Source organism: Paenibacillus sp. NPDC057934 (assembly GCF_042887565.1).
Taxonomy (GTDB): Bacteria; Bacillota; Bacilli; order Paenibacillales; family Paenibacillaceae; genus Paenibacillus_AQ.
In genome coordinates, this window is the sequence record NZ_JBHVPB010000004.1 from 173,015 (window position 1) to 223,201 (window position 50,187).

The window sequence follows — 50,187 nt, forward strand, 5'->3', positions numbered from 1 at the left end:
TTGTAATTGACTTCAAGGTCCAGTCCGGCATTAGACGCTTTCTTCAAAACGTCGGTTTGCTGGCTGTTTACAGCAGCTTCGGTGGCTGTGGAGGCTAGTGAGGAGATACCTTGCTTCGCTGCATATTTGCCGACGGCTGCCGGCTGTCCGCTCAGTTGGACGATGACGCGTATGTCATCTGTGGATTTTGTATTGATCTGAGGCGAGATGAATGTTTTCTGAGAATTCTGAACCAATGTCAGTGCGCTTTGGCCAATTTTAGGCTGCACTGCTGCTGCGGAAACTCCTCCGGGAACCGTACTGATCGTTACTCCCGCGGCAAGTGCCAGCAGTGATAGTTTACGAGATAATTTGCCCCAATCCAAAAAAATCCCCTCCATCATATGATTTTTTCAAAATAAACTTTTTCCGGCTTCTCGGCGAAATCGCGGTAGAACTCTCCTTTCCTATGAATTCAAAAATTAATTCCACCTAAGCTAGTAGGAAAAAATGTTAAGAAGATTTTACCACTGGTAAAATGTAAAATCTATATGAAAATAAAAATATTTTAGTAGATTTTCAACCCTTATATTGGAATATTAAGATTATGATGGGCGTAAACCATCTAAAAAGGCTCTATTAAAGGGGTTTTTGTTAACAAATGGTGTCATATTAATACAAACTATTTTAATAGGGAATAAGGTTCACATCTCCGACAAACGACCTAATTTTTAGTAAAAAATAAACTTTTAAAATACATCATAAGACATAAATTTAGCTAGCAGGGAACACAATTGTTACAAACTGTAAGGTGAAAATAGGGACGATTCCGTAGGATATAAAGCGGCGATAATATGGATGACGTTAAGAGCGACGGAAGACGTTAATGACAGAGGAACGGACAGCAACCATGGTTCGCGAACCTATTGCTATAAGAATTGGAAAAGCCCCTGAATCCCTATGAAAAGGGATTCAGAGGCTTTTTTAGAAGATGCAATGCGAGGTAGGTGTTACTTGGAAAGGAGATTAAACAGTACCTGTGCTACTTCTGCTCTAGTAGATGCGCTGGCAGGGTTAAGCTTGCCATTGTTTCCTGCAATGACTCCAGAGGTTGTAAGAGCCTGCAGGGCTTCTTTGGCATAGTCTGCGATTTGGCCAGCGTCGCTGTAGGTGGACAGAGCAGGGCCGTTCTTAGCAGCTGGGAGCTCTCCCAAGACATCCAGAGAACGGTACAGTAGCGTGAATAGCTCCTGGCGTGTGATTTTACTGTCAGGCTTGAATTGGTTCTCGCCTACACCGGTGGTGATACCTAGGCGCTTGGCAGCGGCCAGATAGCCGGTGTAATACGTGTTTCCGGCGTCGGTGAAGTTATCGGCCACATTCTCGTCGGCATCAATGCCATAGGCTTTCAGCAGCAAAACAGTGAACTGTCCGCGGGTAACCGAGGCGTTCGGGCTGTAGTGGCTGTCGTCTGTTCCGGACGTGATGCTCCGGGCAGCCAGGAAGCTAACGGCATCGTTGTACCATGAAGTTGCTGCGACATCGGCGAAGTCGACTTTGTTATAAGCGACGATGTATTGGGAGAAGTGGGTAGTGACAAAATCCACCGTTCCCGCAGCGTATTTACCGCGTACATTGTCGAGACTTCCTGATTCATTAATATGGTAGATGATGATAGAATTCGGCTCTTCGCCAGCTTGCAGTTTGTAAGGAACGCTGATCTGTGCTTTACCTCCGCCGAAGCTAGAAACAGTAAGGTCTCCTGCTTTGACAGTCAGATCGTAGACAGGTCTATCACCAAGGACCTCTTTACCTTCGTCGGTGAGTGAAACCTTGGCGATCCGAATATGGATATCGCCCTCATCTTTAGCTCCGCTAATATTAGCGATTGCTTTGGCATCCAAGGTGATCGTTCCCACGTTGGCATAGTTGATTTTAACCTGAGCTTTTGTGCCAGAAGCGACTGCATTGAATGCGCTTCTTGGAATGGTGAGCTCAGCGGTTTGAGTTTTAGCAGTAGTCTCAACATTGATTTCTAGCAGTGCTGATTTTCCTTCGGCTTCTGCTTTTTTAGCGCTCTCTACAAGCTCCGTTACGGCAGCTGCTGTGATGGAAGCTGTGGTAACCCCTGTAGATTCATCGGTAGTAGCAACCGCTGTTTTAGAAGCGATGATTGTATTTCCTTGAGCGCTAGTAACTGGTGCCGCACTGGCAGTAGGCGCCGGGCTGCTAACTGGAGTCGGTGCAGGGGAGCTATTGCCAGTTGATGGACCGGTATCTCCGCCACCAGTAGGTGCTTTGTACTCCGGTACGACTACATCAGTTACAGAGCTTTCTTTGTAGCCTTCTTTGGCAGCATATCGCACGTTATAAGTACCAGGCACAAGTCCTGTGATTTCGACATCTGTGGCGTATACATAATTGGTAACGGTAGACAGTTTGTATTCCAGTGCTGGCGTTGTGCCGGTAATGCGTCCGTCATTATTGGCAGATGAAGTAGGAGCGATACCGGTGAGACCGGTTGGCGCAGCTTGCTCTGCGGTATAGGCTGGCACGATTACATCGGCTGCTCTACCCGCTTTGAAGCCTTCCTTAGCTGCGTATCTGACGTTATAAGTACCAGGTACAAGTCCTGTGATTTCGACATCTGTAGCATAGACATAATCGGTTACACTCGCCAGTTTGTATTCCAATGAAGGCTTAGTACCGGTGATACGTCCGTCATTATTGGCAGGTGAAGTAGGAGCAATACCTACCAGTCCGGTTGGTGCGGCCTGTTCGCCGTACGCTGGGACCTCAACGCGGGTTACAGGACTAGCGCTGTAGCCTTCCTTGGCGGCATAACGCACTTCGTAGAAGCCAGGCACGAGTCCTGTGATGGCTTCGCCAGTCACTGGAATGTAATCAACAGCAGCGGCTGGTTTGTATTCCAGGGCTGAATTGGTTCCCGTAATTTGCCCGTCATCGTTGGCAGGCGTTGTAGGAGCCACGCCGATCAGTCCGGTCGGTGCCGCTTGCTGGTGTGTAAAGACCGGAACAATAATTTCGATTGTTTGGCCTGGTTTATACGGGATTGCAGTTGCTCCTGCCGCAACAGTTGGGCCTTGATAACCCGCCTTGGCGGCATATCTTACCTGATAAGTGCCAGGTGCCAGCCCGGTAATGGCTTCGCCAGATACCGGTTTGTAGTCGGTCTCATCGGCGCGTTTGTACTCTAGCGATTTGTTCAGAACGCCTGTAATCTGTCCGTCGTTCGCAGTGGCCGAAGTTGGCGCTACCGCTGTCAGTTCAGTTGGAGTGGCTTCCAGTCTGGAGAAAAGCTTATCCAGCGCGTTTAGGTAGAAATTGTATCTTGCACCATCAGCGTAACCGTTGCTGACGTAGTCGGGTTGGATATTTGTCCAGGAGTACATCAATTCGATGTGTCCCAGAATAGGTGCTGGTTGCCCACTGTCATCCTTGTTGGTTTTGTTATAGGTGAAGAGATACGGAACTTGCAGACGATCTCCGAAAATTCGCGTATTATTTTGATCCAAATAACTAATTGTGGTAGGTTTTTCTGCTGTATTGTTTTGTGTCTTGATATTGGTCAAATATTCTTTTACGAGGTCCACATATAGCTTGGCATACAGATGGTCCGTGGTCCGAACCTGCAACTCATCGTTGGTGTGTGGGTTTCCATCTTTGGCGGAATTGCCGCTATTGTTGTTCGGCAGACCTACTGTCACACCGGAATCAAGCTTCGTATCCCACAGGTATATTTTATTGACGTTCTTCTTCTTGGCTTGCTCGTTAATGTATTTGATAACCGCCTGGGTGTTAGGGCACCAGGAACCCCCGAACAGGATGGCATAGTTGCCGTCACTGGACAAGATTTGTTTTAACTGATGATAAGTAACATGTTCATAGACGAGATCGCCGTCAGCCGAGGTGAAGATCGTTGGCTTGCCCGGGTTCTCCCCTTCATAGTTCTTGTTAAATGCAGCTTTGATATACTCCGATTCATTGATCGTGTCGTATTTCACGGCTTTGGAGAATACGGATCGAACCTCCGCCTTATAGGCATTGACCTTGGTTTGATCAATTGTTCCGTTCGTCAGGAATTGTGACCAAGATTTGCTGTCTTTAAGGTAAGAGACAATGGGAGCACTGTTGCCTTGGGCATCCTTGTTGTCCTTGTTGTAGACCAACAGGAACGGAGCTTCGATTTTGTTAGCCGAGACTGTGCTGCCATCTTTGGCTGTGTAGCTCACATTGTGTGCGGGATCGTTTTTGTCGTAAATATTCAGGTTCGTCAGGTACTTGTTAACCAGGTCTACGTATTTGTACGCGAACTTGTTATTGGTATCTGCGATTTGCAGTGTATCGCCATCCAACTTGGTATCAAAATTATAAATGGTAGAAATGCCGTAATCCTTGGCAACTTCATTGATAAAGCCGATATCCGCTTGTGTGTTCTCATCCCATGCACCGCCTACCAGAACGGCATACGTGCCTTGGCTCTCAAACAAGTGAACGATGTCCTCGTAAGTTGCTGTTTTATAGACGTGGTTCGGGTCGTTCAAATTCGGATACACCTTGCTGAAATAATCAAAAGTAGATAGAGGAGTAGCTGCAGAAACGTTTGTTTCAGCAGCCGCTGCCCGGCCTGCCTGAAGAGGCAGGACCAGCAGGGAGGCTGCAAGCAGCAGACTCACGATTTTTTTTGGTTTGAACTTGATACTCATTGATCTTGCACCTCGATTTCTGTCGTTTTCTGAAAATATAGTTGGCTGGGGCTTAGCTCAGCGGCGATGATGCATGAAATCAAGGGCATACTTCTTCGTCAGATGACGAAGCGGGTGCAGGTGCAGGTGCCGGATCAGATGCCGGTGCCGGAGCTTGCACACTCTCCGATGGGGCAGACGCGCTTGATTTGGAATGAACAGGTTCTGCGGCAGGTGCAGTGGTAGCCTTGGCCTTCACCACTTCGGTCGTTGAGAAGGTGATCTTCTTGGCTGGAGCAGCAGTAGGCTCCGGTGCAGCAGTGGCTTTAGCTTCGGCAGCTGGAGCTTGTGCTGGTGCTGCCGTCGGTTGGGCGGCTTTCACTGCTGGAGCAGTGGTAGATGCCGGTATGGTCTTGGAAACCACGGGAGCTGCTGCGGCTACCGGTGCAGGGGTTGCTTGCGGCTGTGCCAGTGCCGTTTGTGCCGCAGGTGCAGCAGTGGCTTGTGCCGGCGCAGCTACTTTGGCAGCGGCGGTGTTCACGGTTGTAGCTTCGGCAGCCGGTGCAGAAGCTGTCTTCACCTGTGCGGCTTCGGCTTGCGCAGGTGCTTCTGTTGCTTGCGGCTGCTGAGCAGTAGCCGCAGCGGCTTGGTCGGCAGGCGCGGCAGTGGCCTCAGCCTGCACGGCTTCTGCAGCTGGCACAGGAGTCGCTTCTGGTTGAACGGTCTTGGCTACAGTCTGCACAGCTGTCTGTGTCCCTGCAGTGGAGACGGTGTCAGTAGTAGTAGTAGTAGAGGCAGCGGTATTGTTCTGTGCCGGCGCAGCCTCCGTTGTTTTCTGATTGGCCGATACAGCGGCATAAGTCAAAGCGGAGAAAACTACAGCAGCAGTAACGATCGAAATAGTGAGCTTTTTCATAAGAGTAATCATCCTTTTCTTTGCGCCCTTGGCTAGGCAGACAAGAAGGCTTAACCTGTCGCCTTCGGGCTTATTTGTAGTGCATTTTGCGGATACAGCCTAGGCTTTACAACATGTCTTGCGTGGTACGTGGATATCTATCTCGACAAGCTTGGTTCCAGCGGAAACAACAAAAAGACCCAGACAGGTGGTACAAAAACATCACCCGCTGAATCTCTGGTTGTCCAGTAGACTCATTTCTCCGCTAGTTATGTATGCTCATGCTGGATTGCTCGGCTGAAGTTTCCATCCCTCCCTTTTGCGCCAATAAAAAAACCAGAGACTCAAGAGAACGCAAACCTAGCGCTCTAACTCGAATCTCTGGCTGTCCAGTTGATTCTATCCCTTTGGTGATCCAGCAAATGTTGCATGCATCGTGTGATGTTTTTAATATTATTCAATGTCTAAAGCAGTTGTCAATCCATATTTATTTTTCATACCGAAATTATCGGGATTGAATATAATTAACATATAATTACATTGACATTCATAGGTTTTGTATATACATTATTTATCATTATTCATATCAAATAAGTGGGGTATTGGGAGGGTTTTAGAAAGAATGAAGAATATAGACAATAATTTGCTCTCGGCGATTCAAACAAACTGGTACGGATTTGTAGTTTCCATCGTTGTCTTCGGAATTTTATTTCTGTTGGCACGCAAGCGTGTAGGGTTTGGTACCCGAGTTATTATCGGTTTGCTAATCGGACTTGTGGTCGGGATTGTTTTCCAAAAGTTGGAGTTTGAGACCAAGGCTATCAGCACCTTTGGCAGCATTTATGTTAGTTTGATCCGCATGCTCGTTATTCCCCTGGTATTCGTTCTTGTATTGAACAGCATCGCGTCTTTGACCAACCTGGAGTATTTGCGTAAGGTTGGTATCAAGACCTTTGCCTGGTTCCTGGGGACAACGGGAATTGCTTCTATTATAGGGCTTACGGTAGCCCTGCTCTTTAATCCTGGTCAAGGTATTCAACAGGAGGTGCCGGCAGACTTCACTGCCCGTGAGATTCCGACCTTCTCGCAGGTTATTCTCGACCTCGTACCTTCTAACCCAGTGAATGAAGCGGCGACCGGTAAAGTGGTTCCACTGCTTATCTTCGCAGTATTCCTGGCCGTAGCAATTATCAAGATTGGCTCTAAAAAGCCAGAGGCCGTAAAGCCTGTACGTGATTTGATCGAATCCCTGACCTTGATTCTGCACCAAGTAGTCAAATTTATTATCCGCTTAACGCCATATGGTGTATTCGCACTCATTGCCGCAATTACAGCACGTTACGGATGGGAGACCTTGCAGGAACTCGGAAGTGTTATTGTTACCTCTTATGTAGCCTTGATTATTCATTTTGTTCTGATCTTCGGTGGCTTGGTCTTCTTCGTAGCCAAGGTCAATCCGATTAAATTCTTCCGTAAAATCTATCCAACCATCGCTGTAGCATTCACCACGCGCAGCAGCTATGCTACGCTTCCGGTCAACTTGGAAGTCATCACTAAGAGATTGCATGTCTCGCCGCGTATTGCGAGCTTTGTTGCCCCGCTTGGTGCATCGGTGAATTTCAACGCTTGTGGCGGCATCTGGCCAGCAATTGTGGCGGTGTTCACTGCTCAAGTATTTGGTATTAATTTGACTGTAACAGACTACATCGTTCTCGTACTTGTTAGTATTATTTCTTCTATTGGTGTGGCTGGGGTTCCAGGTCCAGCGGTAATCTCTACTACAGTCGTATTAACTGCACTAGGCCTGCCGCTTGAAGGCATCGCTATTGTGGCCGGCGTAGAAGCTCTCATCGATATGGGGCGTACTGCCGTGAATGCGACAGGAACTACCGTTACAGCTCTGCTGGTTGCTAACTCAGAAGGCGAATTCGACCGTGAAGCCTTCAATTCGGATAACGAAGACGATGAGATCGCACTGGGTACGGCATAACTTAACCTATATAGATTGAACTTGGAAATTTGAGTTAAGGGAAAAGTGGCGGAGGTGAATTTTGGAACTGAAGGAGCGTTAGCGCCCGCCTGATAATATTAAAAATAAACACTACAACCCTCCGGTTCCTGCACATGTGCAGCGGTACTGGAGGGTTGTTTTTCACATTTATGGAAGCTGCAACGTACACTAACCCATATTAAGAGAATACAGAGTAATGGGAGGTACGGCAGTGATTACGTTCTTAAATGGCGACATCAACGGGATTAATATGTCCGGCTTGACCGGGGTAGAGCGGGAGATTGTAACGGAGAAACAGAGAAGCTCGGAGAACTATGTGTACGAAAGTCCGGCAGCGCTGGAATTCGAGCTGAATACAAGAAAGCACATTGTGAATGCAGCAAGGGCACTGGATGCCAGTGGAGCAGAGTTTGCCTCTTTTGAGACTACCCGGGGCAATCCGAATTATTGGACTCGGACCAGCAAGGGCGGGCTGCAGCTAAAAAGCGGGGTTCAGCCATCCGATGGGATCAACGATATTTTTCGTAACGGTCATCTCTATGCATTTGAATGCGCCACGGCAACAGTAGTGGTTTTATACAAGGGAGTCTTGGATGTGCTGGGCCCCGCTGTATTTAACTCCTATTTCAATGATCTGCTACTGTATGACTGGCATTATGATAGCGATCTGCAGCTTACTACTATTAATAACAATCTGGAAGCGTATCCTGGCGATGTGCAGTATTTCAAGAATCCCGACCATGATCCAAACAAACCTGAATGGCAGGGAGAGAATGTTATCGTCTTGGGGAATGGGGAATATTTCGGTCACGGCATCGGTATCGACTCTGGGGAGGCCATCATTGCTGCGTTGAACGAGGAGAGGGTGCCGGGAAGCACAACGTCTGCATATCTCTTGGATGAGACGTTTCATCCTGACTTTGAGTATTTGCGGAAATTATCGGAGGGGCGAAGCCGCTCGTCTTCCGTAGTCAGAGCTTCAGACCTGGCGGTAATCGCCAGAATTGGGGGTCATCATTATATTTATACGTATAAAAAAGCGGATCTCCCGACCACAACGATATAAATCGAGGGTTTCTGAACCGTAAGTATGATCATAAAGTATCAAAAAACCGGCGCTACACTACGTCAGGGACGCGTGCAGGCCGGTATATATTTGCCTTTTAGGAGTTCTCAGAAAGACAAGCAGTCCCCCACCCAATCCTTTGCAGAGGTGGGGGCTTTCCTGTCTTTCTGACCGTTTAAAGCTCGATGAAATCGTTCCGGTACTTCTCAAAGTCTGCTATTTTGCACTCCAGCGTCATCCGGGTGCCCTTTTCCTCATAGCTTACCGATTGGACATGAGCGTTCTCGTTGAAGTAAGAGACTAGACGTCCCTGGTCAAAGGGTACGATGATCTCGCATTGCATGTAGTCATTAAACACATGATCGCGAATCAACTGTGTTAGTTCAGGGATGCCTTTATTTTGCTTCACGGACAAGTACAAGCTATCTCCTTCAACAAGTGGATAGGACAGGTCAGTCAAATCCGCCTTATTGTAGGCGTAGAGGACAGGAATCTCGTGTGCGCCAAGCGCTTGGAGAGTATCCTCCGTCACAGCCATATGTTGCTTGTGCTGTGAATCAGCGATATCGACGACATGGATTAGCAGATCCGCTTCGGTTACCTCTTCAAGTGTGGAGCGGAAGGCTTTGACCAGATGGTGCGGCAGCTGACTTACGAATCCTACTGTATCCGTCAAGAGAAAGGTTTTGTGATCCGGTAAACCGATACTGCGTACTGAGGTCTCCAGGGTAGCGAACAGCATATCCTTCGCGAATACCTGTTTGTTAGAACCGGGATGGTAGGTCTCAACCATTGCATTCATCAAGCTGGATTTACCGGTATTGGTGTACCCAACGAGACAGACCACAGGTACTTCATTCTTGTGACGCTGCTTGCGTTGAATTTGGCGCCGGGACACCTGCTGGGTAAGCTCAGTCTGGAGAGCGGTGATGCGCTCCTCAATTCTCCGGCGGTCGAGTTCAAGCTTTGTCTCCCCGGTACCTTTGTTCTTCATCCCGGCACCACCGCCCTGGCGTCCAAGAGATTCACGCAGACCCGACAGGCGGGGGAGCATATATTGCAACTGAGCCACTTCCACCTGGAGCTGGGCTTCTTTGGTTTTGGCCCGTTCGGCGAAGATATTAAGGATCAGAATCGTCCGGTCAATAACTTGCCGGTCCAGTGTGGATTCCAGATTGCGGATTTGGGAAGGCGATAGTTCATCATTGAAAATAACAAGTTCCGTACCCGCTGCTTCCATTAAAGTTTTCAGTTCTTCGATTTTACCCGTCCCAAGATAATGGGAAGGGTTGATACGGCTGGTCTTCTGGCTCAATTCCCCGATAACCTCGATATTGCATGCAGCCGCAAGATTGCGCAGCTCTTCCATAGAATAGGCGAAGTTATGGTCCTGTTGCAGCTGGACTCCAACAATGATCGCTGTCTGCTGAGTAGGTTCCATCATATATAATCATCCTCCGTTAGTTAGCCAAAGTTAACATGAAAATTTAGCAAAAATGAAAAACAAAAAAGCACAGGCAATCTGCCTGTGCTTACAGTATCTGTAGAGGACTTCAGAACAAGGAACCGAGAGAAGAGGTGCTTCCGCTGCGAGATCTGGTCTTCCATAGGATACAGGACACAAATAGCCTTCACATGTGAAAAGATGTATGACATCTCTCCATGCGATAACAGACTACGCTTGTGTTCATGGATTCTATGGAGTTCCTAAAGGTGGAATGCCGAAGAGCGGTAAGCTTCTCCGGGCAGTCCATGGCTGTGGGTTACCTTTAAAAATGGCAGACCTATCCTGAGTCCTCTGCACATGGGCAGAGCTTGAGCGCTATTCAATTAGCCGCGCAACGTACGAACTCGGATAAAGTCTATCACACGTAACCCTCCGTTCAATAAAAAGATAAGTCGATTCTAACACATGCACTAATTTATGGCAAATTCAGAGATGTATCGGGTTCACTTCAGATCTCTGCATAATCGAAGTAAGCTCCCAACGCTTGTAACGCACAAGAAAGTAAGAACTCACCGGGATCATGGGTAGGCTCAACACTTTACGCCATCCATTCCCTGCGTAAGGTAAACAGATCCTTGAGCGCATCTGTAGACAGCTCAGTAATCCAGCCTTCCGAGCTGGAAATTACGTTGTCGCTAAGCTGCTGCTTACTCTCCAGCATCTCATCAATGCGCTCTTCGAGCGTACCGAGCGAGATGAATTTATGGACCTGAACATCCCGGGTCTGGCCCATCCGGTAGGCCCGGTCGGTTGCCTGATTCTCGACGGCGGGATTCCACCAGCGGTCGAAGTGGAACACATGGTTGGCCGCGGTCAAGTTGAGGCCAACGCCGCCGGCTTTCAGGGAGAGGATGAAGACATTTGGCTGATCGGACGATGCTGGGTTTGGAGCGGACGAAGATCCGGCCAAATCTGTTCGTGCGGGAGCCTGGAAGCGATCGATCATCCGATCTCGTGCAGTTTTGGAGGTGCTACCATTCAGATATAGCACCGGCTCTCCGAGCTCTTGCTGGAGCACGGCCTGCAGCATTTGGCCCATGCCGACATACTGCGTGAAGATGAGACAGCGCTCATCCTCCTCGCGCAGCTCACGCACCATGGCCATTAAGCGCTCCAGTTTGGCCGATCGTTTGATCAGCACTGGGGCGTTCAGCGGTGCCATCGCTCCTGAATCGGCGTCCATCTCCTGCAAGGCTTCCTTAGATAGCAGTGCTGGATGGTCACAAAGCTGCTTGAGTCGGGTGAGAGCTGAAAGAATAGCGCCTTTGCGCTCGATCCCTTCGAGCTTCTGCACACGTTCCAGCAGTTCATTGACGGTCTGGTCATATAGCGCAGCCTGCTCTGCTGTCAGGTGAATATAGGTTTTCATTTCGTTCTTATCAGGCAGATCGAGCTGGATTGCCGGGTCTTTCTTCTTGCGCCGCAGCATGAACGGCTTAACGAGCCGTTGCAGCTCATTTGTACGGCGCTCATCGCGCTCCTTCTCGATGGCATTGCTGAATCGGTCTTGGAACGACTTGGAGCTGCCGAGGTAACCGGGCGTGATAAAGTCGTAGATTGACCACAGCTCAGAGAGGCGGTTCTCGATCGGCGTGCCTGTCAGCGCAATCCGGTGCAGCGCCGGGAAGCTGCGAACGGCGACAGACTGCTTCGTCTGCGCATTCTTGATGTTCTGCGCTTCGTCCAGGCAGATGCATCCCCAAGTGAACTGCTTCAGCAGTTCCTGGTCCAGCGAAGCGGTGGCGTAAGATGTTAGTACCACATCGGCCTGCGAAGCGGCTCCATAGAAGTAGCCAGCTTCCAGACGTTTGCTGCCGTAATGCAGCATAACGTTCAGGGACGGAGCGAAGCGGGCCAGTTCCTTCTGCCAGTTGCCGAGTACCGAGGTCGGGCAGATGATGAGTGATGGCCAATCCGCAGGGGCCGCGTGAGGGTCCCGTTTGGCTGCCGCATCCGGTTTGGGGGCGGCGGCATAGTTGTCTTTCAGGTGGAGCAGATAGGTGATCAGCTGCACCGTTTTGCCCAGGCCCATGTCGTCGGCCAGGCAGGCGCCCAGCCCGAAGCGACGCAGGAAAGCCAGCCAGGCGAAGCCTTCGTGCTGGTAGCTGCGAAGCTCAGCCTTAAGGCCAGCCGGTATCTCAGGCTTCGGCCACTGGGCCTGTTGTCCGAGCTGGCCGATCAGGCCGAGCAAGTGTTCGTTCAGCTCCACCTCCAGGCGGAGCCGCGTGGCCTCCTCCTGAAGCTGCTCTTCGGCGGCTTCAGCGTTCTCGGCTTCATCACCTGTACCCAGGAGATGAAGCTGCAGAACATCCTGGAAGGACAAGCCCTGCGACTTGTCCATACCAGCCATGGCCCGCTGAATCTGGGCCAAGAGGGCGGGGTCGAGCGAAATCCACTGGCCGCGGAAGCGGACCAGACGCTCGCCCCGGGCGACCAGCTCGGCGAACTCGGACTCCGAGAGGTCCGCATCGCCGATGGAGATTCGCCAATCGAAATCGATTAGCGAATCCAGACCGAACAGCGACTGGCCGCTGCGCTCGCTTTCGCCAGAGCTGACCTTGGCGCGCAGGCGCGGCTTCTTCCGGCTGGCGGTTTCCCACCACGCCGGGAGCAGCACCTGCCAGCCCGCTTCCAGCAGACGGCGGCTGTCCGCCGTCAGGAAGCGCCAGGCCAGCTCATTGCTGAGCGGCGCGCCCAGCATATCGGCGCCGCTTAGGAGCTGCTCGCCTGGCAGGCTGGCGAGCAGCCGGGCGGACCAGCCTGCGGCGCGTTCGCGGACGTGGGGCGTCCACGCCGCAGGCCACTTCCCGGCGGTTTCACCCTCGCCGCTCAGCTGTATCGGCACCAGCACGGACTCGTCGTACTTGTCCTGCAGTACAAGCTTCAGCACCCAGTGCGGCTCATCGCCTTCCGGCTCCAGCAATTGCAGCGCCGGGCGGAACGGGGCGGTGTCGGCCTTCCAGCCGATAGAGACCAGCCAGGCGGCTTCATCCATACCTGCTGCGCCCGTGCCGCTTCTATCGAACAGCAGCGGGTATTCGCTACGCAAATCGCCAGCCGTGGCTTCGGTTCCGTAATATTGCTGGGACACCGCTGCCGAGAAAGCTGCACGGAGTCCTTCCGTGAACTCGGAGCTCTCAGTAAGCATCTGGTGTAGAGTAGAGGATTCGTTCCGGTCTGTGGCGGCCCGCTGCAACGCGGCATCTTCCCAGGTCCATTGCAGCCGCCCTTCCCGATAGGCAGACAGACTTGGAATGTATTTTTTCCCCTTCAGGCAGTCCGTCAGCAGGGGGGCTAATACATTAAGACGGGCAGCGCCGCCTTCCCAGTTCCAGTGCACATGGCTCAGAAGCTGAGGATCAGAGAAGAACGGGATGACCTGCTCTGCAGGCAGGACCACCACTTGAACGTCCTCCACCTGTCGCACCGCCAGTTCTGTACCATAGAAGGAAGCTTCGTGCCAGGCGAACAATCGCTGTTTGAGGGTCAGACCAGGAACATAATCGTCCCGTTCATTGAACCCGAATATTAAGGCATCGCCGTACTCGCTCAAGGCGAGCTTCACGGTGATCGTATTCAAATGCATATTGATGCTCATGTGATCAGTTTTCCTTTCCGAAGCTCTTCCTGCAAGGCGCGGAGTCTGCTATTGCGAACGGAGAACGAATGGATATACAGCTCCCAGCGCTCCTCCTGCTTCATTTTCTTGTATAGCTTGGATAGCCGCTTCAGCAACTTAACTGCCGCTTTATAACTCTGCCTGTTCTTGTCCAGCACGAACCGTTCTATAGCCTGATGGTAGAAGGGGAGCAGCGTTTCCGGTGCGTGCTTCTCCAGCGGCTGAAGGTCCCGGACACGGAAGTCGGCAGGTTCTTTACCGTTCGCAAGTTGGTAGTCCATCCAGACTTGCCATTTCTCATGGATGAGCAGCTTTTCGCCATAGATTTCACCGGCCAAAGGCAACATTTCGCTTAGAGTACCCCACATCAATGGCTCACTTTCCGGGCGCTGGGCTACGGCCGCATCCCAGTAGCTCGAATAATCCTTCAGATTGCCGTAGATTCGGCTGCCGAGCAGCGGGCCGGTCTGTGTGAGCCAGTTCACCAGTCGGTCCCAATCCCCGGTGCTGTATAACGGCTCAAGGAAGCCGAGCAGATCTTCCGGCTGCAGAGCGGGGGTGTCCGCAGCGGTGCGAAGATGTGCCCAAGCAGGAGGGTCGTCCCCTAGGTAGAAATACATCCGGCTCTGGGCTAGCAGCCAGGCATGTCGCGAGAGCGAAGTGCCAAGTTCTGTTTCTGCTGTACGTAGCTGAACAAGCTCTTCTTCGTATAGCTTGTTGTCGCTAAGGTTTGGTTCGAGCCAATGTTCCCAGTACAGCTCGTAAGCTATGCGGAAATAAGGCTGCTCACGGGAACGGCCGCGTGGCTCAGACAACATTTGTAGCCGCAGATAGGCCAGAATTTCCTTCGCCCGGGGCCATTGCTGTGATTCAACCCGCAACGGCAGGCCGCTAGTCAGAAGCTGCCCGATAGAATCCTGCAGCTCTGTAACGGTCAAATGGGCGAAGTAGCCCATGGAGGAAACGGAAGTACCCTGCGCCGAACCCTGGGGTTTAGTTATCGTTTCCAGCACAAAGAGATGGGTATGGAGAAGGAACAGTTTCTCTGTAGTCGGTGACATCGACGGTTTAAATTTCAGGATGGCCGCGATGGCTTTCTCGGCATAACCAGGCGTCCGGCTCGTGTGGGCCAGCGGCGTAGTGCAGCTTATACAGAACTCACGCCACTCCGCTACTCCGGCATCCGGAATGCGGCTTGCCTGTTGTTGAAGCAGATCCTGGCGCGCCAGCATTGAAGCGGCCCCGGACGGAACCTTGGGACTGGCTGGACGCTGCAGAGAGGCGGCGGCCTTAGCGTTCGCCAGCATCTGCACGGAGCGATTTTGCATGTCTGCATAATGCATTAGCACGGCAGCCATATGCTTGCAGGGTCCTTTGACAGGACATTCGCAGCGGCTATTTCCGAGATTGTCGAGATCGACAACCACGGAGTAATCATCGCTACCTTCAACGAGGGTGATGATTTTACGCGCATCGGTCACTGCAAACGGCCGGACACGCTTTTGCTTATAATATTGAAATCCACGTTTGAGCGTCAGATCATCGAAAAGATACGCCACATCCTGAATGAGCTTGTCCCACAGTTCATCATCCATGGCATCTATAGTAGATTGCATCGCTTTATTCTCCCGTTAATATATAGTCGCTATTATCTCCTTCTATTATATCATTTATTATCTGTCGTTCTCTTCATCGACTATGGCAGCTTGGAAGGGCGTTCCATAAGCTGACAGTCTTACTATTAGTATAAGCGAAAAAAGGAGCAACTCAGATGTCTGAATTGCTCCTTTTTATTCGATCATTAAGGTGTTTTGATATAGGTCCCTTGTTCGTAATCATCGGCGTCCTTCCAGTTTACGCGCAGGGACTTCGTAGTATACAGCTCCGCACTGTTGGCTACCTCGAAATGCAAATGCGCTTCACTGGAATTACCCGAGTTGCCGCATTTGCCCAGCCGATCGCCGGGTTTCACCTGGTCGCCGACTTTGACGCTGACCGAGCCCTTTTGCAGATGGGCATAATAACTGAACTCTCCATTGCCGTGATCGATAATAACATGGTTTCCGGCAATCTCCTTCGTATTCTCCGTTCCGACAGGGCTGTTGTCATGGATGTTGTTGACTACTTTCACTACTTTACCTGCTGCGGCAGCGAAGATAGGTTTACCGAAAGCGTAGTAGCTTTCATTTTTGGTGGGATCACCTTTATAGCTGAATCCATTGTTAACGACAATCAGGTCATACGCATATCGCTGTTGTTCAGCCCCATAGTGGTAGTTGATCAGCTCATTGGGTCCTCCCCAGAAGACAAACCAATTCCCTTGGAAGGGAAGCTGAAAGGTTGTCTGCGTACGCTTGGCATCGGTCTCAGGATACAGTTTCAATGTATCAAAGATAAGGAACTCGATCTGATTTTTACTGTTAAACATGACCTGAATCGTTCTTTCACCTTTAGGGTCCGTCCAGGCATAGTAGTTAGTGTTGTTCAAGGTTACGTGACTCTTCAATTTATAGGAAGTGACGTTACTGTGGTACAGGCGAGCCAGTTGCTTGAACTCTTGAAGCGGGAAGGCCTTCTTGTATTCGGCTATTGTTTGCCCATAAATCACTTCATATTTTTCTTGCTGTAGCAGTTGCAGTAGTTGATCAGGTTTGAAGGAAGAAGCTTGGGGCTGCGATTTCGAATTCACTGCAGATACCTTCGTAATAGAACTTACGGGTGCTGTGACAGACTTCGCGGAATCTGCCGAAGCTGAGGCGGCAAGCGAACCTACACTTAATGAGCCAATAAGACTTAACAGCACCAAGCTTTTTTTGCTAATAAAATCATTCATCGGTTTATCTCCTTTATCGTTGGTTTCATAGCTGAGTCTATCCGATGAGTGTTAACACCTGGGTAACTGAATCTTATCGTTGCATTAATCCCGGAGGTCTAAATTAAGGTGCGGTTAAGACAAGGTCGTAACCCTTTTATCTAATTGAAAAAGGAAGGCTTGAATCGTTTCTATGACTGACGTTTGGTGAAGATTTGAAAGGTTACGCCGAACTTATCCTTAACCATCCCATAAGCCGGACTGAAATAGGCCGCTTCCAACGGCAGAATGACCTGACCCCCTTGTTGCAAGGCCTGATAGAATTGCTTGGCCTGATTGCTGTCATCTGTGGTGAGACAGATCGTCAGAATGTTGCCCTGTTGGAGTGTTAACCCCGGAATGGAGTCGGCCACAAAAACTTCCGTGTCCCCGATCTTCAGAATGGCGTGCGCGACGAGTGCCGCGTCCTCGGCCTTCAGCGGAGAATCAGGGTTCTGTGGGCCTTGACCAAAGGTTTGTTTGAAAAGCAGCTCGGCACCTAAAGCTCGTTCATAGAATAGGATGGCTTCCTTAGCCTGACCGTCAAGCATAATATAGGGAATTAATTGAAAAGACATTCTTACATCTCCTTAGGTTGAATTATGGTGTGGTGTTCTTGTCCGGGTTGTAATCTTATTGTAGAGTTTATTAGTGACAACTATTGTCACTAATAAAAAATTAATGGAGTCTGCCATATGCCAAAATCAAAACGGCTGCTGGAGCTGATGATGACGGTCAACCGGAAACGGAGATTTACCGTCAAAGAACTGGCCGAGGAATTCGAGGTCTCTACAAGGACTATCCTGAGAGATCTGCAGGAGCTTAGCGAGCTGGGTGTTCCTCTGTATTCAGAAGTGGGTCCACACGGTGGTTATCAAGTGTTGAAAGAAAGCATTCTTCCGCCCATTGCCTTTACGGAGGAGGAGGCAGTTGCCCTGTTTTTTGCCAGCCATGCCCTGCGTCATTATACTTCGCTACCTTTCAAGGGAGAATCTACGGCGGCGCTTCAGAAGTTCTACCACCATATGTCCAGCGAGGTAAGAGATCGTATTGACCAGGTGAAGAATCGTTTCGATCTTGTGACCCCTGTACGGCAAACAGAGTCTCCCTATCTATCAATACTGTTGGAAGGGGCAGTTAGGCAGAGGGTGATGACCGTTGAATATGAAGCGAAGGGGGAACGTTCGCAGCGTCAGATTCAGCCCATCGGGATCTATGCCCATAATGGCTTATGGTACTGTCCGGCGTATTGTTTTCTTCGTGAGGGCATTAGGGTCTTTCGCTGCGATAGAATGTATTCGGCGGATTTCGATACGTCTGGCCTTCCGCCGATGGAATTGCGGGAAATTCATCTGGGCAATCGGAAGGAAGTGCTGCAGGAGGAAGTGGAGACCATACCATTGCTTGTCGAACTGGGTAAAGAAGGGGTTCAGAGGTGCGAAGCAGAATTGTGGTTGGTTCCCAAGCTGCATATCCGAGAGAATGGCACCGGGTGGCTGGAAGGGGAGGCTCCGAAGCATGACCTTGCTTTCTTGGCTGACTTTATGATCAGCCTGGGCGATGAAGCGACCGTCCAACAACCAGCAGAATTGGTGAGCCAGATGGTTGCCAAGCTCTCGCGGATGATGTCCAAATACGAATAGGAACGATGCTATTGGGATGTACCGGCGCGCCTGATATGACCGATAGGTGTCATTACCTTTCCGTTTCGAAAACTCCGTACCTGTGTTGTGAAGAAATCTTTCCAGGGGCATATTGAGCAGCAGCCCGTTCCACTTTCCATGGAACGGGCTGCTTTATTTGGCTTTGGAGTGGGAAGAGTGACGTTATTCCAGACTCAGGGCCGGACTTAGCGTAATTTCAAAGGCACGACCCCAGATGAAGTCCGGGTTCTCGTATGGGAGTATCGCGCAGGCATATTCAGCATAAGTCCAGTCGGAGCCGCAGATTTGGAGAATCGCTGAGTTGCCGGCTTGAAATGCTGCTGTACTGGCAAGAGTAGCGGTGTGGCTCTGCATCTGCTCTCGCAGGACAGTCTGCATATGAGTATAATCGGCAGGCGAATTGAACAGCAGCATATTCTGATCGGCAAGCGTTGAAGTATTGGTGTACAAGGAATGATCTCTGGAATAGGTTCGGATCTGGACGATGGCTAGTGTTTTATAGTAGTAGTCTTTCAAAAAGCGTTTGAATAGCAGTGACCCGTGAGCGTTCATAGCTGCCTTAAGGGCGGTTTCATTGGTCTCTGTCAACAAGTAAGCATACCGGGCTTGCCCCATACCAAGTGCGAGCCCCATTTTGTTACCGGCAGTATTCCAGGCACAGTATCCCAGAAGACGGCCAGTGTGCTTGTTACCCAGCAGGGCCTCTGTCACTGCAGGGTTGCCTTTGCCCAAGTCGACGAAATCAATGACGATTGTCGGAATACACTGGTCACTGTTGGCGGTGATTCTGTTCAGAGCAGCGGGTAGTTGATCTGCAGCAGTAATCGCTACAATCTCCACTGCAGGGTCGTCTGATACCATACAGCCGCCGATGATATCCACATGCCGCTCTAAATTTTGATGCACATCCATATACTCGTAAGCGCTGGTAATGGTCGAGCCGTGGGGCCCGAAATAGTGTACAGCAAAACTAGGTTTTACCCCGCCGCGATATAAGTGGTTCGCCATGCGAGCCACCATCGCTTGCCCCAATCCATCTGCATCTGGCAGAATGATAGCTCGATCCGGATTCTGTCCGTTACTTCCACCCCCCAGCCAAGCTTGAATGCGTCCTTCAACATACTTGATCTCATTGATCTGCACACCTTGGGTGTTGGCGTCGTCCACACCAATCGCAAGGAAATCAATATAGCCTTCTTTTGTCAGAGACTCCAGAATATAGCGGTTGGATTTGAATTTGTGCTGGCGAGTGTTATAGTACTGCTCTTTATCAAAATGAATGGTATCTCCATAGGAGGAATCAGGAGACAGGTTATATCCCTCCAAAATATCATCAAATGCAGTCAAGGTTCTTCTTGGCTGTAGCATGAGCCCGCGCGATTCATTATAGGCGGCCAAAGTAAGCCCCTCAGTAAACACGGTTGTCGCCAGCCGCATAATCGTATCGAGAACAAACATCGGTTTGTTCGGAAAATCTTGCTTAACGAGACGGATGACATCCAGCAAATCTGTTGTTGTCGTATCATAGTCCGGGTAAGTCCCGCCACCATTTGTACGAAGACGTCTGCTGCCGATCAGGCCCCCGTAGGCCAGCATATCACTCGAAATAATAAAGCCATCCACCGATGCGGCATGGTTCAGAATGAAATGGCGGATATTCGCCGGATGGCCATAGGTTGGCGAGGAGGTACTGTCCAGCATGGTACCGGAGGAAATTTTCTCAGAATCTGGGCGGTTTCTGATATCGTCAAGTTTCGGTGTAATGATCTGGATGCCGGCAGATCTTCCTTGGACAATGACATCATCCAGGTTCACCGGGCGATCATCCAGCGGTACGTACAACACTTTTTTCATCATATTAGCTCCCTTTGATTGGATAGGCTGTCATAGCCTTCACTTATAAAGGTGATTTCGTGTAGAGAATAACAACCGGAAATCTATTTTTTGGGGAAAAGGTACTCAGCCAGCCTCATTTGGAATAGAGAATTTACAGCTCATTTCACAATCTAGTTAAATAATGGTACTATAAACAGGAACTAATGTTCCTATTTTGGTTGTGAGAAGTTCCCTTGAGTTTCCCTACTATAGACAACACTAGAGAGGAGAGCCTTAATTGTGAACAAACAGACATCGGTCTATGAGCGCTGCAAAAGCGAGATTTATCGTATTGGATGGAGAGTGCAGTATCGGGCCAGAAAAATCAGGAGCCAGGAATGCTCCTTCTATGACAATCCCCCTACCGGTAGCGACTTTGCCGTTTCCTCTGAAGAGAAGGTTTGGGTCCGGCAGCTTATCGACACGTTGCCCCCGCAAGGAAAGGCCATTATAGATAAACTTTACTTTCAAGATCTGACGGAAGCCGAGATCGCCCGGCAGCTGAATATCAGTCAACAGGGGGTGAATAAATGGAAACAAAAGATGATCCGGGAATTATCCCGGACCGTGAAATTCTAGAGTTACTGCGTGCTGCCAAGCAAGGGGATACCGAGGCTATGCTGCAACTTATAGACTTATATGAAGAGGATATTCTGCGAATCAGCAAATTCATACATTTGCCGGAGGAGGATGCGGTGTCTACGATTGTTCTGGAGTTCCTAGAATTTATTCAGGGGGGGAATGAGACCTTCGGTGGGTAACCTTGAGCATGCTGGATCATGAATACCGTGAAAGATATGTAGGTAAAGGCTAGCAACAGGGGCAAAGTTATATGAAAAGGCCAACCGGGATCGGCTGGCCTTTGTTTTTGCAATGAGTTGGGGCCCGTTGTAACCATCATCCGAAGCGAGCTTCCTCAATCATTCCACCCAAGGTACCAGGTGAGGCTGCTCGTCAAGGATGGAGATGTACTGTTCCTTCCATCCATATTGACCTTCGGGGTCAAGGTGCATATATCTTGCGAATTTCTCCAGACGAAATTCCAGTCTAGACCAGCCAAGATGCTTGATGCGTAAAAAGCTTAATTGATGGGGGACTTCGAACACGTTCTCCGGCAGGCGCCCGCAGTGCTGCGGAGAATTTTTCCAAGTATAGTTCAAATCCTTGTTGTAGCGGAGCAGGAACGGCCTGAAGCTGTGATGGGAACTCCAATACTGGTCCTCCCTGTAGTGATTCTCATCCCAGAAATCATAGAGCCGGAAGCAGAGTAGACCAGACTTTGTCTGCCGCAGCAACTCGTCGATCTCTTGGACGAATCTGTTCTCGAATACTTCATCTGCATCGAGGGTGAGAATCCATTCCGGCTCGGTTTGGACCACTTCCTGCCATAACTGTGTGCGCAGTTCATATTCATTGCTGAATCTGGACTCGGTGTTGCGTATAAGAGTGACAGGAAGGCCTGCCAGTACCTCCAGACAGATATCTGCCGTATCATCTGTGCTGCCATCATCTATAATCACGGCTTCATCAATATATTTACGGTGTTCTTCCAGTACCTGTCGCAGAAAGCGGTTGGCCTCATTTTTAACGATCATAGCCAAGGTCAGCTTAGGGCGCTTTTCGGAGACTGGAATAGCTGATTCTTTCTCAAGAAGCTGATCTTCCTCCGGCGGGGGTGATTCTAACGATCCTACGGGATTATCCGGGCTTCCGTAGCTTTCCGATCCTACGGAGTCTTCAGGCTGATTGGAGTCCTCCTGTGGAGAGGAGGACTCCAATTCGCTACCCGACGGTGTGTCTGGCTCAACGGACGTACGCTGTACAAATTCATCAACTTTACTGAGATCACTATCCCTGTAGAGGTGCAGCGCAGGATAGTGAGTGTCAACGAACAGAGGAATACCAAGCGCTGCGGCGCGAATGCAGAAGTGACGGTCTTCTCCCCAGAAGGAGATATTTTTGACAGGATTATAGCTAACGCCTCTCACAATGGCTGCTTTACTGATGAGTGTGCAGGCGCCGAGACCACCGACTTCATAAATTCCGGGAGCCTGCATTCTGTTAATGAATTCGTGGAACCTGCTGCGGGTCTCTTCAGCTGATAGCTTCTCACCTGGTAGTTGATCCCACTGATTGTATTCATCATGCATCCAGACCTGGGGCTGGAACATCGTGTCCGGCTGCCACTGCGTCCAGAAGACCTCAGAGATAATATCTTTCTCCGTGCTGATGAGATGACTCAGCGTATCAGGATAGAGGATCAGATCGGAATCCAGCAAGAATAAATAATCATATTCGAGGGTCTGGGCCCGCTGGATCATAAGATTCTTGAAAGTAGCTACCTTCCAGACCAGGTTAGTGCTCCAGAAATGGGTGGTATTATTCCGGATATAAGTGTCGTTGTAGCCCGAGGGTTGGATCAGAACATTGCCCGTGCTGGCCTTGAACGCCCTGAGTAATTCAGCGGACTGTTCATCCTGATTATCATCGATAAAAAAGAAATCAAGATGGATTCCCTCTGACTTCAAGCGGCCCAGTGACTCCAGAAATTCTAGCAATACAGGCGCTTTCTGATGAATGGGGCTACCAAGCAGCACGCGGATCGGGTGATCGCTCATATGTCACCACCTTGGTTGGTGTCAAGTTCCGGATCTGCTTGTGTCTGCGGATTCAGGACGACCTCCAGATAAGTCTTATTTAACAGTATACGTTCGTCGTTAGGACGATAGGTACGGGCTGCCTCGTTATGGGCGTAAGCCAACTGATACTGGCCGATTCTGTCATAGCAGACGCAGAGCTGAAGGTGGGGAAGCCAGGTAGAGCAAGCCAGGTTGCGGAGTCCCCATTGATCGCCAGAAGGCTGATCATTTGCGGCTGCCTTATACCAGAAGATGGCCGCGTTGATATTGTTTTTATTGAGAAAATGGTACCCGATCCGGCAGCAAAATTCCGCACGTGGCTGATCATACCGGAAGGACAATAGTGCGGCTTCCAGCGCCAGGTCCTCATCCTTCAGCCCGTGGTAGCAATCCGCCAATTTGCCGCAGGCAGCAATGTTGTCCTCGATCCAGCCTAGCCCGGTTCCGAGGAACTCTCCATAGAAGCTGATGGCCCGCTCATACTGGCTGTGATCCAGCAGCTCGTTGGCGAAGTAGTATAAGTCCCGGGGTGAGAATTGCTCCCCGCCGGCCAGACGTTCCTCATAGATATTCAGGTTGCGGTCGCTGTCATGATGAATGCTACTATGGGTAACGGCGATATCGCTGTTGATGATGTTCCCGCTAACCTCCAAATATTCATGGACCGCTCCAATCCAGCGAAAGCCATTGCTTCTCTTGACTAGCCGGTTGCGCCGCAGGCTGGACACCACATTTCCTTGTTCATCAAAGGCCAGGTGATAATTCATGGTAACGGAATCGACCGCCCGGTCCAGCGTGTCTTTGAGGGCGCGCAGGCGCTCACGATCTACATCTTTGAAGACATCGTCTGCATCCAGCCACAGAATATATTCCTTCGTCGCTTGTGAGAAGGCGTGGTTACGGGCGGCGGCGAAATCATAAATCCATTCAAAATCAAACACTTGATCACTATACTTACGGATGATCTCTTTTGTAGCGTCTGTCGATCCTGTATCGACAATAATGATCTCATCGACCAAATCGGCCACAGAGCTTAAGCAGCGGTCCAGCGTATCCTCTTCATTTTTTACGATCATGCACAGGCTTATTGTGATCATAAGGCCCTCCTGTTCTCGAAATACATTTGTGCGTATGGTTTAATATATTTAGAAAACGTGAACGTTGACCCTTATTTTTTCGGGAAGCGTCTTTTTCTTCGGTTAAAACCTTAATAATGGAGCAAAATAGGGTTGTAGTGTTGTCGACATGTTTTAAAATTGGTGCAAATGCTGTACAATAGCCTCAGTCCGTCATTACAAAAGGTAAGAATGATACACTTAGTCAGTGATTTCCTTTTTGTTGCATTTATGTGAAATTACATCCATTGTAATCCCTAGTATTCCGATATATAATTAAAAAAACAACTTGGGATTCAATAGAGAGATATGGGGGAAAGAAACATGCGCAAACGACTAACTGGTTTTATCGGCGTGATATTATTGACACTCCTGGTGAGTGCTTGCTCCGGCGGAAATAACGCAGCACCTGCTGCAAGTAATGCACCTGCGGAATCGCAGCAGCCTGCTGACAATGGCGCACCAAAAGACGGCGGTAATTTAATTATTAGAGTGGCTGCCGATCCGGTCATCCTGAACCCGAACTATGCGGGCGACCGTGTCAGCTTGACCATCGACCAAGCGCTGTATGCACCATTGTTCCAAGTGAATGACGGGAAGAAAACTTTTTATCTGGCGGAGAGCCTGACACCATCCGCTGATAACCTTACCTATACATTGAAGCTGAAGAGCGGACTGACTTGGCATGACGGAGAGAAGCTTACAGCGGATGACGTTGTGTTCACAATCAACAGCATTTTGGATGAGAAACAGAACAGCCTTCTGAGATCCAACCTGATTATCGGTGACAAGCCGATTCAAGCGGTTAAAGTAGACGATCTAACTGTAGAGTTCAAGCTTCCGCAAGTCGCACCGGCTTTTGAAGCTACATTGGTACAGATTTCTCCGATTCCAAAGCATATCTTTGAGAACGAGGCAGACATCGAGAAGAGCCCTAAAAATGCCGCTCCAGTCGGCTCTGGACCATTCAAATTCAAAGAATACAAGACCGGTGAGTACCTGACTTTGGAACGCTTTGATAATTACTTCGGTGGTAAGCCGCATTTGGATTCCGTGACTTACCGGATTGCTAAAGACACTAACAGTGCCAACCTTGCACTGCAAAACGGCGAGATCAACGTGAATTATCTTGATCCGCAAGACGTAGCCACATTCCAGGCGACAAATAACTTTGAAATTCTGCCTTACAGCGAAGGACGTCTGGCATACCTGCTGTTCAACGCTAACAGCGACAGAGGTGCTCTTGCCAAGAAAGAAGTACGTGAAGCGCTGTCCCTGGCACTGAGCCGCGATGAGTTGATCCAGACGGCCTATACATCTAATGATTATGCTGAACCAGCAAAATCGTTCGTAACACCTGATGGTCTGTTCTTTACCAATGACGTAACTTCATATGATAACGACGCAGCCAAAGCCAAAGAATTGCTGGACAAAGCTGGTGTCAGCAACCTGAAGCTGAGATTTATTACAACGAGCGGTAATAAGGTACAAGAAGCAGTTTCCTTGTATGTTCAACAAAAGCTGAAAGCGATCGGCGTGGATGTTGAATTGCAAAGTGTTGATGCTTCCGCATACTCCAAACGATTCACGGATAAAGACGCTAAAGACTTTGAACTTGCTCTGGCTGGATATATCATGGGTTATGACCCGGATGCATACCGCATTCTGTACAGCTCTACCGGGAATTCCAATTACTCGCACTATAACAATCCGGAAGTAGATAAATTGTTTGATGCAGGTGCTAGTGAAGCAGACACTGCTAAGCGCGGCGAAATTTACAAAAAAGCACAGGAGATCGTAGCTGAAGATGCGCCGATCTACCCTATTGCGTATACCAAGACCATCGTAGCTGTCTCTAAGCAATATGGTGGCATTGAAGAAGCAGTATTGAAGCCTGTCGTTATTTTTGAAGATTTGTCCAAAATCTACCTTAAATAAGAACGGGAAAAAATAAGCTGGTTAATCCAGCTTATTTTTTTGCCGATATGAGCTGGGAGAGTATACGAATGAGACAACTCATCGTCCGTAGATTGCTGCAAACCGTACCGCTGCTGTTCTTCGTATCAGTGGTATGCTTTTTCATGATCAAACTGGCGCCGGGCGATCCGGTGCTTTCCTTCGTCACCCCGAATATGCATGCCGAAGATATCGAGCGTGTCCGGCATAATTTGGGACTGGACAAGCCGGCCTACATCCAATATTTCATCTGGCTTAAAGAACTGCTTCAGGGTAATTTCGGCTATTCATTGATCAATCATCAGCCTGTGCTGGGCCAGATTCTGGAGCGTCTGCCGGCTACCGCTGGTTTGATGGGCAGCGCCATTGCTCTAGCTGTGCTACTCGCGATTCCGCTTGGTCTTCTGGCCGGAGCGAACCGTAACCGCTGGGTAGATAAATTGATTAACTTTATGTCGTATATCGGGATTTCCGTCCCGTTGTTCTGGCTGGCTTTCCTGTTGATTTATTTATTCGCGATCAAACTTCATTGGCTTCCGAGTATGGGGATGCGGACCATTGGCGTGGAGTCGGCGGCAGATATCTTTAAGCATGGAATTCTGCCTTGTACAGTGCTAGCTTTCGGATTCTTGACCAGTTACGTGCGGTATATCCGTTCCAGCACCATTGGTCAGCTAAAAGAAGAGTACGTGCAAATTCAATACGCCTTTGGAGCTTCGAAGACTACAGTGCTGTTCCGCCATGTCATGAAGCATGTGCTGCTTCCGGTAATTACGCTGCTCGGGATGTCTATGGGGGACCTTGTAGCCGGAGCAATTGTTACGGAGACGGTATTCTCTTGGCCGGGTATTGGCTCTTTGGGCATGACTGCAGTGAGGGGTATGGATTACCCTGTTATTATGGGTATCACTTTATTCTCTTCTCTGTTGCTGATTATAGGCAATCTGGCGGCGGATATCCTGTACAGCTTCGTGGATCCGCGAATTAAACTAACGAGGTGACCTCATGAATCGCAGTAAATGGAAAAATGTCGGAAGTGAGCTGCTGGGAAATGGTATGGGTGTCGCTGCCCTTATCCTTCTGTTGCTGTTCACGCTTGCCTCGGTCTTTGCGTTCTTATCCGGTCATGATCCGAATGCGCTGAATGTAATGGAACGTCTGACCCCACCCGGAGCAGAGCATTGGTTCGGAACCGATGATTTCGGGCGGGATTATTTCGCCAGAGCGCTGTACGGAGGCCGTGTATCCTTGTTAGTCGGCTTCACTGCCATGATTATTGCGACCGGCATTGGCGTCACGGTAGGAGTGATCAGCGGCTACTTTGGTGGCTGGCTGGACAACCTCCTGATGCGCATGCTAGATGTCATATTGTCGATACCAACGTTTCTGATCCTGCTGCTGCTCAGCGTATTTTTGAAGCCGAGCGTCGGCAATATTATTGTCATTATTGCTTTACTGATGTGGATGCATATCGCCCGGGTCATCCGCGCGGAGACGATGACCCTGAAGGAACGGGAGTTTGTACTTTACGCCAAGGCCTCGGGTCAAAGTGCGTTTGGTATTATCCTGAAGCATATTATGCCGGGCTTGATCCCGGTCATCATTGTAGGGGCTACGAATAACATCGCTTCGGCGATTATGATGGAGTCTTCCCTGAGCTTTTTGGGCTTTGGGGTACAACCCCCGAATGCAACATGGGGCAGCATGCTGAACAATGCGCAGGGATATATCGCGCAGGCGCCATATTTAGCGGTGTTCCCGGGCTTACTGATCCTTTTGACTGTACTGAGCTTTAATATATTGGGCGATATTTTGCGGGTTGGCTTTGAACCGAAGCTAATCAAGAGATAGGAGTGTGGAGACATCATGACGGAACGTCTACTGTCTGTTGAAGATTTGAAGGTTTCGTTCTCCACGCGGGATGGAGAGAATCAAGCCGTGCGCGGTGTCAGCTTCCATATTGACGCCGGGGAGACCGTGGGTATTGTCGGTGAGTCCGGCAGTGGCAAGAGCGTGACAGCCAAGGCGATAATGTCTTTGATCACACCACCTGGCAAAATCACCTCGGGTAACGTCAACTTCCGCGGTGAGAACCTCCTGAAGCTGCCCGAGAAGCAGTGGAGAAAACTGCGCGGTAACCAGATCGCGATGGTCTTTCAGGACCCGATGACCTCACTGAATCCGGTCAAAAGAATCGGCCAGCAATTGACGGAAGTGATCCGCAGACACCGCGGATTAAATAAAGAAGCAGCGCTGACGGAAGCGGCTAATATACTGCGTCAGGTCGGGATCAGCCAGCCTGAGCAGCGCCTGCAGCAATATCCGCATGAATTCAGCGGCGGGATGCGGCAGCGGGTGATGATCGCCATGGCGCTTTCCTGCCAGCCGGAGCTTTTGATTGCGGATGAACCGACAACGGCGTTGGATGCGACTATCCAGGCGCAGATTCTAGACCTATTTAAGGAACTGAAGGGGAATTCACATACCGCAGTCGCGCTAATTACGCATGATTTGGGCGTAGTGGCTCAAGTCTGCACCCGGGTTATTGTAATGTATGGCGGACTGATCATGGAAGAGGGCACGGTGGAGGATATCTTTTACCGCCCGCAGCATCCTTACACCAAAGGCTTGCTGCGCTCTATTCCGAAGAATGGCGGCAAGTCAAAGGAACGCCTGGTGCCGATCGAAGGCTCACCGCCGGATCTGCTGGACCCCCCGCCTGGTTGCCCATTCATGGACCGTTGCCCGCATGCGTTCGCCCGCTGCGCGGAGCGGCCTCCGGTGTTCGAACTGTCGCCGGGACATCGCTCGATGTGTTGGCTGGCTGATGGTGAGGTATCCGTAGGTGTGGAAGGAGGGACGTTCGCTTGAGTGAGAGCAAAATATTGGTCGATGTGAAGAACCTCAAGAAGCATTTCTCTAAAGGCAAAGACATCTGGGGGCGTGATACGGATGTGCTGAAGGCAGTGGACGGTGTTAGCTTTCAGATTCGCAAGGGTGAGACCTTTGGTCTTGTCGGCGAATCGGGGAGCGGCAAGTCGACGGTAGGACGCTGTCTGCTTCGTCTGTATGATTATACGGACGGAGAAGTATCTTTCGATGGACAGCAAATTGGTGGATTGGGCGAGAAGAAGCTGAAGCCGTTTCGCAGACGTATTCAATCGATTTTCCAAGACCCGTATTCTTCACTAAATCCCGGTCTGAATGTATTGGAGCTGATCAGCGAGCCGATGAAGATCCACGGCACTCACCAGGGCGAAGATCGCAAGGAAGTCATTGCGACCCTGCTGGAGAAGGTGGGACTTAAGCGAGAGCATCTGTACCGCTTCCCGCATGAGTTCAGCGGCGGGCAGCGCCAGCGGATCTCCATTGCCAGAGCCCTGTCAGTGAGACCGGAATTTGTCGTCTGCGACGAGCCCATCTCTGCGCTGGACGTTTCCGTTCAAGCCCAGGTCGTGAACATGCTGGAGGATTTACAGGCTGAGTTCGGACTGACGTATCTCTTCATCGCGCATGATCTGTCAATGGTGCGGCATATCTCCGATCGCATCGGAGTGATGTATGCTGGCCGTTTGGTTGAGGTTGCCGAAAGTGATGAATTGTACGAGAACCCGCTTCATCCATATACACAAGCGCTGTTGTCTTCCATCTTGGAGCCAGATCCGAAGAAGGCCGGTCAACGCCTGAGCCAGAACGGGTATACGGCAAAGCGCAGTAGTGAGGGGAATCCCGAGCTTCGCGAAGTAAGCCCCGGTCACTTCGTTGCTGATTTCTAAACCATCTTATCGAAAATGGGAGGAAGAAAAGATGTCGGAGAATTTAAACAGAGTGAAACTGTCCCAGTGGGATGCGCTAATCCTGGAATCGCTGCGTACCTTAGGTTGGTCTGATGACGAGCTACTACGCAGAGTGGCCTCAGGTGAGCTGCCAGTGGACGAAAGTGAGTTCCATTTTGATTATAAGCAGCTTACGGCGTTGCAGGCAGAGCAGCCCGAACTATTCGAGCGGGCGGTACGGGAAGGTTATCAGATCAAATACAATACCATTCGTGGTGTCCGCAGCTGGATTTTCGTGGCCCTGGGCAAAGAGCCTGTATTGGAACTTGAGCCTGGCAAGGAAGCTGTCGAGGTATCTTTGACAGCAGCCGAGAAGACGCGTCTGGAAGGAGTATTGTCCTTCGGCTGGGAGATTCATGAAGGAACCGGAGCTACGGATGGCGAGACTTCCAGTTATCGAATTGAGCCTGTGCAGCGTTAAGATATATAACTAAGAGTTAGGATTATCTAAAAAGACTTCAAAAAAACGATTGCTTTGCAAGGCTTTACGGCCTGCTAGCAATCGTTTTTTTGTATGATCATATTTGAACTTAGAAGGACAGTAGAGTGCTACACTCTTACAGCAGGAAAGGCTACCTCGTATTGTGCCGAGGGAACCCAGGTTCCGGTCTTGAAGTTGCGGCCCCGTACCAGCACTTTGTCGCTGTAGATTTCCACATAGAAGCCTTGGCTTCCTTCCCTGCGCTCATCTTCGTTCGTCCAGAGGTAGGCAACCGATGCAGCATTGAACATCGTCGCCGTCTCCCCATGGCCTGGATACATCGTATTATCAACTTCCAGTTCCCAATGGGTATGCCCTGTGAACAGCAGGGTCTGCGGATGCTTGGAGAGAATGGCCCGCAATTCTTGATCCTGAGTCACACCGTACCATTCCTGGGATTCCAGCGAGCCGGCCACAGTATCCTTGAGCGGCTGGTGGAGGAACAGGAAAACCGGCTTGTCCGGTGAAGCTTTTTCGCCGAGTTTCAGGTCCAACCACTGAAGCTGCTCTTTGGAGAGGTCGCAGAAGAGCGGTAGATTCTCTTCCGTACCTATAAAGATAAAGTGGTAGCCGTCTATCCAGTGATCGTGATAGGGGCCGGGCATTCCTGTCCGGGAGGCATACAGCGCCAGTCGTGAATGCCAGTCACCCAGGCCAACGTCATGGTTGCCGAGGGTAAAGCGGACAGTCGGCAGTCCTGCTTGGTGCAAGCTCAAAATGCGGCGTACTTCCTCATACTCTTCGGGGAATCCATGGTCGGTGACATCCCCAATGTGCATGATGCCGCTGCTTCCTTCGGAGTGGCTGACAATATCGCGCAAAGCCTGTCCGAAGTTAAGATTATATTCATGATTAGGATCGGCAGTAACGTGTGTATCTGTGATGATCTGAAAGCTGGCAAGAGGTTTTGCCACTTCTGCAGAATTCATGTTCATGGAACAGGCACCTCCTGGAATAATATGAAGGGGACGCGGAGTCACTTAGTGGCTTTTGTCGCTAAGATTAAGTCCAACGATCCCCACAACGATGACGGCAATCCAGAGTAGGGAGGACATGGGCATCCGTTCTTTGAAGAAAAAAATGCCTGCTACGGAAATCAGTATGATTCCGGCTCCCGACCATATGGCGTATGCCATCCCCACCTTAATAGAGGTAAGGGCATAATTGAGCGATGTGAAGCTTATCGCGTAGAACAGAAACATGAACACAGAGGGCCACAAGCGTGAAAATCCCTGAGAGGCTTTCATCGAAATGGTGCCAGATAGCTCGAAGACAATGGCCATGGCCAGGAAGATCCAGGCCCATGCTCCTTCCGGCTTCATTTCCCTGGTCTCCTGACGCTTAGATCTTCGTAGGTACGTACGATGACATGGGCATCAGACAACAGATTGGTTGCCTCATCATCCGAAGCTGAACCTGGAAGCCCGATAGCCAGGGCGGCACCTGCCGCCTTGGCCATTCTCATATCACCGTTCGTATCTCCGATCACCACTACCCCGGAAGGGTCAATCCCAAGTCTGCTACAAGCCAGCTGAACCATATCCGGGAATGGCTTCCCGCGCTCTACCTGGTCGGTTCCGATCACTTCAGAGAAGTAATCACGGATGCCGAGCCAGCGCAGATGTTTCTCTGCCGCATCGGTTTCATCGGCGGTGACTACAGCCATAGGCACACCATGGCTTCGGGCCTCCTCTAGGAAGCGTGCCAGCCCTGGCAGGGCAACTACTGGCCGCATCTCGTCCATCATGGCGTCCGCTTCCTTACGACACAGATCAACGATCTCCATCGTCTCTGCCCAGGATAGTCCCTGCAGGTAGCCCTGCCAGGCGAGAATGGCGTAGAGGTCAGCCATCGTACCCATGGCAAGCGGGCCGTTGCGATCATAATCCGTGATGTTCCCGTCTTCATTGTGCACGGTACCGAACAGGGATGGGATAGTCTCCGGCTGGAGCGTGAGCTGGCGGCTATTCAGATGTGCGCTGAAACGCTCCAGCAGGCACTTGGACCAGACTCCCCAGAGAGATACGAATTCCAGCAAGGTCCCGTCTTTATCGAACAGGATGGCAGATACAGCTTGACGCCCTTGCGGAGTAATAAGATCAGACATTACGATTAGCCACCTTTATTTCAATTTATCCAAAGCCGCTTGTGCGGTTTTCTTCGCTTCTTGAAGCGCCTGTGCTGCAGGGATGTTCTGGATTTCTACCTTGTCCGCTGCAATCTTCAGTGCATCAGTGATCTTGCCGCCAGTTGGGTCTTGGAATGGTGCAGAACCATGTGCTGCTTGCATAAGCGGGATCTTGATTTGCGGATTGCTCTCGCTGAACTTCACGAATTCCGGATCTTGCAGTGCGGATTGACGAACAGAGATGTATCCAGTTTGGATCGACCAGAACGCTGTATTCTCGGAATTAGTGAAGTAAGCCAGCCATTTCATTGCGGCTTGCTTTTGATCGTCGCTAGCTTTGGAAGGAATACCAGCCATCAGTGCTTGAGCGACAGGCTTGCCTTCACCAACACCGGCCCAACCTGGTTGTTCCATAGCAGCTACAACACCAAAGTCCAGATCGCCTTGGTCACCGCTGGAACCGGTGTAGCCTGCGGCTTGACCCTTCATAACATCATCAATCGTTTTATACCAGTACTCCCAGCCTTGACCGCCGGAGTGAATGCGCATGATTTTATCTTCATGAATCCATTTGCGGAACGAATCCCATGTCTGTACCCATTCCGGAGAATCGATCGTTACAGTTTTTCCGTCTGCACTAAGGACACTTCCGCCCTTGCTCAGCACAGCATCATACATATTCTCGTAACCCCACATTGGCTCCCAGCCGTAGAAGGAAGTTTTGCCGCCGTCTTTAACAGACATCTTCTCAGCTGCCGCCGCGAGATCTTCCCACGTCTTCAGTTTATCGGCTTCGATTCCGTTCTTCTCAAAAGCATCCTTGCGATAGTACATCACTTGTGTAGTTCCGTACATTGGCAGGAAGAACTGCTTGCCGTCCACTTGTCCCTGAGTTAGGAAAGTCTGTACAAAATCCTCTTTGTTGAAGTCCGGCAGTTGCGCGATCAGATCGTCCATTGGAGCGAAGTAGCCTTTACGCGCCCAGTCTACATTGGAAGACAGTACAGCAGCAGGTACTTGTCCAGTTGCGATAGCGGCCTGAAGCTTCTGTTCGGTCTCTGTATAATCGCTCTGTACAATTCCTTTGACGATAACGTCCTTTTGTGAGGCATTGAATTTCTGAATCAGCTTGTCCATGTTCTCGCCTAGCTTACCGCCGAGTCCGTACCAGAATTCAATGGTTACTGGAGCACTAGGTGCGGAAGAAGCCGGAGCGGTTGTCTCAGTAGCAGTTTCGTTCGTTTTGCCAGCGGTGTTTGCAGTGTTCGCAGTGTTTCCGCCACAAGCGGTGAGCAGGGTGAAGCTGGCAACCAGGGATACGGCGGATACTTTTTTCAAAACGTTCATCATCATTCTCCTTCAAATTAAGTATTATGGTGATAAGAATATTAACCTTTGCTGGAACCGGCGGTCATGTTGACGCTGGACATAATTGTTTTTTGCGCCACCAGGAAGACAAGCAGCAATGGAGCGATTGTAAAGGCACTAGCAGCCATGATCAGCGGCCATTTTAATCCGTATGCACCTCCTTCAACGAAGAAGCTACGAAGTCCGGCAGATACCAACTGGAGGTTAGGGTCTTTGGTGATCAGCGTCGGCCAGAAATAGTTGTTGTATTGATCAATGAACGTGATGAGGGCTAGCACCGCAAAGGAAGAGCGGGCAACAGGAACGAGAATGGTCCATAGAATCCGCATATGCGAGGCACCATCCACTTCACCGGCCTCCACCAGTTCATGGGGAACTTGCAAGAATGCTTGTCTAATCAGGAAAATCGAGAACACGCTGACACAGTTGGACAGAATCAGCCCGGCATAGGAATTGAGCAGACCAAGCTGGGACAGGACCAGATAGCTTGGAAGATAAACGGCTGTGGCCGGAACCATGTAACCGAAAAGGATGATTCCAGAGAACAATCCTTTGAGCCGGAATTTCATATGGGTGAGCGCATAGGCCATCATGCCCGAATTGAACATTTGGATCAGAACGATGGAAGTAGCAACGATAATGCTGTTACCCATATACCGGGAGAACGGTGCTGCATGCCAGGCCTCTGCAAAGTTGCCCCATAACGGTGTCTGTGGCCATAGCGTTGGCGGTGATTGCCAGATCTCATCATTGGTTTTGAGCGCATTTGTAATCATCCAGTAGAACGGAAAAGCCATGATTAAAGCAAGTGCAGCGAAGAACAAATGGCGTGACAGCTTGCCTATGTGTGAAAGAATACTCATAAAGCCCTCCTAGATGGCTAGTTTCATTATTAGTAGTGAGTGTTTCGACTGCTGAAAATAACGGATAGCAGGGATAGTAGCATACATATGAAGACAAGCGTCATGGCTATAGAGGAGGCTTCCCCGATCTGGAACGATTCGAAAGCAGACTGGTAATACATGTATAGCAAGGTACGTGTGGAACCAGATGGTCCACCTTGAGTTAGTACGTTAATCTGATCGTAAGCCTGTAGCGCTTGAATAAGCTGAACAATAAACAGGAACAGGGTAGTCGGCGAGATCAGTGGGAGCGTAATGCGGATGAACTTATGGACAGGACTTGCTCCGTCCAGGTCAGCTGCCTCCATAAGATCGGTAGGCACATTGCGCAAGGCCACCAGGTAAAAGATCATCGCCCAACCGACAGATTTCCAGATGGTGACGAGCATTACGCCGACGAGTGCCCAGGTTGGATCTTGTAGCCAGCCGAGCTTTTCGAATCCCAGAAAGCTCAGGACTGTATTGGCGAGGCCGATCTCCGGTTCGTAGATCCATGACCAGACGATGGATACGGCTACCGTAGGAGTCACCCAAGGTGAGAACAACAGAACCTGATATATCGCCGAGCCTTTCAGCTTCTTGTTCATTAGAAGGGCCAATCCAAGACCGATCGCGATGACCGGAAGCACGGTGCCTGCACAGAACAACACGGTGACCCGTAGTGCCTGGTAAAAAGCAGGGTTGCTCACCAGGTTGATGTAGTTGTCGAGCCCGACAAAGGTTTTCTCCGGACTCATGAAGTCCCACTCGGTAAAGCTTAGATACAAGACGTACAGCAGCGGTGCAAGCCAGAACACGGTGAACGGAATCATGGCTGGCAGTGTGAATAGCACTGGCTTCAAGCCGCCGATAAACTTCGATCGAATCATTGTGTATATACCCCATTCCATCTTTTCAATTTCACTGTATAATTTGGAGTAAAGCTTCTCTGTTCAAAAAAAATTGTACACTCAATATCTGCAGGTGTGGTAAAGACGACGTAAAACGGAAGCTAGATTTATGTAAAATTCTTAAAAAACGCGATAAAAGTTTCAGTTTTGTGTAATGTAAAGGATAGATTCCACAGGAAGTGAAGGTGTGCATGATGAAACGAGAAGGAATTGGAGAGTTAGATTTGGAGCTGACGCCGCGGGTACAATTGCAGCGTAGAATGATCGATGCTATCGCTCAGACGATGGATTTATACGGAGCCAATTATTCATTCGGGCAGTTGTACGGGATCATGTTCTTTGAAGATCGGCCGATGACGCTTGAAGAAATGAAGCATATGATGAGCATGAGCAAGAGTAATATGAGTTATGGGGTCCGTTCCCTAATCTCTTCTGGCATGGTTACGAAGCTGGAAGAGAAGCAGGAGCGCAAGGATCTATATATGGCGGAAACGGATTTCTTCAGAGCATTCAGAAGCTTCTTTACAATGAAGCTGCAGCGGGAGATTGACGTGATGAATGAAGCACTGGAGCATGTGCTGCCAGGTCTGCAGGAATTATTGGAGGCGTCAGAGCTAAGTGAGGACGAGCGGCAGCGCTGTCTGATAGACTACGCCAAGATACAGCATGCGGTGGAATTTTATCAATCATTGCAACAATTTGTGGATGAATTGCGTGTGGGGGATATTTTACCATATAAAGGGGGAGCCTAGACGAATAGCAGGGCAAAGAGGCAGGGCAAGAAGCGTATTTCTGCAATATCTCTGATTTTTTTCTAAAAAAGTACAAAAATCGCGAAAATACGACCGATTCGGGGCCCGTTATTTGCTATAATTGTTTTCATTAATGTAGACTATAATTAGGTGCCAATTGCAAGCGAATGGAGAGGAAGCATGGAAGTGTTCAAGCGTTTTTTTGAAAATTTAACTGTTCGGCGTTTCGGAATATTATTTCTGATCTGCCTGCTGTTGTTCAGTATCAGAGATATGCTCAATCTGGTACTGCTGACCTTTCTGATTGCTTATGTCATGAACAGCTTTCAGGTGATGCTAACCAAACGGCTTGACAAATATGTCCGGATTAACAGCAAGGTTATTATTGTTTTTCTATACCTAGCTTTGATTGCTACGATTGTTTTTGCACTCGTCAATTACCTTCCGAAAGTATTTGTCCAGATCAAGCAATTAACGTATTTTCTAACTAACCTTACGTCTGAAGATATTCCCCAGAATGACATCACCCAGCATATATTTAGAACCTTAAAGGATTTGAAATACGAGTCCTACATGACGCAAGGAATTGAATATGTTCTGAGAATCAGCAACTGGGGTACGACCTTTGTGTTATCCACGATTCTTAGCTTTGTCTTCATTCTGGAGAAGAATCGGATTGTGGCCTTCACATCCAGACTGAGCACTAGCAAGATCAGCTGGTTCTACAAGGAACTGGAGTACTTTGGTCAAAAATTCATCTCTTCTTTCGGAAAAGTTATCGAAGCGCAGCTTCTAATCGCGATGTTCAATACCGTGTTTACGGTGATCGGGCTGTGGATTCTGGGTTTTCCGTATCTGTTCGCGCTGTCAATTATGATTTTCCTGCTTAGCCTGATCCCGGTCGTAGGCTTTGTAATCTCTTTGATCCCGCTATGCATCATCGGTTACAATATCGGCGGTCTGATGATGATCATCTATGTAGTAGCTATGATTGCTGTATTACACTTTATTGAGGGATACTTCCTCAATCCGAAGCTGATGTCCTCCAAAATGAATCTGCCGATGTTCTACACCTTTATCGTCCTGTTGTTCTCTGAGCATTATATGGGCGTGTGGGGGCTGATTCTGGGTATTCCAATCTTCGTCTTCTTCCTTGATATTCTGGAGATTAACCGGGAGAATGAGAAGAAGGGATAACTTCTATTCACATACACACAAGAAAGCCCGGCCATCTGGCCGGGCTTTTAGTTCTACTAATGCCCAGAACATTCACTCTTTATGTCTTATGTAACAAAACAGTCCCAATCAGCATAACATTTGTCCATGAGGCGATGGACGTAGCGGCTGATTAAAAAAGGACTTCCCCCGACAGAACGCTGGCATCTTGGCCCAGACTGATCTGATGGGGGAAGTCCTTATTTGCGCCTTGGGGCGGCGTAGTCTGAAGGAAATCGGTTCGTTTCCTATGTAATCCTGTTAACCGAATGAAGTGAGGACACTCTGCTCAACGATTTCTTTGATCTCTGCTTTGTGCGCAGCATATTGCTCGGCCGTAATACTTCCGCTGTGTAGGCGTTCATCCAACTGCTGTGTAAGCTGTGTCAGTTGCAGCTCAATCACATTGGCAATATCCCCGCCCTGATCAGTGGCAATGTCTTGCAGCGATTTCCCGTCATACAACGAATCATACAGCTCCTCATCGGACGATTGATTGAGTGCTTCCAACAGGTCATCCTTGTCCGCAATGCCAGTGGCAACCCACTTCGCTACCGGACTTGCGCTTGTAATGGAGCTGCCCCAGGCGGTGCCTCCGAAGGACATGGCGACTACCATCGTTCCGACAATCATCACTCGCTTTATGTTCATGGTTAGAAATCCTCTTTTCCTGTTTTTTGGTGCTTAATATATGCGTACGGTTATGGGTGTGAGAGTTCAGTCTTCTGTTTGACCTAATGTTATTGTAAACAGCGAACCTGAGATAAACCTTAATTGTTCTTTAAGATAATCTAAAGATTGCTTTTAGTTATAGAACTTAGGTTTTAATCAAGATTAGGCGGGACACGGTGGCCACTGGCCTGTTCATAGGCATAGGCTAACCCCAACAGCACCGGCTCGCTGAAGGCAGTCCCTACAAAAGTAATTCCTTGATGTCCTTTGGTAGTGTAGCCTCCCGGTGCTATAACCCCTGTTGCGGCGAATCCTCCGGGAACAGTGATGGAAGGATAACCTGCTCTAGCAGCAATGTCAGCGCCACCTTCATCGTCCAGAAACAGTAGGGCATCCAACTGATGACTTTGCAGCGCATGATCAATTCCCTGCTCCCGGGACATGTGTAGGTCCTTCCTTCTGCCTTCCAGATAGACCTCCTCGGTCAGTGTACCGCTGGTTTCTTCGGACCAAATCAAGGTACCCTGACCGTATTTCAGCGCGGCTTCGCCGTGCTGTTCATTATAAGCAATGACTTCTGAAAGCGAGTGAACGGGCACGTCATCTGGCAGTTTTCCAAGATAACTGTTGAGTGCGGCCTTGAATTCATAGCGCATTACATTGCCATCCCACTCCATGTCTTCGCAGGGAAGATGTACAGGGTCTATAATCACTGCCCCTTGTGCCTTCAGCTGAGAGACGGCTTCTTCAATAATCGCCAGTCTGCCCTCGTCCAGATCCTGATAATAAAACCGCGGAATCCCTATTCGCGCCTGCTTCAAGGCTTCCCGATTCAGATAGGGGCGGTAATCCTGCGGTTTGCCCTCTACGGCGAGCGCGCCCAGCAGAATCGCCGTATCTGTTACGGTTCGGGTCATCGGACCAGCACAATCCTGGCTATACGTAATAGGGATGATACCGGATGATGGAATTAAACCCACAGTAGGCTTCAAACCGACGAGGCAGTTGCGGCCTGCCGGACCAATGATGGAGCCTGAGGTCTCTGTCCCGATGGCCGCAGCACCAAGATTGGCCGCAACAGCCGCCGCAGAGCCTGAGCTGGAGCCGCCAATGAACAGCTCGCCCGGACCATAGGGGTTCAGGACAAGACCTCCTCGCGCGCTATATCCTGCCCACATCGTTGGCGACATGAAATTGGCCCATTCGGTCATATTGGTTTTACCCAGAAGGACGGCCCCTGCCGCACGCAGCCGGGCAGCCACGTAGGAATCCTCAGGAGCGATAGATTTTGCCAACGCCAACGAGCCTGCACTGGTATGCATCTCATCATGGGTGTCAATATTATCTTTTAACAACACTGGAATACCATGCAGCGGCCCACGGGGCCCCTTGTCCTTTCGCTCCTGATCCAGGGCCTTTGCGATAGCAACAGCCTGCGGATTGATCTCCAATACAGAACGGAGCACAGGATCGTACTTGCGGATGCGTTCCAGATAGATATTGACCAGATCCGCTGAAGTCACTCTTCCTGCGGTCATTTCCGCCTGCATGCCTGTAATATCTGCTTCGATAATCCATTCTTCAAGATGGTTATCCATAGCGATTCACCTCTTTTCAGCTCAATGATGTCATAAGGTAGAACATTTCCTTACAATACGATGAAGTTCCTTTGACGAGAGAGGGGAGATTTTAGCTTTATTTATTTTTTACAGAAAAATAGCGCCATTTCGGCGCCATCTTGTTCCAGTCTATAAGGAGCGGATTTTTCTAAACCGGAAGATTACCGCCGCTGGCAGCTCATGCCAATCAAACTGGGTTTTCGCCGCGGATTCATCCAGTTCAAAGCTAGGCTCCTCCAGGCCATCCAGCACGAAGCCAGACTGCATGAACGTATGGATGTAATAGGATAGAGGCCTGTGAAAAATAAGATGGGCCACCGGCTGGCCCTTGATGCCAATAGAGTACATCGGCTCCGGGGTCAGGTAGCTGCTGACCTGCACGCTGTTGCGGTGGATGATCTCCCCATTGCGGTCCTCGGTCTCATGGATTTTTCGGGTACCGGGTGCCTGAAAACACGGATGCGGAATTGAAAAGACGACAGCACCATTGTCTCTCAGTATCTGTCCCAGTGCTTTTACCAGAGGCACAATGTCGGCAATATCCATAAACGCCATATTGGCGACAGCAGCATCATATTGAGCCGTGCCCAGTGTCAGTAAGGAATCGTAGTCTGTGGCGTCGATCACTCTGTAATCAATATTCGAAGCTGCCTGTCCAGACCGTGAGATAGCCCGCTCCACCATGTTGGGACTGTAGTCAAAAGCAGTCACGACAGCGCCAAGCTCAGCCAGCCTTCTGGAGAAGTTACCGTTGCCGCAAGCGATATCCAGTACGGCTTGAGCTGCTGTAACATTCAATAGCTCCTCGGTCTTGGGCCTTATAATCTCCCGGTGGAACGGGTTGCTGAGGTCGCCCATATAGCTGTCCCAGAACTCGGCATTTTCCTCCCATTTGGTCCGGGATTCTTCCGTTAGCTCTTTCCATTGGTTCATGTAAAGCCCTCCTTTTATCCTAACGTACAAAATTAACCCTTGGTTCGCAATGATTTCAGCGTATTCAGCTAGCAAATGCTCCGAAAAGCTTAACAATACTCGATAGGATATGATATAGAGCGTGATAGGGCATGTGGATAACAGGAATAACTCCTGTTGTTTTGACTAAATTTACTTCTTTTTAAAAGATAACTGGAAAATATCCAGTTAATTATCTCTTAACTACCCCATTGCGGGATAAAAGAGATTTTTAACTGGAGAAATTCCCGTTATTGATGCTAAATAAGGTGAAAGAAATGAATTAAAGGTATATTTTCCTGTTATCAAAGCCCCTCTTAAGCTCGTGCGTGGCTCAGTGGAATATTTCAGTGAAGCGTGGAATCCCTATATCCAAGGATTTCATCCATCCAGGATGCTACAGGTTTCAGTTTACACTATATAAATTGGCTGATGTTTCATTATGGTGTGAACCGGGTCAGAGGGTATACTGAATAAAAGAAAAACTTAAACTTCGTTGAAAAGGTGAACACCTATGAATAAAAAAATACTGGTCGTCGATGACGAACCAGGCATCGTGAGCGCTATTGCTTATGCACTGCGCCGCGAGGGCTATGAAGTAGATACAGCCGGGGATGGCGAAGAGGCACTTGGCAAGGTGAGTACCTTTCAGCCGGACGCCCTGGTGCTGGATGTGATGATGCCGCGCATGAGCGGGTATGATGTGTGCCGGAAGCTGGAGAACCGGAGCGACATTGGAATTATACTACTAACTGTCAAAAATGATATTGTCGATAAAATCATCGGCCTGGAGCTTGGCGCAGACGATTATATGACCAAGCCGTTCGAGATTCGTGAGCTGCTGGCCCGTGTGAAGGCGCTGCTACGCAGACTGGACAAGAAGGCTGGAGGAGACACGAAGACGGAGTTGATTCAGTACGGCACATTAAAGGTACAGCCGGATCACCGGAGTGTGCAGATTGCCGGAGATCAGCTCGATCTGACGCCCAAAGAGTTCGATCTTCTTCTCTTGCTGCTATCCCATCCACAGCGGGTCTACATGAGGGAAGAGCTGCTGGAGCAGGTGTGGGAGATGGACTATGCGGGCGGCACGCGCACGGTGGATATTCACATCCAGCGTCTGCGCAAGAAGCTGGGAGATCCCTACCAGAATATTCTGCAAACTGTATATGGAGTAGGGTATAAGGCTGTCCCTGCGGGAGATTACTCATGAAGATCAGCATTAAGCTGAAGTTCAGCTTCTTTCTGGCGCTGCTACTGATTCTGGCCATCGGAGTGTTGAGTTTTTTTGTGCTGCGTGGAGTGGAGAACAATCAGCAGGCTCAGGTGGAGAGCTATCTGGCGCAACATGTTAAAACCGTCAATCTGCGAGTGAAGCAGACGTATTATACGGGGACGGGTGACCGCCCTGAGCCGCAGGCCTTCCTTCAGCTGAGGGGGCGGGGAATGGCGGCTGAACTGGCCGGGTTCACCGGTATGGAAGTTACATTGTATGACGAAGAGGGGGTCATGGTCGGCTCCTCCGCACAGGGCGGCCCGGCGCCCGTAAAGACGGATGTCAGCACCGCTCTGTCCTATGCGCTGGAGAATAAAATTGCCTATCAAAATGCAGGTGATAACCTGCTCTACCTGGCCCCGCTGCAAGGCCCAGAGGGGCAGATGGGAGTGGTTCAGCTCCGGTATTCGTTGAAGAGCAACAACGATTTTCAGCACACTCTTCAGAACCTGTTCCTGACCACAGGCGGAATCGTGCTCTTGCTGAGCTTTCTGCTGGGATATCTGTATTTCAATACCGCAGCTGCCGCCATTGGCCGGTTGAAGCAGGCTGCGGAGAAGATTCGCCGTGCTGAGTATATCGCTGAACCTCCGCTTCGCCGGAAGGATGAACTGGGAGAACTGGCGCAGGGCATCTTTTACATGAGTCAGGAGATTGAAACGAGTATTGCAGCGAAGGATGAGGAGCAGCGCAAGCTCCAACTGGCCGTCGAGAAACTTCAGGCGCTGGAGCAGCAGCAGAAGCAGTATATCGGTAACATCAGTCATGAATTCAAGACCCCACTGACCTCGATCAAGGCCTATGTGGATCTGCTTAACATGTATGACGACGATCCCCGGCTCCTGGAGGATGCCAAGCAGAATATCGCGAAGGAAACCCAGCGGCTCTATGAGATGGTGGAGAAGGTACTGCAGTTGACCGCACTAGAGAAATATGATTTTGAATCCCAGAGTGAGCTGCTGGAGGTCGCGGCGGAGCTCAGGGAAATTTGCAGCCGGATGAATGGCAAGGCGGAGCGGTTTGGCCTCACCATCAGCCTGGATGTACATCCTGCCCATGTCTGGATGGACCGTGAAAGCTTTATGCATATTTTTATCAACCTGCTCGACAATGCGATCAAATACAACATTCCCGGAGGAAACATTCACATCTTCTGTGAGCAGCAGGAGGGCCGGGTGCGCATGATTGTCCGTGACACAGGGATCGGTATTCCTGCGGAAGCCAGGGGAAAGATTTTCGAACCGTTCTACACGGTCAATCGTGACCGGTCCAGGCAGTCTGGAGGCACAGGTCTTGGCCTGTCGCTGGTGCAAAATTTGGTGGAGAAGCATCACGGTACAATTGAGCTTCTGGGTACAGAAGGGCCGGGCTCTGTGTTCGTCCTGTCTTTCCCGGCGGTATCGTGAGAGGCGCTAGATAGATTGAATTCGCATCAAGTTTACACCATGGAAACATTCTGCAATGGTTTGGAAATATGACGCTAGTATGCTGAGAGCAACAATGTTCTAGGAGGATTCGTGTATGGAAGACCAGAAAGGCGGTAATACAGGAAAGCCGAAGGCCACACGTCGCTTGGTGAGAGCGGGAAGACTTCTGCTAGGGTGCAGCTTTCTTCTAGCTATGACAGCGTGTGGGACGGCGGGTACGGAAGCTCGGCATGTTGTGGAGAAGCCGGGGCAAAAGGTTACGGTGATGGACAATACGACAGATTCCGTCTATACGAAGCTCAAACTTGACAGTATCGACAAGTTCGAAGGCATCCGTGGTATGGATTGGTTAGGCGAGAATGAGCTTGCTGTCGACAAGGAGAATCGAAAGCTGACTTCCGAAACGATCGAAGGCCAGGAGCGGTATCCCCATAATTTCTATATTCGTGATCTGGTAAGCGGCCAAGATCAGCCTCTCAAGGAGGGGAAAGAGAATCTTGGCAATGCGATAGTGTCTCCGGATAACAAGTATATTTTTTACAAAGAAGTTTATGAAGCTACCGGCATCGGCTACTTAATGAATCTGGAGACCCGTAAGACGGTTCAACTGGGCAAGGATGAATTCATGGCGAGCGAAGGGGAGTGGGCGGACAGCGGACATGTAATTTACCCGGACATGAAGGGCGACATTATCAAAGCAGATGTGCAGGGTAAGAGTGAGGTCGTGCTGGAGACAGGTGCGGGTATTATCCACAATGTAGTGCAGTCCGGCAGTATTATCTATTACGTTGCCCATGAAGATAGCCAATTGTTCGCCTATGACACAGAGACCAAGAAATCTAAAGTGATCAAAAAGAATGTAATGTGGGTTATCCCTTCCCCTGACGGCTCCCGGTTAGCTATTGTAAAGCGGGAGGGCCCCGGGGAGATGAAGCTTGTTCTCTGCGATCCTGCAGGCAATGAGCAGTCTGTGATCGACAGCGGGATGCAGATTTTTGGTACCAATTGGTCACCGGACGGCAGTAAGCTGGCCTACAATGTCAGCTCTGATAATGGCAATGTAAACCGTTTGTTCATCACCGAGGTGGAGACTGGAGAGCAAACCCCGATTTCCGACGAAATGCAGGCTTCTGACAAGCTTCGTTGGAGCCCCTCGGGGAAGAAGTTGCTCGTTTCAACGTCTGTGTTAAAGGACAATAAATATCAGTTTGTCACATACGTAATTACGCTATCCTGAGATTATAAGTGTTATTAAATTACGTATTTAAGTCATATATGTCTGTGGAAATACTTAAATACATCATTTTATGCAGGCGAGGACACCCATAGGGTGTCTTTTTCAATACGTGAAATTGGAAATTTACGTCTCTCTTTTACAATCCACTCCATTATCCTTAATCTCCGGCAAATAATCGACTCCTATACTGCAAGTGGGTGAAGAACTGCTTGGTCCTTAGAGAAGAGCCCACAAATAGGAAATGGGAGTGAAGGGGAAATCATGACAATCCGATTCAGAAAACAATGGTTCATCGGTCTTACGCTGTCCTTGCTCGTCCTGTTGCTTGCTGCTTGTGGAAATTCGGAAAACAAGGCGAATGCGCCGGAAGGTAATGCCGCTGCACCAGAGCTCAGCTTGAGCGACATTGAGAGCAAAGCCAAAGAAGAAGGCAGTGTAATGAGTGTCGGCATGCCTGATTCATGGGCCAACTGGAAAGACACTTGGGCAGATATGACTAGCGTATATGGATTGAAGCATGAAGATACAGATATGTCGAGCGCGGAGGAAATCGCCAAGTTCGAAGCAGAAAAAGATAAACCGACAGCAGACATCGGTGACGTTGGTATCGCGTTTGGTCCCGTTGCGGTAGCGAAGGGCGTAACACAGCCATACAAGACGTCTTATTGGGATGAAATCCCTGACTGGGCAAAAGACAAAGACGGTAACTGGGTTGTTGGCTACCAGGGCAGTATTTCGTTCCTGACGAATACCAAGCTTGTACCAAACCCGCCGAAGAGTTGGGAAGACCTCAAGAACGGCAATTATAAAATCATCGTTGGTGATGTGACTAAAGCCGCGCAAGCGCAAATGGCCGTACTTGCCGCAGCGATCGCTTTTGGTGGTGACGAGTCGAACATTGAGCCAGGGATTGCATTCTTCGAAGATCTGGCCAAGAAAGGCCGTCTCTCGAACGCAGAAGCTTCTGTCGCTAACATCGAAAAGGGTGAAGTTGAAGTAACTCTGCTGTGGGATTTCAACGCTCTGAACTACAGAGATCAAATCAACAAAGATGGCTTTAACGTTGCCATTCCGAAGGAAGGCAGTGTAGTCAGCGGTTATGCGACCATCATCAACAAATGGGCTCCGCATCCTAATGCAGCCAAGCTGACACGCGAGTACATCCTGAGTGATAAAGGCCAGATTAATTTGGCTAACGGTTACGCTCGTCCGATCCGTGACAGTGTCAAACTGCCGGATGATGTGGCAGCGAAGCTTCTGCCGAAGGAAGAGTATGCTAACGTCAAACCGGTAGGCGACTACAAGGTATGGGAAGAAACAGCTAAAAGCATTCCGCAATTATGGCAAGAACGCGTTCTTGTACATTTGAACTAACCGATCCCGGGAACACGGGAGCAGTACTTTAATCAGAGGGCGTCTTCGTCATGTATCATGCCGAAGCGCCCGCTTTTTTGAATGGGGCAGAGAGGTGGCTTTTAAAGAATGAAACAGAACAGACGCGGCGGTGTCATTCTGGCGTTGATTCCATTCGTACTGATGGTGCTGGCGTTCCAGCTTGTGCCTGTATTGTCCATGGTGAGCAACAGTTTCCATAGCGGAGACGGGAAGGGTATTACCTTTGGCAATTATGTGCATGCGCTGCAAAGTGCCTATTATATGCAGGCAATCAAGAACAGCCTGTTCATCTCCATCGCCTCCAGTGTGGCTGGAATCATCATCGGACTAGTGTGCGCTTATTGCATCACCCGCTTTACGCCAGTCGTACGCGACCGGGTGCTGATGGTCTCGAATATGACCTCCAACTTTGCCGGCGTACCGCTGGCTTTTGCGTATATCATCTTGCTGGGCAACAACGGAATATTCACCCTGCTATTCAAAGATTGGGGCTGGGATGTATTCGCCGGATTCAATCTGTACAGCTGGACCGGCCTGGCGCTGGTTTATGTCTATTTCCAAGTGCCTCTGTCTTTGCTGCTGCTGTATCCGTCTTTTTACGGTATCCGGGAGCAGTGGAGAGAAGCGGCGGCGCTGCTCGGTGCAGGACGCTGGCAATTCTGGAAGACTATCGGTCTGCCGCTGCTGGCTCCCGCGATTTTTGGCACGATGGGTATTCTCTTTGCTAATGCGATGGGTGCGTATGCGACGGCCTATGCTCTGGTCGGCGGTAATTATAACCTGCTTGCCGTGCGCATTGGCTCTCTGGTCGCAGGAAATGTGGTTACCCAACCAGAGATGGGCAGTACGCTGGCTGTCCTGCTGGCACTAACTACGCTGCTGGCTGTTTATCTCAACCATGTTATGGTCCGGCGGGCGGGACGTTTCGTGGCGCGAGCTGCGGATAAGCCTCAGGCTAAGGCCAGTGTGGTACGACGTCTTCGGCCAAGGGCAAGAGAGGAGATGGGACAATGAGTACTCGCAAAGCGGGACTTGCTCCACGTGTACTGATCTTGCTCCTGATGGTGTATCTACTCGTGCCGCTACTGGCTACGGGATTGTATGCTTTTGCCCAGGATTGGCAGAACAGCTTGCTGCCTCGTGCCTGGACCTTCGACTGGTTCATACAGATGTTTCAGGACCTGCGCTTCATGGAGGCACTTTGGACTTCGCTGTATCTGTGCCTTATAAGTGTAGTGGTCAGTCTGGTAGTTATGCTCCCGGCTGTGTTCGTGATCACGATGTATTTTCCGCGCTGGGAGAGCTTGATGAAGGGGATTGTCGTTCTACCGTATGCGGTCCCCGGTGTTGTAGCGGCGGTGGGTCTCATTCGTACTTATTCTTCTGGTCCTCTCAATATCGCAGGCACTTCTTACTTGCTGGTCGGCGCTTATTTTGTAGTTATTCTGCCGTACATGTATCAGGGCATCCGCAACAGTCTGCTGACCGTCTCCGCTGCTGAACTGCTGCAGGCCGCTGAACTGCTCGGGGCCCGTCGCCGCCAGGCTTTTATGAATGTGATTCTCCCTAATATCTGGCCGGGTGTAATGGTCTCTGCCTTACTGTCTTTCTCGGTGCTGTTCGGTGAGTTTGTACTGACGAATATGCTGGTTGGCGGACATATCCAGACGATCCAGATTTACTTGTATAAGCGGGTTGGCGAGAGCGGGCATTTGGCCAGTGCGATTGCGATTTCGTACTTTGTGTTTATTTTGGTGCTATCCATGGTGCTAATGAAGCTGGGTAAAAAGATGGGAGGCGTTCGCGGATGAATGATTACTTGAAGCTGCAAGGTGTGCGCAAATTATTCGGGGACGCCTGTGTCCTGGACAATGTGGATCTGGAGATCCGGGAGGGAGAGCTTGTGACCTTACTAGGACCCTCTGGCTGCGGAAAAAGCACCCTGCTACGCTGCATAGCCGGCCTGACGGAACTGGATGGCGGCAGCATTATGCTGGCGCAAAAGGACGTCACCCGGCAGCCGCCCCGTAACCGGGAGGTGGGCATGGTGTTCCAGTCGTATGCGCTATTTCCCAACCTGACCGTGGGCCAGAATGTTGAATACGGGATGAAAATGCGCGGGATGTCCAAGGCGGCCCAACGTACCCGTAGCGAAGAGCTGCTGGCTCTGGTCGATCTTGAAGAGAAGCGGGACGTATATCCGCAGTCACTGTCCGGCGGACAGCAGCAGCGGATCGCGTTGGCCCGTTCGCTGGCTGTGCAGCCCAAGGTGCTGCTCCTGGACGAACCGCTCAGCGCGCTGGATGCCAAGATCCGTAAAAATCTGCGGACTGAAATCCGCGAGATTCAGAAACGTCTTGGGATGACGACTTTGTTCGTCACGCACGACCAGGAAGAAGCGCTGATTGTGTCTGACCGGGTGTGCGTCATGAAAGGCGGACGGATTATTCAGGATGATTCACCTGAAGGGTTATACACGGCGCCGCGCACCGAATTTGTGGCGCGGTTCATGGGCAGCTACAACGTGTTTACTAGGCCGGAGGCGCTGAAACTATTCGGCCGAGTAGACAGCCCGGCGGACAGCTTCGCCTTACGCCCTGAAGCGATTACGCTGCTTAAGGCTGGGGAGGCTGCAGCGGCTGAAGGAGAGGGCAGGATCCTGCTGGACGCCAGCATTCATTCGGTATCAATGCTGGGGAATATCATCCGCTGCACAGCCGAAGCCTCCGGCATTCGCCTGACAGTAGATGTGCTGAACGACGGAAGTTGGCTGCGTTTGCGGGAGCAGGATCGGGTCACACTGGTGCTGGACCCAGCACAGCTCAGACATTTGGAACGGGAAGGCGCATAGCATCATCCATTCTCTGATTCAGGAAGGGCGGGGCAAAAATGAGTGAGATAACGAACAAGCTGATTGTGGTTGTATTGGACGGACTTCGGTATGATGCGGCTCGAAAATATTTGGGCTACATGGAGCATCTGGTAGAGCAGGGAGTCGTGTCGTGCTACCGGGTACAGTCGGAATTACCCAGCTTGTCGCGGCCGCTCTACGAGGTGCTGCTTACTGGCACACCTGTGGTCAGAAACGGTATCACGGCCAACCATATCAACAGGCCCAGCAAGGAACAGAGTGTCTTCCATTTGGCGGTCGCTGCGAATCTACGTACTGCCGCAGCCGCCTATCACTGGGTCAGTGAGTTGTACAGCTCATCCCCGTTCAACCCGATTACCGACCGTCACCAGCACAATGTGCTGCGCCCGATCCAGCATGGCAGCTTCTACTTCGAGGACCAATATCCCGACAGCCATGTGTTTGCAGATGCCGAATACTTGCGCGGGGCATTCGATCCCCATTTTCTCTACGTCCACTCCATGAATATTGACGATGCGGGCCACCGCTATGGAGGGGAGAGCAAGGAATACGAGTTAGCTGTGCGTCAAGCCGACGGTTTGCTGGCTACGATGCTGCCAATCTGGATGAACGAAGGCTATAAAATTCTGGTTACTGCCGACCATGGTATGAACGCGAATGGCTTTCACGGCGGCGTTTCGCCTGCGGAGCGTCATGTCCCTCTGTATACTTTTGGCGAAACCGTGCTGTCCCCGGAAAAAGAGGTCCAAGCGCTGCCTCAGCTTCGCCTTGCACCCTTAATGTGTCACTGTCTAGGCCTTATGCCTGCGGCTGCCATGAGCACTGAGGGTCTGCCACCTCTGGTTCCGGCTGCGGTAAGCCGTGAGGCAGAAGAGGTAGTGTGAGGGTGAGTACAGGTGGAGAACTGTGCGTGTAGGGGGCGCAGGGGCTAGAAGAAGGACTGTAAGCGTGTTGAGAGGTTCGGAGGGTTAAGCGGAAGATTGCGAGTGTAGATGGGCAGGAAGGCTTTAGTAGGCTATGAGAGGGACTGCGAGTACAGAAGGTAGGGGGACTAGCAGCGGGACTGCAAGTACAGAGCGGTATAAGGCTAGGTAGAGAGAAAGCTTACGTTCGATGAGGACGCTCTTTCCGTTAAAGCGAGCATACCCGGCAGTCTGAAATGGATTAGCACCTCCCGGACATTTAGCGCATTGTAACGGAGTACTCTATCCCCCAGCTTCGGGACTCCTTGTCCGGGCTGGGGGGCTTTGTGTGTTATAATGAATGTCGCATAGAATAGTGGA

42 protein-coding genes (1 of these 42 running past the window's edge) are annotated in these 50,187 nt (G+C 50.2%); 21 read left to right on the forward strand and 21 right to left on the reverse strand.

What is annotated here, in order from left to right; translation table 11 throughout:
* The 3 genes from ACFVRY_RS10700 to ACFVRY_RS10710 all read right to left on the reverse strand — a co-directional run.
* Nucleotides 1-365 carry the 5' end (the start) of a S8 family serine peptidase gene (locus ACFVRY_RS10700; RefSeq protein ID WP_387499989.1) on the reverse strand. 3,868 nt of this gene lie to the left of the window's left edge, so only the first 365 of its 4,233 coding nucleotides appear in the window; the start codon lies at nt 363-365; its stop codon lies beyond the left edge, outside the window.
* A 624-nt stretch (nt 366-989) separates the two neighbouring features.
* Nucleotides 990-4,706 (reverse strand): S-layer homology domain-containing protein, encoded by a 3,717-nt coding sequence (locus ACFVRY_RS10705; protein WP_387499991.1) that lies wholly within the window; start codon nt 4,704-4,706, stop codon nt 990-992.
* Nucleotides 4,707-4,785: 79 nt separating this feature from the next.
* A complete protein-coding gene (locus ACFVRY_RS10710) occupies nt 4,786-5,601 on the reverse strand; it encodes a hypothetical protein (RefSeq protein WP_387499993.1) in 816 nt (271 codons plus the stop codon).
* Between the two features lie 601 nt (nt 5,602-6,202).
* Here ACFVRY_RS10710 and ACFVRY_RS10715 point away from each other — a divergent pair.
* Together ACFVRY_RS10715 and ACFVRY_RS10720 are read left to right on the forward strand one after the other, a co-directional pair.
* Nucleotides 6,203-7,570 carry a dicarboxylate/amino acid:cation symporter gene (locus ACFVRY_RS10715; RefSeq protein ID WP_387499995.1) on the forward strand — a complete coding sequence of 456 codons (1,368 nt, stop codon included), beginning with the start codon at nt 6,203-6,205 and terminating at the stop codon, nt 7,568-7,570.
* A gap of 232 nt (nt 7,571-7,802) precedes the next feature.
* Complete coding sequence (locus tag ACFVRY_RS10720) at nt 7,803-8,657, forward strand: protein-glutamine gamma-glutamyltransferase (protein WP_387499997.1); 855 nt, start codon at nt 7,803-7,805, stop codon at nt 8,655-8,657.
* A 175-nt stretch (nt 8,658-8,832) separates the two neighbouring features.
* Here ACFVRY_RS10720 and hflX read toward each other — a convergent pair whose 3' ends face one another.
* The 5 genes from hflX to ACFVRY_RS10745 all read right to left on the reverse strand — a co-directional run bounded on the left by hflX (nt 8,833) and on the right by ACFVRY_RS10745 (nt 17,212).
* A complete protein-coding gene (gene hflX / locus ACFVRY_RS10725; RefSeq protein WP_387500479.1) occupies nt 8,833-10,098 on the reverse strand; it encodes a GTPase HflX in 1,266 nt (421 codons plus the stop codon).
* Nucleotides 10,099-10,702: 604 nt separating this feature from the next.
* Nucleotides 10,703-13,756: a DEAD/DEAH box helicase gene (locus ACFVRY_RS10730; RefSeq protein WP_387500480.1), complete on the reverse strand. Its 3,054-nt coding sequence runs from the start codon at nt 13,754-13,756 to the stop codon at nt 10,703-10,705.
* 2 nt (nt 13,757-13,758) lie between these two features.
* Nucleotides 13,759-15,399, reverse strand: coding sequence for an SWIM zinc finger family protein (locus ACFVRY_RS10735; protein WP_387499999.1), 1,641 nt, complete (start codon nt 15,397-15,399; stop codon nt 13,759-13,761).
* 185 nt (nt 15,400-15,584) lie between these two features.
* Nucleotides 15,585-16,616: a peptidoglycan DD-metalloendopeptidase family protein gene (locus tag ACFVRY_RS10740; protein WP_387500001.1), complete on the reverse strand. Its 1,032-nt coding sequence runs from the start codon at nt 16,614-16,616 to the stop codon at nt 15,585-15,587.
* Between the two features lie 170 nt (nt 16,617-16,786).
* Nucleotides 16,787-17,212 carry a VOC family protein gene (locus ACFVRY_RS10745; protein WP_387500003.1) on the reverse strand — a complete coding sequence of 142 codons (426 nt, stop codon included), beginning with the start codon at nt 17,210-17,212 and terminating at the stop codon, nt 16,787-16,789.
* A gap of 117 nt (nt 17,213-17,329) precedes the next feature.
* On the opposite strand from ACFVRY_RS10745, the gene ACFVRY_RS10750 reads away from it, so the two are divergent.
* A complete protein-coding gene (locus ACFVRY_RS10750; RefSeq protein WP_387500005.1) occupies nt 17,330-18,277 on the forward strand; it encodes a helix-turn-helix transcriptional regulator in 948 nt (315 codons plus the stop codon).
* A 183-nt stretch (nt 18,278-18,460) separates the two neighbouring features.
* Here ACFVRY_RS10750 and ACFVRY_RS10755 read toward each other — a convergent pair whose 3' ends face one another.
* Nucleotides 18,461-20,152: a DUF4127 family protein gene (locus tag ACFVRY_RS10755; protein ID WP_387500007.1), complete on the reverse strand. Its 1,692-nt coding sequence runs from the start codon at nt 20,150-20,152 to the stop codon at nt 18,461-18,463.
* Between the two features lie 261 nt (nt 20,153-20,413).
* Here ACFVRY_RS10755 and ACFVRY_RS10760 point away from each other — a divergent pair, with 261 nt between their 5' ends.
* Nucleotides 20,414-20,752 carry a sigma-70 family RNA polymerase sigma factor gene (locus ACFVRY_RS10760; RefSeq protein WP_387500009.1) on the forward strand — a complete coding sequence of 113 codons (339 nt, stop codon included), beginning with the start codon at nt 20,414-20,416 and terminating at the stop codon, nt 20,750-20,752.
* The gene (locus tag ACFVRY_RS10765; protein ID WP_387500011.1) at nt 20,704-20,934 is read left to right on the forward strand and encodes a helix-turn-helix domain-containing protein; all 231 of its coding nucleotides are present in this window, start codon (nt 20,704-20,706) and stop codon (nt 20,932-20,934) included. The genes ACFVRY_RS10760 and ACFVRY_RS10765 overlap by 49 nt, the downstream gene beginning before the upstream one ends.
* 159 nt (nt 20,935-21,093) lie before the next feature.
* On the opposite strand, the gene ACFVRY_RS10770 is transcribed toward ACFVRY_RS10765, so the two are convergent.
* Together ACFVRY_RS10770 and ACFVRY_RS10775 are read right to left on the reverse strand one after the other, a co-directional pair.
* The gene (locus ACFVRY_RS10770) at nt 21,094-22,791 is read right to left on the reverse strand and encodes a glycosyltransferase (protein WP_387500013.1); all 1,698 of its coding nucleotides are present in this window, start codon (nt 22,789-22,791) and stop codon (nt 21,094-21,096) included.
* Complete coding sequence (locus ACFVRY_RS10775; protein ID WP_387500015.1) at nt 22,788-23,909, reverse strand: tetratricopeptide repeat-containing glycosyltransferase family 2 protein; 1,122 nt, start codon at nt 23,907-23,909, stop codon at nt 22,788-22,790. Before ACFVRY_RS10775 ends, ACFVRY_RS10770 begins: the two co-directional genes overlap by 4 nt.
* Before the next feature lie 342 nt (nt 23,910-24,251).
* Here ACFVRY_RS10775 and ACFVRY_RS10780 point away from each other — a divergent pair, with 342 nt between their 5' ends.
* The 6 genes from ACFVRY_RS10780 (at nt 24,252) to ACFVRY_RS10805 (ending at nt 30,140) form a co-directional block, all read left to right on the forward strand.
* Nucleotides 24,252-25,865, forward strand: a complete 1,614-nt coding sequence (locus ACFVRY_RS10780; protein ID WP_387500017.1) for an ABC transporter substrate-binding protein — start codon at nt 24,252-24,254, stop codon at nt 25,863-25,865.
* 68 nt (nt 25,866-25,933) lie between these two features.
* Nucleotides 25,934-26,884 (forward strand): ABC transporter permease, encoded by a 951-nt coding sequence (locus ACFVRY_RS10785; protein WP_387500019.1) that lies wholly within the window; start codon nt 25,934-25,936, stop codon nt 26,882-26,884.
* A 4-nt stretch (nt 26,885-26,888) separates the two neighbouring features.
* Nucleotides 26,889-27,734 carry an ABC transporter permease gene (locus ACFVRY_RS10790; RefSeq protein ID WP_387500021.1) on the forward strand — a complete coding sequence of 282 codons (846 nt, stop codon included), beginning with the start codon at nt 26,889-26,891 and terminating at the stop codon, nt 27,732-27,734.
* A 15-nt stretch (nt 27,735-27,749) separates the two neighbouring features.
* Entirely contained in the window at nt 27,750-28,754 is a 1,005-nt protein-coding gene (locus tag ACFVRY_RS10795) for an ABC transporter ATP-binding protein (RefSeq protein WP_387500023.1), read from the forward strand.
* Nucleotides 28,751-29,659, forward strand: coding sequence for an ABC transporter ATP-binding protein (locus ACFVRY_RS10800; RefSeq protein WP_387500025.1), 909 nt, complete (start codon nt 28,751-28,753; stop codon nt 29,657-29,659). The genes ACFVRY_RS10795 and ACFVRY_RS10800 overlap by 4 nt, the downstream gene beginning before the upstream one ends.
* A 31-nt stretch (nt 29,660-29,690) precedes the next feature.
* Nucleotides 29,691-30,140, forward strand: a complete 450-nt coding sequence (locus ACFVRY_RS10805; RefSeq protein ID WP_387500027.1) for a hypothetical protein — start codon at nt 29,691-29,693, stop codon at nt 30,138-30,140.
* Nucleotides 30,141-30,268: 128 nt separating this feature from the next.
* Here ACFVRY_RS10805 and ACFVRY_RS10810 read toward each other — a convergent pair whose 3' ends face one another.
* Genes ACFVRY_RS10810 through ACFVRY_RS10835 form a run of 6 tightly spaced genes read right to left on the reverse strand, consistent with a single transcriptional unit; the run spans nt 30,269 to nt 35,467 of the window.
* Nucleotides 30,269-31,135 carry a metallophosphoesterase family protein gene (locus ACFVRY_RS10810; RefSeq protein ID WP_387500029.1) on the reverse strand — a complete coding sequence of 289 codons (867 nt, stop codon included), beginning with the start codon at nt 31,133-31,135 and terminating at the stop codon, nt 30,269-30,271.
* Nucleotides 31,136-31,180: 45 nt separating this feature from the next.
* Complete coding sequence (locus ACFVRY_RS10815) at nt 31,181-31,522, reverse strand: DMT family transporter (protein ID WP_387500031.1); 342 nt, start codon at nt 31,520-31,522, stop codon at nt 31,181-31,183.
* Nucleotides 31,519-32,307: an HAD family hydrolase gene (locus ACFVRY_RS10820; RefSeq protein ID WP_387500033.1), complete on the reverse strand. Its 789-nt coding sequence runs from the start codon at nt 32,305-32,307 to the stop codon at nt 31,519-31,521. The genes ACFVRY_RS10815 and ACFVRY_RS10820 overlap by 4 nt, the downstream gene beginning before the upstream one ends.
* A gap of 15 nt (nt 32,308-32,322) precedes the next feature.
* A complete protein-coding gene (locus tag ACFVRY_RS10825) occupies nt 32,323-33,675 on the reverse strand; it encodes an ABC transporter substrate-binding protein (protein ID WP_387500035.1) in 1,353 nt (450 codons plus the stop codon).
* A 41-nt stretch (nt 33,676-33,716) separates the two neighbouring features.
* The gene (locus tag ACFVRY_RS10830) at nt 33,717-34,559 is read right to left on the reverse strand and encodes a carbohydrate ABC transporter permease (RefSeq protein WP_066375200.1); all 843 of its coding nucleotides are present in this window, start codon (nt 34,557-34,559) and stop codon (nt 33,717-33,719) included.
* Between the two features lie 29 nt (nt 34,560-34,588).
* Nucleotides 34,589-35,467: a carbohydrate ABC transporter permease gene (locus ACFVRY_RS10835; protein ID WP_387500037.1), complete on the reverse strand. Its 879-nt coding sequence runs from the start codon at nt 35,465-35,467 to the stop codon at nt 34,589-34,591.
* Between the two features lie 215 nt (nt 35,468-35,682).
* Between ACFVRY_RS10835 and ACFVRY_RS10840 the strand changes: the two genes are divergently transcribed.
* Complete coding sequence (locus ACFVRY_RS10840) at nt 35,683-36,240, forward strand: GbsR/MarR family transcriptional regulator (RefSeq protein WP_387500481.1); 558 nt, start codon at nt 35,683-35,685, stop codon at nt 36,238-36,240.
* Nucleotides 36,241-36,420: 180 nt separating this feature from the next.
* Nucleotides 36,421-37,437 (forward strand): AI-2E family transporter, encoded by a 1,017-nt coding sequence (locus ACFVRY_RS10845; protein WP_387500039.1) that lies wholly within the window; start codon nt 36,421-36,423, stop codon nt 37,435-37,437.
* 279 nt (nt 37,438-37,716) lie between these two features.
* On the opposite strand, the gene ACFVRY_RS10850 is transcribed toward ACFVRY_RS10845, so the two are convergent.
* From ACFVRY_RS10850 to ACFVRY_RS10860, 3 genes are all read right to left on the reverse strand, one after another.
* Nucleotides 37,717-38,106 (reverse strand): hypothetical protein, encoded by a 390-nt coding sequence (locus ACFVRY_RS10850; protein ID WP_387500041.1) that lies wholly within the window; start codon nt 38,104-38,106, stop codon nt 37,717-37,719.
* Nucleotides 38,107-38,279: 173 nt separating this feature from the next.
* A complete protein-coding gene (locus ACFVRY_RS10855) occupies nt 38,280-39,725 on the reverse strand; it encodes an amidase family protein (RefSeq protein ID WP_387500043.1) in 1,446 nt (481 codons plus the stop codon).
* Between the two features lie 150 nt (nt 39,726-39,875).
* Nucleotides 39,876-40,679, reverse strand: a complete 804-nt coding sequence (locus ACFVRY_RS10860; protein WP_387500045.1) for a class I SAM-dependent methyltransferase — start codon at nt 40,677-40,679, stop codon at nt 39,876-39,878.
* A 532-nt stretch (nt 40,680-41,211) separates the two neighbouring features.
* Between ACFVRY_RS10860 and ACFVRY_RS10865 the strand changes: the two genes are divergently transcribed.
* The 8 genes from ACFVRY_RS10865 (at nt 41,212) to ACFVRY_RS10900 (ending at nt 49,788) form a co-directional block, all read left to right on the forward strand.
* The gene (locus tag ACFVRY_RS10865) at nt 41,212-41,910 is read left to right on the forward strand and encodes a response regulator transcription factor (RefSeq protein WP_387500047.1); all 699 of its coding nucleotides are present in this window, start codon (nt 41,212-41,214) and stop codon (nt 41,908-41,910) included.
* The gene (locus ACFVRY_RS10870) at nt 41,907-43,379 is read left to right on the forward strand and encodes a sensor histidine kinase (protein WP_387500049.1); all 1,473 of its coding nucleotides are present in this window, start codon (nt 41,907-41,909) and stop codon (nt 43,377-43,379) included. Before ACFVRY_RS10865 ends, ACFVRY_RS10870 begins: the two co-directional genes overlap by 4 nt.
* A gap of 115 nt (nt 43,380-43,494) precedes the next feature.
* Nucleotides 43,495-44,637, forward strand: a complete 1,143-nt coding sequence (locus tag ACFVRY_RS10875) for a TolB family protein (RefSeq protein WP_387500051.1) — start codon at nt 43,495-43,497, stop codon at nt 44,635-44,637.
* A 261-nt stretch (nt 44,638-44,898) separates the two neighbouring features.
* Nucleotides 44,899-46,011 (forward strand): ABC transporter substrate-binding protein, encoded by a 1,113-nt coding sequence (locus ACFVRY_RS10880; protein WP_387500053.1) that lies wholly within the window; start codon nt 44,899-44,901, stop codon nt 46,009-46,011.
* Nucleotides 46,012-46,119: 108 nt separating this feature from the next.
* The gene (locus tag ACFVRY_RS10885) at nt 46,120-47,046 is read left to right on the forward strand and encodes an ABC transporter permease (RefSeq protein WP_387500055.1); all 927 of its coding nucleotides are present in this window, start codon (nt 46,120-46,122) and stop codon (nt 47,044-47,046) included.
* Nucleotides 47,043-47,843, forward strand: a complete 801-nt coding sequence (locus tag ACFVRY_RS10890) for an ABC transporter permease (RefSeq protein WP_379467059.1) — start codon at nt 47,043-47,045, stop codon at nt 47,841-47,843. The genes ACFVRY_RS10885 and ACFVRY_RS10890 overlap by 4 nt, the downstream gene beginning before the upstream one ends.
* Entirely contained in the window at nt 47,840-48,883 is a 1,044-nt protein-coding gene (locus ACFVRY_RS10895; protein WP_387500057.1) for an ABC transporter ATP-binding protein, read from the forward strand. Before ACFVRY_RS10890 ends, ACFVRY_RS10895 begins: the two co-directional genes overlap by 4 nt.
* Before the next feature lie 38 nt (nt 48,884-48,921).
* Nucleotides 48,922-49,788, forward strand: a complete 867-nt coding sequence (locus tag ACFVRY_RS10900; protein WP_387500059.1) for an alkaline phosphatase family protein — start codon at nt 48,922-48,924, stop codon at nt 49,786-49,788.
* A 203-nt stretch (nt 49,789-49,991) separates the two neighbouring features.
* On the opposite strand, the gene ACFVRY_RS10905 is transcribed toward ACFVRY_RS10900, so the two are convergent.
* Nucleotides 49,992-50,187 (reverse strand): hypothetical protein (locus ACFVRY_RS10905; protein WP_387500061.1); only part of this gene is annotated, 196 nt, incomplete at its 5' end.

What these genes read in the sequence shown, in the direction of transcription:
- ACFVRY_RS10705 (WP_387499991.1), bottom strand. Translation starts at nt 4,706, where the DNA reads ATGAGTATCAAGTTCAAACCAAAAAAAATCGTGAGTCTGCTGCTTGCA.
- ACFVRY_RS10710 (WP_387499993.1), bottom strand. Translation starts at nt 5,601, where the DNA reads ATGAAAAAGCTCACTATTTCGATCGTTACTGCTGCTGTAGTTTTCTCC.
- ACFVRY_RS10715 (WP_387499995.1), top strand. Translation starts at nt 6,203, where the DNA reads ATGAAGAATATAGACAATAATTTGCTCTCGGCGATTCAAACAAACTGG.
- hflX (WP_387500479.1), bottom strand. Translation starts at nt 10,098, where the DNA reads ATGGAACCTACTCAGCAGACAGCGATCATTGTTGGAGTCCAGCTGCAA.
- ACFVRY_RS10735 (WP_387499999.1), bottom strand. Translation starts at nt 15,399, where the DNA reads ATGCAATCTACTATAGATGCCATGGATGATGAACTGTGGGACAAGCTC.
- ACFVRY_RS10740 (WP_387500001.1), bottom strand. Translation starts at nt 16,616, where the DNA reads ATGAATGATTTTATTAGCAAAAAAAGCTTGGTGCTGTTAAGTCTTATT.
- ACFVRY_RS10745 (WP_387500003.1), bottom strand. Translation starts at nt 17,212, where the DNA reads ATGTCTTTTCAATTAATTCCCTATATTATGCTTGACGGTCAGGCTAAG.
- ACFVRY_RS10750 (WP_387500005.1), top strand. Translation starts at nt 17,330, where the DNA reads ATGCCAAAATCAAAACGGCTGCTGGAGCTGATGATGACGGTCAACCGG.
- ACFVRY_RS10755 (WP_387500007.1), bottom strand. Translation starts at nt 20,152, where the DNA reads ATGAAAAAAGTGTTGTACGTACCGCTGGATGATCGCCCGGTGAACCTG.
- ACFVRY_RS10765 (WP_387500011.1), top strand. Translation starts at nt 20,704, where the DNA reads ATGGAAACAAAAGATGATCCGGGAATTATCCCGGACCGTGAAATTCTA.
- ACFVRY_RS10770 (WP_387500013.1), bottom strand. Translation starts at nt 22,791, where the DNA reads ATGAGCGATCACCCGATCCGCGTGCTGCTTGGTAGCCCCATTCATCAG.
- ACFVRY_RS10775 (WP_387500015.1), bottom strand. Translation starts at nt 23,909, where the DNA reads ATGATCACAATAAGCCTGTGCATGATCGTAAAAAATGAAGAGGATACG.
- ACFVRY_RS10780 (WP_387500017.1), top strand. Translation starts at nt 24,252, where the DNA reads ATGCGCAAACGACTAACTGGTTTTATCGGCGTGATATTATTGACACTC.
- ACFVRY_RS10785 (WP_387500019.1), top strand. Translation starts at nt 25,934, where the DNA reads ATGAGACAACTCATCGTCCGTAGATTGCTGCAAACCGTACCGCTGCTG.
- ACFVRY_RS10790 (WP_387500021.1), top strand. Translation starts at nt 26,889, where the DNA reads ATGAATCGCAGTAAATGGAAAAATGTCGGAAGTGAGCTGCTGGGAAAT.
- ACFVRY_RS10795 (WP_387500023.1), top strand. Translation starts at nt 27,750, where the DNA reads ATGACGGAACGTCTACTGTCTGTTGAAGATTTGAAGGTTTCGTTCTCC.
- ACFVRY_RS10805 (WP_387500027.1), top strand. Translation starts at nt 29,691, where the DNA reads ATGTCGGAGAATTTAAACAGAGTGAAACTGTCCCAGTGGGATGCGCTA.
- ACFVRY_RS10810 (WP_387500029.1), bottom strand. Translation starts at nt 31,135, where the DNA reads ATGAACATGAATTCTGCAGAAGTGGCAAAACCTCTTGCCAGCTTTCAG.
- ACFVRY_RS10815 (WP_387500031.1), bottom strand. Translation starts at nt 31,522, where the DNA reads ATGAAGCCGGAAGGAGCATGGGCCTGGATCTTCCTGGCCATGGCCATT.
- ACFVRY_RS10820 (WP_387500033.1), bottom strand. Translation starts at nt 32,307, where the DNA reads ATGTCTGATCTTATTACTCCGCAAGGGCGTCAAGCTGTATCTGCCATC.
- ACFVRY_RS10825 (WP_387500035.1), bottom strand. Translation starts at nt 33,675, where the DNA reads ATGAACGTTTTGAAAAAAGTATCCGCCGTATCCCTGGTTGCCAGCTTC.
- ACFVRY_RS10830 (WP_066375200.1), bottom strand. Translation starts at nt 34,559, where the DNA reads ATGAGTATTCTTTCACACATAGGCAAGCTGTCACGCCATTTGTTCTTC.
- ACFVRY_RS10835 (WP_387500037.1), bottom strand. Translation starts at nt 35,467, where the DNA reads ATGATTCGATCGAAGTTTATCGGCGGCTTGAAGCCAGTGCTATTCACA.
- ACFVRY_RS10840 (WP_387500481.1), top strand. Translation starts at nt 35,683, where the DNA reads ATGAAACGAGAAGGAATTGGAGAGTTAGATTTGGAGCTGACGCCGCGG.
- ACFVRY_RS10845 (WP_387500039.1), top strand. Translation starts at nt 36,421, where the DNA reads ATGGAAGTGTTCAAGCGTTTTTTTGAAAATTTAACTGTTCGGCGTTTC.
- ACFVRY_RS10850 (WP_387500041.1), bottom strand. Translation starts at nt 38,106, where the DNA reads ATGAACATAAAGCGAGTGATGATTGTCGGAACGATGGTAGTCGCCATG.
- ACFVRY_RS10855 (WP_387500043.1), bottom strand. Translation starts at nt 39,725, where the DNA reads ATGGATAACCATCTTGAAGAATGGATTATCGAAGCAGATATTACAGGC.
- ACFVRY_RS10860 (WP_387500045.1), bottom strand. Translation starts at nt 40,679, where the DNA reads ATGAACCAATGGAAAGAGCTAACGGAAGAATCCCGGACCAAATGGGAG.
- ACFVRY_RS10865 (WP_387500047.1), top strand. Translation starts at nt 41,212, where the DNA reads ATGAATAAAAAAATACTGGTCGTCGATGACGAACCAGGCATCGTGAGC.
- ACFVRY_RS10870 (WP_387500049.1), top strand. Translation starts at nt 41,907, where the DNA reads ATGAAGATCAGCATTAAGCTGAAGTTCAGCTTCTTTCTGGCGCTGCTA.
- ACFVRY_RS10875 (WP_387500051.1), top strand. Translation starts at nt 43,495, where the DNA reads ATGGAAGACCAGAAAGGCGGTAATACAGGAAAGCCGAAGGCCACACGT.
- ACFVRY_RS10880 (WP_387500053.1), top strand. Translation starts at nt 44,899, where the DNA reads ATGACAATCCGATTCAGAAAACAATGGTTCATCGGTCTTACGCTGTCC.
- ACFVRY_RS10885 (WP_387500055.1), top strand. Translation starts at nt 46,120, where the DNA reads ATGAAACAGAACAGACGCGGCGGTGTCATTCTGGCGTTGATTCCATTC.
- ACFVRY_RS10890 (WP_379467059.1), top strand. Translation starts at nt 47,043, where the DNA reads ATGAGTACTCGCAAAGCGGGACTTGCTCCACGTGTACTGATCTTGCTC.
- ACFVRY_RS10895 (WP_387500057.1), top strand. Translation starts at nt 47,840, where the DNA reads ATGAATGATTACTTGAAGCTGCAAGGTGTGCGCAAATTATTCGGGGAC.
- ACFVRY_RS10900 (WP_387500059.1), top strand. Translation starts at nt 48,922, where the DNA reads ATGAGTGAGATAACGAACAAGCTGATTGTGGTTGTATTGGACGGACTT.